Genomic DNA, 56916 nt, shown 5'->3' with positions numbered 1-56916 from the left:
TTATGATGCTGAAATGGTAGCAAAGTTCCGTGATCAAGTGAAAGAGTATATCGTTCCATTAGCGACCAAACTAAAACAAAGGCAGCAGGAACGTATTGGCGTCGATACATTCAGGTATTACGATGACAGCTTCAGCTTTAAGACAGGAAATCCTGATCCTAAGGGAGATGCAGAGTGGATTGTCGATCAGGCGAAGAAAATGTATGAGGAAATGTCACCGGAAACGAATGAGTTTTACACTTATATGGTGGAAAACAACCTGATGGACCTGTTAAGCAAAGCAGGTAAGGCCGGCGGAGGATACTGCACTTATATCCCTCAACACAAGTCACCATATATATTTGCAAACTTTAATGGGACAAAAGGGGATGTTAAAGTATTAAAGCATGAAGTTGGGCATGCGTTCCAGGTATTTGAAAGCCGTGGATTTGAAGTGCCTGAGTACGGGTTTCCAACTCTCGAAGCGTGTGAAATCCACTCGATGAGCATGGAATTCTTCGCTTGGCCATGGATGGACCTTTTCTTTGGGGAAGATACGGATAAGTACAAATTCTCTCATTTAAGTGAAGCGGTTCTGTTTATTCCTTATGGTGTAGCAGTCGATGAATTTCAGCATTTTGTGTATGCTAACCCGGAAGCAACTCCAGCCCAGCGCAAGCAGGCCTGGAGAGAAGTCGAGAAGAAGTACTTGCCGCATCGCGATTATGAAGGCAATGACTTCCTGGAAAATGGCGGCTTCTGGCAGCAGCAGGGACATATTTACAAAGTTCCTTTCTATTATATTGATTACACACTGGCTCAAATCTGCGCTCTGCAATTCTGGAAGCGTACGCAGGAAAATACCGAAGAAGCCTGGAAGGATTACCTGCACTTAAGTAAGCTGGGCGGAAGCCAATCGTTCACAGAACTTGTCAAAGAAGCGAATTTAATTTCACCATTTGAAGAAGGCTGTGTGAAATCAGTGATTGATGAGATTGAGGCTTATTTGAATACAGTTGATGATAAGGCACTTTAAAAAGTATTAATTGGGGGATTGGCCAATTTATGGGGCCAATCTCCTTTTTTGCTGCTTCTAATTGTAGTTTATAATATTCTAAATTTACTTTAGTTTGATATAAACTGTCACTCGTGCTATAAGTGTATATGGAGCAAAAACTTTTGCCTAAGTTCTGGGATGAAAGTATGATAGAATTTCCCATGATGAAAGGATTTGATTTTCAACATGACTAACAATTTCTGGCGTGAATTGCCACGGCCATTTTATATACTTGCACCAATGGAAGATGTGACGGATGTTGTGTTCCGCCATGTCGTGAGCGAAGCCGCGCGGCCTGATGTGTTTTTTACAGAGTTTACGAATACGGAAAGCTATTGCCACCCGGAGGGAAACCAGAGTGTGCGCGGGCGTTTGACTTTTACCGAAGATGAACAGCCGATGGTTGCCCATATATGGGGAGACAAGCCTGAGTTTTTCCGGCAGACGAGTATTGGTGTGGCGGAGCAGGGTTTTCGCGGCATTGATATCAATATGGGATGCCCTGTCCCAAATGTGGCCCAGAGAGGAAAGGGCAGCGGCCTGATTCTCCGTCCTGATGTGGCTGCAGATATCGTGCAGGCAGCTAAAGCCGGCGGATTGCCTGTCAGTGTGAAGACTAGGCTTGGCTATACTGAAGTAGATGAGTGGCAGGACTGGCTCACACACATTCTGGAACAGGATATCGCTAATCTTTCTATCCATCTTCGTACCAGAAAGGAAATGAGTGAGGTAGATGCTCATTGGGAGCTGATTCCTGAAATCAAGAAGCTTCGTGACCGTGTGGCGCCGGATACACTGCTGACCATTAACGGTGACATACTTGACCGTCAAGCCGGCCAGCAGCTGGTTGATCAATATGGTGTCGATGGTGTGATGATTGGCCGCGGTATTTTTAAGAATCCATTTGCTTTTGAAAAAGAGCAGAAAGATCATACACCTAATGAACTGCTTGATCTCTTAAGGCTGCATCTTGATCTGCATGACAAATACTCTAAAGAACTGGAAGCACGTCCGTTCAGGGCTCTTCACCGCTTTTTCAAGATTTATGTGAAAGGATTCAGAGGTGCGGGTGAATTAAGGAATAAACTGATGAACACGGATTCCACAGATGATGTACGTGCAATGATAGATAACTTTGAGGGTACGATAGAGTGATTTGATTAAAGACTTCAACTATATGTTGAGGTCTTTTTTCTTTGTGCCTCAATCCCATATATACCAATCATTACCTCATCTTTTATCCTCACTCCAATGATATATTCTGCAAATAATATGCTACCATACTCAAGGGTATTATTGCTCATAACAACTAGAGATATAACACAGGGGGAAACATCAAAAATGGACAAGTGGATTGGGAACCATCCGACCGTGTCGCAGAAGGCGCTTAAAGCGAAGTATAAGAATATGCTTGAGGAGAATAAGTGGGCATTTCTGGGTGAATATGAAAAAATATTAAAGATTATTCAGGGTGAGTTAAGTAAAGAGAAGCAAGGTATCCTGGCACTTACTGATAGACGCGTGATATTAATCTCACAATCTGATAATAGTTCGCATCCTTATTCTTCTATACATAGCATCCGTATGAAGCAGGATGAAAAAAATAAACATGAATGGAAGCTGAGCTTTTATTCGCGCATAGGTTTTGTTGCTGTAGATAAGATTTCGAAGAATGATGACTTTGATGAATTTTTCTATATTCTCAACCAAAAGGTTCAAAATCCGGAGCGCAGTGTTAGAACAACAGTGACACATGACTTCAATTGCTTTTTGCATGCAGATAGGTTAGAAGAATTAAAGAAGCAAGGTGTGGTCCTTACACCTTTTTTGCAGAAGAGGGATAATCAGGGAATTAAGTTAAATGGTCTGCGGCTGCTGAAAGAGAAGCACCCGCATGCTCTATTTATAGTCCAGGGTAATTGCGTTAAAGAGCAGACAGAAGGCAATTTTATTGTTGTTGATGATGCAGTGTATCTTTATCAATATGATGATAAAGACCGGATCGCAGCCCTTCTATACAGCTGGGCTTTTAGGGCTTTTAATGGAAGTACGATCGATTATTTTGCTCTTAAAACGGTTGTTGCCTTTGATGGCGGAGAGCTGACTTTCAATTCCAAAGGAAAAGAGTTTGCTGAACTGCTCAATGGAAAAGGTGCCTTTTTCACGGTTCAAAAAAGGAAGTGGCATCAGAAAATACTCGGTTTTCGGAGCGGTAAGCTCTGGAAGAAGGGCATAGCCTCTCTTTCTTATCTTCTCATTTTAACTTTAGGTCTGACGATGATTTTTTGGGAAGCAGAGGCTGATGATAAGACACCTTCTGCCCAGCAAAGTGTGAAGGTAAATGCTGAATCTGATAAAGCTGCGGCTGAATCAGAAGAAAAAGCCCGTTTAGCTGCTGAACAAAAGAAGAAGGAAGAAGAAGCTGCACGACTGGCTGCAGAGAAAAAAGCGAAAGAAGTAGAAGCTGCCCGTATTGCAGCTGAACAAAAGAAACAGGAAGCAGCCCGTCTTGCAGCGGAGCAAAAGAAAAAAGAAGAAGCTGCAGCAGCCAGAGTGTTTTATAAAAATTGCTCTGCTGTAAAAGCTGCAGGTGCAGACCCAATCAGGACCGGTGATCCCGGATATTCAAGAAAACTGGACCGTGACGGTGATGGAGTAGCCTGTGAATGGTAAAGAGTGATTTTATCGGTCTATTGTTGTAGTGGATTTTCATTAATTTGCTGGAGCCATTCAATATCTTTATCTCCTATGATTAAAGCATCAGGAAGGAAGAGGTATATGAAGAATGCTGGATTATATGAAACACATGTAAGCACAAAAAACTTAAGCAATGCTGTTCAATTTTATCAGGAGCTGCAATTGGAATTGGCTTATACGGTGGAAGAAAGAAGGGCTGCCTTCTTTTGGCTGGGGGATCCATCCAGGAAAGAACAAATGCTGGGCATCTGGGAAGTGCCTGAAGACAGGTTCACACCTTCTCACTTCGCATTCTCAGTGTCATTGAATGACCTGTTAGAGGTGCCTGCTTATCTGGCCCGAAAAGGGATAGAGCTTTCTCCATCATTTGGATTAGATGCGAGCGAACCTATTGTTCATCCTTGGATGCCTGCTGCCAGTTTTTATTTTAAGGATTTGGATGGAAATTCATTGGAATATATAGCTGTATTAGATCAGGAACCGAAGCAGGATCTTCCTGCTTTGCATCTTAGTAAATGGATAGAACTTAATAATAGTTTGGTTAGGTAATCGGTGCCTGTCCCTCCCGATCAGCTTTTAGAAGAAAAATGAAATAAACTCTCATGACGTGGTGTCTGCAACTTCCCGTTTTTGTCGGCTTTGACAAAAGGGAGGAGGCAGGCATCTTTTTTTACAGCCAAAGACAAACTGAATGAAATTCTATAATAATGATTTTAAGCTTGTCGTATTTTGTATATTAAAATTTACAGAAAATTTTAAATATACAGTTGACGTATAACATCATATGACGTACTATAATTATCAATATGATGTTATGAGACATCATAAAACTACGGAGGTGCTAGTATGACACAATCAGTTTCTAAATCGCCAATCACAAACAATAGGAAGGAGGGAGGTGCAATGAAACAGGAGCATACTAATCAAATCCAGATGGCCATTGAAGCCATTGAGAACAAAAATATTCAGAATGTATTTTTCGTAGCCTGCGGCGGATCGATGGCGTCTCTATCTTTTGGAGATTATTTCATCACAAAAGATACGGGGAAACCGAGCTTTGTTTATACTTCTAATGAATTTGTCCATTTAAATCCTAAAGCACTAAATGAAAACAGCCTGGTTATCCTGCGCTCGCATTCAGGCACTACGCCAGAAACAGTTAAAGCAGCTACATATGCCCGGGGTAAAGGAGCTCTAACTGTCGCCATCTCGATGGATGTTGAATCTCCGCTCTGCAAAGAAGCAGAATATGTCCTTCACTACAATTACAAAGATGGATCAGATGCCATGGACGGTGAAATCGGTATTTATTACACATTCATTTTCAAGCTGTTAAAGATTTTTACTGGTGATGAAAAGTATGATAGAGGAATTGAACAGTTAAGGAATCTGGGAGATTTAATTGAGAAGAATCAGGAGCAGTTTAGAGAAGCGGCTTTTGAATTCGGGAAACGCAATAAGAGGGAGAAGACCATTTATACGATGGCAAGCGGCGCTTATATCCACCATGCCTATTCCTTCACTAGCTGCCTCCTGATGGAGATGCTATGGATCAATTCAAATGCTATTCATTCCGGAGAGTATTTCCATGGCCCATTTGAGATTACAGACTTTGATGTGCCATTCCTGCTGATTGCAGGAGAAGGCCCAAGCAGGCCATTAGATGAGCGGGCATTGGACTTCGTAAAAAAGTACAGTGAGAAAGTAGAAGTGGTGGATGCTTCTAAGTTCGATTACAGCGGAGTGGATGAAGATTTAAAAGAGTACTTTGGCCCAGCCTTAACAGGTCCCGTCATGAGGCTTTATGCTGATGGCCTGGCAGAACATACAGGGCATCCTCTTTCAGTAAGAAGATACATGTGGAAGATGGAGTATTAATTCTATTGGAATTGGTGTAAAATCTTTAAAAATAACTATATCAATGAGGGCGATCATATGAAAAAAATGTTCAGCATTCTTTTAGTCGGCATTATCGCGGCTGGCATTATGGCAGGATGTAACTCATCTGTTGACTCAGGCTCAAAATCGAATGGCGATGATGTAGTTATTGATTTTTTCCACCGTTGGCCAAATGAACCAAGAAAATCATTCTATGATCAAAAAATCAAAGAATTTGAGGAATCGCATCCTGGTGTCACTATAAATGTAGATTCTGTCTTGAATGATTCTTATAAAGAAAAGATACGGGTTTTAGTATCCAATGATGGCCTTCCGGATATTTTCTCCTCCTGGTCAGACTCTTTCGCTGAAAATCTGGTAAGTTCCGGCAGGATTAAAGAACTTAATGACATCATTAATGAAGATAAAGAGTGGAGCGGCAGTATACTGGAATCACAATATGCCGGATTTACTTTTGATGACAGCACATACGGCATTCCTTTCACGGTAGATGGAAAAGCCTTCTTCTACAATAAGGAGATCTTTGAGAAAAATAATATTAAGGTTCCAAAAACATACGATGAACTGGTCGATGTTTTAGAGCAATTAAAGTCTGCGGGTTATGAAACGCCTGTTGTCGAAGGGCTGACGAATGCCTGGGCTATCTCACACTACTTGGGTACCATTTTTGATAGAGTAGTAGATCCTGAAGTGCGGGAGGCAGACTATAATCTGGAAAGTGATACACCATACACAGATGAAGGATATATCCGCGGTTTAGAAATATTCCAGGAGCTGACTGGTTTTATGGGAGATGTATCTACCGCTATTGACCATGAAGCTGCCAGAAATATGTTTGCTGCTGGAGAAGTGCCAATTCTGTATATGCAATTTGCTGAAGTAGGATTGGTCCAGGAGATTGGCGATGTAGAAATTGGGTTTTTCAACTTTCCAGAAGTAACGGATGGAGCAGGTCGTGCGGACTCCCTGACCGGTGCGCCTGAAGGGTGGATGCTTAGTAAGGATGCTCCTAAAGAAGCTGTAGAGTTCCTGAAATTCCTGACTTCCGAGGAAACAGCCCAGGAATTTACGAAAACTGATGGCCAGCTGAATGCTGTAAAGAATGGCGTGACAGAGGAGAATACAAGTCCTACCAGCTATGAAGCCTATCAAATTGTGTTAGATGCAGCATCTACAGCACCATGGTTTGACAATGCAGTTGATATTACGATTGCCGACATCTTTATGCGCGGCGGCCAGGAACTGGCTACGAAACAAAAAACGCCGGAAGATATTATGAAAGAGGTTCAAAAAGAAGCAGCGAAAAAGAGCGAGTAACAGAGGTGGGCCCTGACATTCGGGTGTCGGGGCTTTCTAATTATCGGGAAAGCGGGTGATAAGTATGAAATTAAGAAAAATGTCTTTGACGCCAATTCTCTTTCTTTTGCCAACCGTCCTATTTTTGGGCATTTTCATCTACATACCACTCATTCAGAATTTTTATAACAGCTTCTTCGATTTTAACGTATTTTCAGATTCAAAATCCTATGTAGGCATGAGTAATATAAAGCAATTATTTGAAGATGAAGTAATCGGGATCGCATTATGGAACAATGTGAAATACGGAGTTATTTCTGTGATTTTTCAAATATTCTTTGCCTTAATCCTGGCAAGTATTCTGGAAGATAAGCTGTTTCGCAGAGTCGCTCCAGCCCTCAGGATCATCTACTTTATCCCTGTAATGATTTCCATCTCTGTCATCGCCCTTTTGTTCGGCTTTGTATATAATCCGCAAATTGGATTGTTAAACAGCTTCCTGGAGTTAATTGGACTCGGCGATCTGGCAAAACCCTGGCTTGGCAATTCAACAACGGCAATCTATAGTGTTATTGCCATGTCCCAATGGCAGAGTATCGGTTTAATAACAATGCTTTTCATTGTTGCCATTCAAAAGATCCCTAATGAATTGTATGAGGCATCCCATATAGATGGCGCAGGAAAAATCCGTCAGTTTTTTCATATTACTCTTCCCCAAGTTAAGGAAACGATGTTTGTCAATCTGCTGATCACAGTCACCGGTTCCATCCTGGTTTTTAATGAGCCCTATATCCTGACCAATGGGGGTCCCGGCAACAGCTCGATGACATTGGCTGTTCATATGTATCAGAATGGCTTCTTTAAAGACAATATGGGCTATGCTTCTTCGATAGCCACAACCATGTTTCTGCTGTCGGCTATCTTTGCCTTAGTCCAGATCAAAGTGTCTAAAACAGGAAAGGAAGATTGATGATGAAAATAGAAAATCTTCAAACCAAAGAGTTAACTTTCCCGGCGGTAAAAAGAAGGCAGCTGACTCGTAAAACACGTCTATCCAGAAATTTAGTCTTCCTTGGATTAATCATTTTCGCCATCATGATCCTCTACCCGCTTTTTTGGATGGTGATCTCTTCATTTAAAAGCTATAAGGAGATTTATTCAAATGTTTGGACGCTCCCCAGTGAATGGCATTTTGAAAATTATGCACTGGCCTGGGAAAAAGGCATCCAAAATTATTTTCTGAACAGTGCTTATGTTACTGGCTTTTCAATCCTGCTCACAGTCCTGGCAGGTACCATGGCAGCCTTTGTCCTGGCCAGGTACCGCAGCCGCTGGATAGATGCAGCTCTTTTATTCATCATTGGCGGATTGATGATGAATCCACAGGTGGCTCTCATTCCATTATTTGAGATTTTATCGCTTTTTAATTTAATCGATACAAGGTGGGCTTTAATCCTGACATATGTCGCATATCGATTGCCTCTTACCATCATACTGATCCGCGCTTTCTTCATAACTGTGCCTCATGAGCTGTCAGAGTCTGCCCTGATCGATGGCTGCAGTGAGTTTGGAATCTATTGGAGAATATACTTGCCGCTATCTATTCCGATTGTGATAACCTCAGTGATTATTAACGCCTTTTATGCTTGGAATGAGTTCTTGTTTGCAACAGTATTTATTAATTCCAGCGAACTGAAAACGATTCCATCAGGATTAATGGTCTTCAGGGATGCACTGCGAACGGATTGGGGTGTCCTGTTATCAGGAATGGTTATTGCCTCAGTCCCAATGGTTCTATTATTGATTGCTCTCCAAAAATATTTAGTACGAGGTCTTGCAGAAGGCTCGGTGAAAGGATAATGACGATGAAATTAATTGCTGTGGGTGACAATGTTGTAGACTGCTATTTGGACCGGAAGGAATATTTTCCTGGCGGCAATTGTGTGAATGTCGCTGTAAATGCCAAGCGAAACGGTGCAAGCTGTGTCGGCTATATTGGGATTTTTGCTACAGATGAGCCTGCAGAACATATCAAAAATGCATTGCAGCAAGAGGGTGTCGAGTTCCAGTTTTCCAGGGATGCTATCGGCATCACAGGACAGCCCAAAGTCGCGCTTACCGAGGGCAATGATCGGGTATTTGTAGGAGGACCTAAAGACACTGTGCAGCACCGGTTTAAAATCCAGCTGATCCCGGAGGAAATTGAGTATATTAAACAATTTGATGTTTGCCATGTGAGCTGCTATTCATCTATGGAAAGCGAACTGGCCAAGATTGCTAAAGAGGTTAAAGTGGCGTATGATTTTTCGAACCGAAAAGATCTGGAATATATTTCATCGATTGCCCCGCATATCACTTATGCCTTTTTCTCAGCTGCGGAATTATCTGAAGCAGAACTTAATGATTTTATTGCAGGCCTTGCACCGTTTGGTTTTGAGGTTATAGGTCTGACGCGGGGAGGAGAGCCGGCGGTATTCGTCCAACAAGAGAATATTTACAGGCAGAAGCTGAGGAAAATCAATGTTGTCGATACAATGGGGGCAGGAGACAGCTTGATTGCAGGCTTTCTAACTGAATATGTTAAGAGCGGCGATATAGAAAAGGCTCTTGAAAAAGGAACCCTTTCTGCTGAAAAGACATGCCAGGAATATGGGGGTTTTGGGTATCCAGCAGAAATGTGATTGATTTTATTTACGAGGGGATTCATGTATAATTATTGTAAAATTAAGATATTGAGGCGTTGACAATGGAAAAAGACAATCTAAATCGAGATCAGCTTTATTTATACGAAGAGATCATGACCGGACTCATGCACTATATTAAAAGCAATGGACTAAAAGAGGGAGATCGAATCCCCACCGAGAAAGAATTGGGAGATTTATTCAAAGCCAGCCGCATATCTATCAGGCGCGCCATCAAGGAATTAGTTGACGAAGGTACTCTTACAATTGTCAGAGGCAAAGGGACTTTTGTAAGTGCCCCAAGAAAAGAAATTCATCTATTGGACCTGCAGGGTTTTACCGAAGGATTAACAACCGAAAATGACACGATAACGAAAGATATCATTTCCATCCAGAAAATCAAAAGCAATCCGGATTTAGACAAAATTTTTAACAGCCGTTATAAGGAGTATATTGAACTTGTACGAAAAGTCTACCGCAATGACCAGGCGCTAAGCGTAGATTATGCCTATTTGCCTGTTGATCTTTATCCAGGCATCGAAGAAAAAATAACGCCCGAAAGTTCTACTTTTGCTATTATTCATGATGAGTATGCTGTTAAGTTTAAAAGAGTCCGTAAAAACCTGGAATTTGTCTATCCAGACGAAGAATTGCAAACACACTTAAAAGTGAATAATTTCAATTTACTTGTCCTGGTGGATAAAGTGATTTATGGTGAACAAGATTTACCTGTCCATTATTCAAAGTACTATTTGATTGCTGAACGTGTACAGCTGAGATTAGAGCACATAATTAGCCCGGAATGATCAAAGAGGTTCTGTTGGGAACAGATCATAACTATGATCATTACGAAAGTTTATTCCGAACACTTAAAATTTCATAAAACAAAGCCTTGTTGAACACCTGCTTTCTGAGTACAGCAGACTGACCAATAAATAATCCCTTTGAAATAAACCGTTTCTGGGAGTTTTGGGCATAGAACTTCTTCAGGGGGAGATGAAATAAATGGAGTTTGAAATAGAACAGTACAATATCTTAAAATCATCCGGGTTTAATGGATTTGAGATCAATTTTGAAGTAGACGGCCAGGCTTTTTTATTTATGCTGGGATATAATAGCCATCCATTTACTCTTGGTGTAAAACATCAATTTAAAATTAAAGGCAATTGCCCACTCTGCGGAAAAGTCGTTTATCCTTCGCCTATTGGGCAGCAGCCTTGTACATATTTTACTTATAATAAGCAACAGGAATTATTGGAGTATTTTGCTCTGTTTTTGCCATAACAATAAAGATACCCCAATTATTACTACAAAATAGGGAGACTGCTTTTGCAGCTTCCTATTTTTTTCTGGGTTCAAAAGCGTTAAGTTTATATTTTTCCCAATATTTTTTCGGAAAGTGCCCAAATTGTACTATTTTCTATTAGAATGGTAGTAACATATTAATATCAGATAATTTAGACAACTAAACCTTTTTACAAAACAAGTGTTCCTGGAGACTGGAAATAGGAATTTTAAACAGTTTTTGCTTATAACAACAGTTCTTGAGAAGGATTACACAATAAAAGATATAAAACACTGGGGCGGGGGGAAGATTAGAATGCTGAATGCCCGAATGAGCAGTATTCTAAAAGCTTTAATTGAGACAGAAGATGTAATTACAAGCGAATACTTGGCGAATATTATACAGGTTACTTCCCGTACGATCAGGAATACGATTAAAGAGTTAAATATGGTGCTTGCTAAAAATGGCGCTGAAATTAAATCGGTCCGCGGAACAGGATATAAATTAGAAGTTGTGGATGATAGTTCGTTTAACCATTTATTGGCTCAATTTACAGGAGAGTTTTCTTTAATTAGCGGTCATATACCAAACCTTCCAGAGGATCGTGTTCAGTTTCTGATCAAGCGGCTCCTTTTTGCTGAAAAATATGTAAAACTGGATGACCTGGCTGAAGAATTATTTATCAGCAAATCATCTATTCAAAATGATTTAAGAGAGGCCAAAAGGATTTTACAGCAGTATGGCATAGCAGTTGAGAAACGGCCGAATTATGGTCTCAAATTAAGGGGAGATGAAGTTAAACTGCGGTTTTGTATGTCCCAGTATATATACAATCGGGAAAGAACGGTTCTTGATATGTCTGAAAGCCGCCTATCCATTCTTCCAAAAGAGGAAGTGCAGCTGATCCGAAATATTATTCTTGATCAAGTCCGGAAAAACCAAATATCACTTTCCGACATGGGCCTGAATAACTTGATCACTCATATTGCCATTGCATGCTGCAGGATACGAAGTGAAAAATATGTCATGATATTTCCGAAGGACATGCATGAAATAACAAACCAAAAGGAGTATATGGTAGCTGCAGAAATAATCCAGGGAATAAACAAGCATCTTTGTGTAGAGTTTCCGGAATCAGAAATTGCTTATATAGCCATTCATTTAATGGGAATCAGAATGATTGCTCATTTAAATTTAGATGAAACAGAAATACGCAGCTTTGTTGATGAGGAAGTCTTTAATCTGGCTAAAAAGATACTGAGTATGATTGAACAGAAGCTAAAGCTGGGGATTAAAAGTGATAAGGAATTGTTTGTTAGCATGTGTTTGCATCTAAAGCCGGCATTAAATCGTTTCCGGTTCGGCATGAACATCCGGAACCCGATGCTGGATGCGATAAAATCTAACTATCCGGTGGCCTTTCAGGCAGGCGTCCTGGCCGGAATTTGCATAAAAGAAGAACTTGGATACCAAATAGGTGAAAGCGAGGTCGCCTATCTGGCTCTTCACTTTGGAGCGGCGATGGAGAGAGTCAAGGCAAACCATTCAGTTAAACGCTGTCTGATTGTCTGCGCATCAGGAGTAGGGAGCGCAAGGCTTTTATACCATAAACTTGAGGCCCAATTTGGTTCCAGGCTGGATCTGGCAGGCACGACCGAATATTATAATATAAATGAGATTCCGCTGGACACGATTGATTTTATTGTCAGTACTGTTCCCATTACCTGTGAACTCCCCGTCCCGGTCATTCAGGTAAACACAATACTTGGGGGGACTGATTTATTAAAGATTGAAAAAGTATTGGAAGATCATACCGAACAGTCTTTTGCTTATACAAGAAAAGAGCTGGTTTTCCTTCAGAAGGAATTTGAAACAAAGGAAGAAGTATTAGAGTTTTTAGCAAATGAGTTAACAGATTTAGGCTTGACTGATGAACACTTTTTGCCTGCTGTTTTGGAAAGGGAGGAGATTTCACCCACCTGCTTTGGAAATCTGGTTGCCATACCCCATCCAGTCATGCCGCGGACTGATGAGACCTTCTGGGCGATATGCACACTCCAGAAGCCTGTCGACTGGGATGATAAGCGGGTCCAATTTGTTTGTTTGCTATGTGTTAGAAAAAACAGTAAAGAAGACCTGGTCAATATGTACAAGCTCCTTATAGAAGTGGTAGAGGACAATACTCTGGTACAGCAATTATTAAAGTGTAGAACCTATAAAGAGTTTAAATCTGTTTTTCTGCGCAAAAAAAAATAAATAAAGTTCCGCCATGCTATTTAATTTCGCATGGTGTTTTTATTTTGCAAACAAGAGAACTGACTAAAGAGACCCCGCTCACAAAGTTACAACATATAAGAAACTAAAAGTGTCTGAATTATCCAATAAAATTTTTCCGGTGCCCAACGGAAAAAGTGTATGTGTAGATGGAAACGTTTTCAATTTATCATTAAGGTACGAGCAAGGTGATTCTACTTAAAAAAGGGGTGATAAAGTGAACATATTGCTGTGCTGCTCAGCCGGGATGTCAACAAGTCTGCTTGTTACAAAGATGGAGAAAAGTGCAAGAGAACAAGGTAAAGAATATACAATTTGGGCCGTTTCAATTGATGCGGTGCACCATCATATTGACAGGGCGGATGTTCTGCTTCTGGGGCCTCAAGTGCGTTTTATGCTTCCTCAATTGAAGAAGCAGGGTGAAGAAAAAAAGATCCCGGTTGACGTAATTAATATCGTTCACTATGGCACATGCAATGGTACCGAAGTATTAAGCTTTGCAGAAAAATTAGCAAATAAATAGGGGGAGTGAGTTTAATGAGCAAAATGAATGATTTCCTTGAAAATAAGGTAATGCCTGTTGCAGGCAGGGTAGCTGGCCAGCGCCATCTTCAGGCACTGCGTGATGGAATTATCCTGACTATGCCGTTGATTATTGTCGGTTCATTATTCCTGATTCTCGGTTTCTTGCCTATTCCTGGCTATGCCGATTTCATGGCAAATACATTTGGTGATCAATGGCTGACCAAGCTGATGTACCCGGTAGGTGCGACCTTCGATATTATGGCCTTGATTGCCGCCTTTGGCATAGCTTACCGCCTTGCTGAAAAATATGGAGTGGATGCGCTGTCTGCAGGCGCAATTTCTGTTGCGGCATTTCTTTTGGCAACTCCGTATCAGGTCTCCTTTACACCAGATGGTGCTTCAGAAGCAGTACTTGTAGGCGGAGCGATCCCAGCCGCTTTAATGGGAAGCAAGGGACTTTTTGTAGCCATGCTGATTGCCATGCTTTCCACGGAAATATACCGATTTATCATCCAGAAAAAGATCATTATTAAAATGCCTGATGGCGTACCGCCTGCTGTCAGCAAATCATTCGTTGCACTCATTCCGGGTTTTATTGTTATCGCCTTGATTTGGCTTCTTCGGCTTCTTGTAGAGCAGACAGACTTTCAGAGCTTGCATAATATTATTGGCGAAGTCCTCGGAAAACCACTTGGCATCCTGGGCGGAAGCTTGATCGGCAGCCTGGTTGCAGTATTTCTTGTACAGCTATTATGGTCTTGTGGATTACATGGAGCTTCCATTGTTGGAGGGGTAATGGGGCCAATTTGGCTGTCAGCAATGGATGCAAACCGCCTGGCGTTCCAGGGAGGAGAAACTTTGCCAAATATATTCACACAGCAATTCTTCGATATCTTTGTATATATAGGAGGAAGCGGCGCAACGTTAGCATTGGTGCTTGCAATGATTTTGAGGGCACGGAGCAAGCAAATGAAGCAATTAGGCCGTTTAGCTATCGGGCCGGGGCTATTCAATATTAACGAACCTGTAGTATTTGGAATGCCGATTGTGATGAACCCTATTTTGATCGTTCCCTTTATACTTACACCGCTTGTAATGGTCTTAACCACCTATATTGGCATGAGTACGGGGCTGGTCGCAAAACCGGCAGGGATTGCGGTTCCATGGACAATGCCGCCGATAATCGGGGGATATTTGGCAGCAGGAGGAAAAATGTCAGGAGCTGTCCTGCAACTAATAAACTTTGCCTTAGCGTTTACCATCTATTATCCTTTCTTCCGGATTTGGGATAAACAAAAGCTCGCTGAAGAAGGCGGTTTTCAGCCTCCAGTCGATGCCAATAAAAAAGTTGCAAACATGTAAGGAGCTGAAGTAATGACTAAGTTAATTATCAATGCCGATGATTTTGGCTACTCTAAAGGAGTTAATCTGGGAATTATTGAAGCATATCAAAATGGTGTTGTCACTTCGACTACATTAATGGCAAATATGCCTGGAGCACAGCATGCTGCCGGCCTGGCGAAGAAAAACCCCGGACTGGGAGTGGGAATCCATTTCGTGTTGACCTGTGGAAGGCCTGTAAGCAAGGAAGTGTTCTCGCTGGTAAACAGCCAGGGAGAATTTAACAGGATATCTGCAATAGAGGAGCAAGGATCAGCTGAGGAAATTGAACTTGAATTAACAAGCCAATTTGAAAAGTTCCTTTCTTTTGGCATAAAACCCACCCATATCGACAGCCATCATCATGTGCATTCACTTCCAAATGTTTATCCCGCAGTAGAAAAAATAGCCAGGGAAAACCAGTTGCCGATTAGAAAAGTAAGTTCTGATCCAAACCAATTACAGCCTGTCCAATATTTTAATCATGAATTTTACGGGGATCAGCTGACGACAGAGTATTTAATCGGACTGCTGGATAAAGCCCTTCTTTATGAAACTGCAGAGTTAATGACACATCCCGCTTTTGTTGATGAACAGGTCTATTCTGGCAGTTCCTATGCTTTACAGCGTATCAGAGAATTAACCATATTAACCGACCCTGCTGTCCAGGAGGCCATTACTGAAAGGGGCATTGATCTTATAACCTTTAGGGAGGTTTCGATTAAGTCCATGGTTTGAAAGGGCTGAACAGGTTCCTGGGCTGTATAGTTAGGAGCCTGTTTAGATGATTTATATTTTTAGCAAGATAATTCCGGTCAGGTTTTTGTAATATTCTTACATTAAAAAATATCACTAAGAAAACAAAATTAGGGAGGAATGAGAGGATGAATATTTTGTTATGCTGCGCAGCAGGAATGTCAACAAGCTTATTGGTGACTAAAATGGAAACAGCAGCTAAAAGCCAGGGCATTGAGGCTAAGATCTGGGCGGAAGGTGCTGATGCAGTTAAACGGCATATTGACAACGCAGATGTATTGCTCCTTGGTCCGCAGGTGCGTTATTTAATGCCCCAAATGAAAAAGTTATGTGAGGAGAAAAATATACCAGTAGATTCTATCAACCCTGTTCATTATGGAATGTGCAATGGTCCGGAAGTATTAAAGGCTGCTATTGATTTGATCAATGGTCAAAAGGGATAGTTTCATAGGATTCTTCTTGTGCATGGAAAGGTAGAATGACTCTCTTTTATAAATAAATCATAGAAGGAAGGGATGTTTTCTTTATGGCTAGCATCGAAGAGACAATCTTTCAAATCATCCTTCATGGCGGCAATGGCAAAAGCTCTGCAATGGAGGCAATTGCCGCTGCCAAGAGCGGGGACATAGCTGGGGCAAGAAAAAAAATAGAGGAAGCTGCTAATGAGCTAAATAGCGCGCATCTAATCCAAACGTCTCTGATCCAAAGAGAAGTGAGAGGAGAAAGTACAGAGATTTCTTTGTTAATGGTGCATGCTCAGGACCATCTTATGAATGCTATTACGATAAAAGACATGGCAGGCGAATTTGTAGACTTGTATGAGCACGTAAATTTATCCGGAGGTGTGAATGCATGAAAAAAGGGTTAAAAATCGCTACCATTGGCGGGGGATCAAGTTATACCCCTGAGTTAGTTGAAGGCTTTATTAAGAGGTATAGAGAATTGCCGGTAAGTGAGCTCTGGCTGGTTGATGTAGAAGCCGGGAAAGAGAAACTTGAGATTGTAGGAAATCTCGCTAAACGAATGGTTCAAAAGGCAGGGCTGCCTATTGAAGTTCATCTGACGCTTGATCGTAAAGAAGCTTTGAAGGAAGCAGATTTTGTAACAACACAATTTCGGGTAGGTTTATTGGATGCACGGGCAAAGGATGAAAGAATTCCCTTAAAATATGGAGTGCTGGGACAAGAGACAAACGGTCCTGGAGGATTGTTTAAGGGCCTGCGCACAATACCGGTTATTTTAGATATTTGCAGAGATATGGAGGAGCTGTGTCCGGATGCCTGGCTGATTAACTTTACAAATCCTGCAGGAATGGTGACGGAAGCTGTTCTCCGATATTCAAATATCAAAAAGGTAGTAGGGCTCTGCAATGTACCTATAGGAATGGAAATGGGAATTGCTAAGCTGCTGAATGTGGAACATTCCCGTATCCGGATCGATTTCGCCGGATTGAATCACATGGTATATGGTCTTGATGTGTACCTGGATGGCGAGAGTGTAAAAGAAAAGGTAATAGACCTTCTCACTGATCCGCAGAACAGCAGCTTTGTAAAGAATGTTCAAGGAATTGGATGGGAACCATCTTTTCTTAAGGCCTTAAATGTTCTTCCATGCCCATATCATCTGTATTATTATAAAACGCGGGAAATGGTTGAAAAGGACCTGAAAAATTCTGAGATGGAAGGTACCCGTGCAGAAGTAGTTCAAAAACTCGAAAATGACCTTTTTGAGCTTTATAAGGATCCCAGCCTGGACATTAAGCCGCCGCAGCTTGAGAAACGGGGAGGCGCATACTATTCTGATGCAGCTGTCCGATTGATTTCTTCTATGTTCAATGACAAACGCGATATCCAGCCTGTCAATACATTGAATAATGGAGCAATAGCGGGCATTCCTGATGATTCAGCAGTTGAGGTAAGCTGCATTATTACTAAGGACGGTCCGAGACCTATTGCCATGGGTGACCTCCCTGTGCCGGTCCGCGGATTGGTCCAGCAGATAAAATCTTTTGAAAGAGTCGCCGCAGAAGCTGCTGTCACGGGAGATTATGACAAAGCAGTCCTTGCACTGACAATCAATCCTTTAGTTGCATCTGACAAGCTGGCAAAGCAAATTGTCGACGAAATGCTTGAAGCCCACAAAGAACATTTGCCTCAGTTTTTTAATAAGGTAGAAGCTTAGAATATATAAGAATCTGGCTGACAGGGCTGGATTCTTTCTTTCTGTTTGCTTCAAGACCAGGATCGGAAACGTTTAAGCAGCAGAAGGATTTAATGGATTATTGCTGTAGAATGCCTTATAATCTTCTGAAAACCAGCAGGACATAATGGAGAATTGTGCACTGCTTATTATATTTAGCAGATTTGAAGCAGAAAAACCCTTCGTAAAGGATGTAACCATGACACTACAACAGCTAAAATACGTAATCGAAGTAGCCAGAAGCCGCTCGATCAACAAAGCGGCACAAAGGCTGTTTATCAGCCAGCCCAGCCTTTCGAATGCACTGAAAGAGCTGGAGGAGGAAGTTGGGATCACGATTTTTTCTCGGTCCAATAAAGGGATTTTGATCACTCCTGAAGGGTCGGAGTTTCTTGGCTATGCCAGGCAGGTGGTTGAGCAGGCGGAGCTTCTTGAAAATCGTTATACGAATGCACGGTCCCCGCAGCAGCATTTTTCTGTTTCTGCCCAGCATTATGCATTTGCAGTAAGTGCGTTTGTACGTCTGTTGAAGGAATATGATCCGGAGGAATACGAATTCAGTCTGCGGGAAACGAAAACCTATGAAATCATTGATGATGTGAAAAATCTGCGCAGTGAGATCGGGATTTTGTATGTGAATGAATTTAATAGAAATGTCATTTATAAGTTTTTGAGGGAAGGAAGCCTGGAGTTTCATGAGCTGTTTGAGGCAGACCCCCATATATTTATCAGCTCCACAAATCCTCTTGCGGAAAAGGATTATGTCACTTTACCAGATTTGGATCCGTATCCATATCTCTCTTATGAGCAGGGAGATTATAATTCCTTCTATTTTTCCGAGGAGATTCTCAGCACCCTTTCCAGGCCGAAGAATATCCGGGTGACGGATCGGGCCACCCTGTTTAATCTGCTGATCGGGCTGGATGGCTATACCATTTCAACTGGTGTGATCAGCCATAAATTAAACAGCAAGGATATCATAGCCATTCCATTAAAGGTGGATGAGAAAATTAATGTGGGTTATATCACTCATAAAAATGTGACAAACAGCCCGCTTGCCAATATCTATATCCAGTATTTGAAGGAAAGCATAAAAGAAGAGCTGGGCGGGTTATAGTTTAAAGCTATAACAAGGCATAGCGACATTGTGTTACGTTATAAGAATTTCCCTGTGCTACACTTACTTTAATTAAAACAAGCCAACTTCCAGGGCAGCATTTTTTTTAAGATAAGAGCCTTTGAATATTGGGGAGAGGGAGTTCACTATGACTAAAACACTTGTTAAAGCTCCATTTAGAGCAGATCATGTAGGAAGCTTATTGCGTCCGGAGAGGATCCATAAGAGCAGGAAGGAATTCCAGGAGGGTACAATTACAGCTCAGGAGCTTCATGCCATCGAAACAGAAGAAATTAAAAAGATTGTGGACAAGCAAATTGAGGTTGGCCTTCAGGCTGTCACCGATGGGGAATTCCGCCGCAGGTTCTGGCATACAGATTTCCTTGAGCATTTGAATGGGGTAGAGGGATATGTGCCGGATCATGGCTTTGCCTTCAAAGGGGAAGAAACGGAAAGATATGATGTACGTGTAGTTGGTAAAGTATCTTTCAATCAGAATCACCCGCATATTAAAGACTTTATCGAATTTAAAGAAATTGTCGGTGAACGTGCGGTTGCAAAGCAGACCATCCCGAGTCCGAACCAGCTGTTTAACGCTGGCATTCGCAATCTCGAAATCTATCCGGACGTTGAAGAATATGCGAATGATATTATCCAGACTTACAAGGATGCCATCAAAGCATTCTATGATGCAGGCTGCCGCTACCTTCAATTTGATGATGTATACATCGCCGGCCTGAATGCACCGGAGATTCCTTTCAATGACAGCGGCTATTCACGTGAGGAATTAATCAGCCTGGCATTAAGAGTTGTGAACGGTGTGCTGGAGGAAAAGCCGGAGGATTTGACTGTAACCACTCACCTTTGCCGCGGGAACTACCGCTCTAAATGGGCATTCGAAGGCAGCTATGCCAAGATTGCGCCTGTATTGTTTGCAAAAGAGAAGGTGAACGGATTCTTCCTGGAATATGATGATGACCGTTCCGGCGATTTCGGCCCTCTGGAGTTCGTTCCAAATGGCGGCCCGTTGGTGGTGCTGGGTGTATTCACGTCCAAGCATGGTACTTTGGAAGACAAGGAGAACATTAAAGCACGTATAGAAGAAGCAACCAAATATCTGCCGCTGGAGCAATTATGCATCAGTCCGCAATGCGGCTTTGCCTCTACCCATCACGGAAATATTCTGACAGAGGAAGAGCAGTGGGCGAAGCTGAAGTATATTGTAGATATTTCTAAGGAGATTTGGGGATAATATTTGAAGCGAACAGCTTTTGGCGGCTGTTCGCTTTTTTTCGTATCAATAAAAAGGACATTCTCATTCCACAAACACTAACATTCAAACAGGCCATCACATCATACACTGTCATGGAGGTGAGAAATATGCCACGAGTGAATTACCGAAGTGCTGACGTGGACCTGATGGCCAGGATGATGCGGGCAGAGGCTGAAGGGGAAGGCAAGCAAGGGATGCTGTATGTGGGGAATGTAATTGTGAACCGTCTTTTAGCCAATTGTTTGGATTTTAAGGAATTGAGATCCGTACGGGATGTCATTTATCAGGTGCAGGGCGGAAATTATTCTTTTGAAGCTGTCCAAAAGGGGAATGTGTTTTATCAAAGGGCAAGAGAAGTGGAGAGAAGATTAGCCAGGCAGAATCTTGATTATTGGAGACAGCATCCGGGGAAATATGCTCTCTGGTATTTTAATCCGTATGCCCCTTGTCCTCCGACATGGTACGACCAGCCTTTTGCCGGCCAATATAAGAATCATTGTTATTATGAGCCTCAGGCAGGGACATGTGAGGCTGTTTATTCCGGGTAAGCTTACTCTCTTTGAGTAGGCTTTTTTATTTTCACGCCCACAAATATATAAAAGATTAAACTGCCAGTTTTTGAAAAAAATGCCGGGCATTGATATGCTACACTTGTTAACGCTTACTTTTTATTTTAATATAGGAATATAATGTTTCATAAATTCTAATCCTGATATAATGAAAAAAGTACAGAATTTTTGATTTTTCCAGTATAAAGTGAACCTTTGCACTTTTTCCCAAACGAAAAATAATATATAATTATCAGATAATAGTAGATAAATTACCCAATAAATCATTATAATAGAATATGAAAGGGTTTTATTTGAAACGGAAGAGTGAATTTCTAGGTGAAATAGCGCACAATCTTTTTTCACATATAGGAGGCAAAGAACGTATTATGAGCAGCGTACAGAAAGCAACAGACGTAATCTTAATTGGTGCCGGGATCATGAGTGCAACATTGGGTTCTTTTCTGAAGGAGCTTGCTCCTGAGTGGGAGATCAAGGTTTTTGAGAAGCTTGCGGGTGCAGGGGAAGAAAGCTCTAATGAGTGGAATAATGCGGGTACAGGCCATGCTGCCTTGTGCGAGCTGAATTATACGCCAGAGAAGCCGGATGGCTCTATTGATATAAAGAAAGCGATTAATATTAACGAACAATTCCAGCTGTCACGCCAGTTTTGGTCTTATTTAGTCAAAAAGGACCTTATCCGCAATCCTCAGGAATTCATCATGCCTATACCGCATATGAGCCTTGTGGAAGGTGAGAAAAATGTAGAATTCCTGCAAAAACGATTTAAAGCGCTTTCAGGTGTCCCGCTTTTTCAGGGCATGGAATTCTCAAGCGACCCCAAGAAATTAAAGGAATGGATTCCTCTTATTATGGAGGACCGGAAATCAAACGAACCGATCGCCGCCACAAAAATTGATTCCGGTACAGATGTGAATTTCGGTGCTTTGACTAGGATGCTGTTCGACTATTTAAAGAAGCAAAATGTAGAAATGAATTACAAGCATACGGTAAAGGATATCAAACGCAACAGCCAGGGCTTATGGGACGTGAAGGTGAAAAATCTTGAAAGCGGCACTGTGGAACACCATACTGCCAAGTTCGTTTTCATCGGAGGCGGGGGCGGCAGTCTGCCGCTGCTGCAGAAAACCGGGATTCCTGAGTCGAAGCGAATCGGGGGCTTCCCTGTCAGCGGACTCTTCCTTGTCTGCAATAACCCTGAGGTCATTGCCAGGCACCATGCCAAGGTATACGGGAAAGCAAAGGTCGGAGCGCCGCCAATGTCGGTTCCGCATCTTGATACAAGGTATATCGATAACAAGAAGTCCCTGCTGTTCGGGCCTTTTGCCGGTTTCTCGCCTAAGTTCCTGAAAACAGGCTCTAATTTTGATTTAATCGGATCTGTTAAACCGAATAATGTCTTTACCATGCTGGCAGCGGGAATGAAGGAATTCCCTTTGACCAAGTATTTGATCGAGCAGGTGCTGCTGTCGCATGAGAAGCGGATCCAGGAGCTGCGCGAGTTCATCCCGAATGCCAGGAGCGGTGATTGGGATACGGTCGTAGCCGGCCAGCGCGTGCAGGTCATCAAGGACACAGAAGCAGGCGGCAAAGGAACGCTGCAATTCGGGACTGAGGTTGTGAGTGCATCAGACGGTTCGGTTGCCGCATTGCTCGGAGCATCCCCGGGTGCATCAACTGCTGTACAGGTTATGCTGGAAGTGCTTGAGAAATGCTTCCCTGAGCAGATGCAGAAATGGCAGCCGAAAATTAAAGAAATGATTCCGTCATTCGGTGTCTCATTAGCCAATAACCCAGCACTTTTCCATGAGATCCAGACTTCGACAGCCGAGACGCTTGGCTTAAGGAAAAAGGAATTGGTTTCCTAGAAAAATATTATGTTAACTAGATACATCAGGAGCCTTTAATCATGATAAGATTAGAGGTTCTTTTTTGCTTTTATTACAAGAAAGAAAAGAGGTTAGAACAATGGATTACATAAAAACGATGCGAAAATGGATCGGACACGAAACGCTGTTCACTGCTGGCTGCGGCATCATCATTGAAAACGCGGGTAGAATCCTGCTTCAGCACCGCACAGATGAGGACAATTGGTGCATACCTGGCGGAGTCATGGAGCTGGGAGAAACATTTGAGCAGACGGCTAAAAGAGAAACCTTTGAAGAAACAGGACTGGAGGTTCACGAACTGGAGCTGTTCGGAATTTACTCTGGGGAAAAGTGCTTTGTTGAATATCCTAATAAAGACAGGGTATTCAGTGTCCAGATTATATTTAAAACCAGCAGAGTCAGCGGGACTTTAAAACAGACTGGAGACGAAAGCAGGGAACATCGGTATTTTGAGAAGAGCGGTCTGCCAGGAAATTTAAATCCAAGGCAGAAGGAGTTTATTCAAGATTGGGCTGAGGGGAAGAAGACACCTGTACTGGATTAAAATGAATAAATCATCTGGATGCAGGCATCCCTACAACTTGAAGGATTAGTTGATTTTTGAAAAGTCCTGCAGACTTGCGGGGCTTTTCTTTATTTACAAGCAATCCGCAGACTAAACCATAGTATTTTGAAATAATTTAGTCATCCTTAATTCTTTCTTTAAAAATTCTTTACTATTTCCTCCTATACTGGTTCTTAATTAAGCAAATAAATAGGAGGAAAGATAATGGAAAAATCGATTATGTTCACTATTGAATCATGGTATGTGCTGGGCCCGCTCTTTTTATTGGGGATCCTGGTCCTGGCGGTCTGGGGAAATCGTCAAAAAAGGAAGGTGACCATTGCTCAATATGCTGTTTTATTGTCATTTGGAATATACTTGCTTTGCGTGATCCATCTTGTATTTTTCCCGATAGATGTCAATATAGGAAGGTATGCGAACCAGACAAAGTGGTATCAGACTGTGAACTTTATACCTGTGCTGACAATTGATATAACGACTTTTATGCTGAATGTTCTTATGCTTGTGCCGTTCGGGATGTACCTTCCGTTCCTGAACAGGAGAATAGCTTCCTATAAAGACGCTGCAAAGCTCGGCTTTGCATTGAGTCTTGCTTTTGAATTGGTTCAGCTGCTGATCAGGGTTACGCTTGGAAGCGGCAGAAGCACGGATGTGAATGATCTGCTGGCAAATACAGCAGGAGCTATATTTGGATTTTTCATAGTGAAAAGCTTGTTTAAAATGAAGTTTATTGGCGGTCTGCTGAAACAGTTTCAGCTGCATGAAAAGAGGGGAGAGTCAGTCATTGACGAGAATATTGGTTGTTGATGATGATCAGCATATTGCAGAGCTGATTGAGGTGTACTTAAAGAATGAAGGCTATGAGATCAGCAAAGCAGGAGATGGGGTTGAGGCGTTGAACAGCTTCGGCAAAAGCCAGCCAGATTTGATCATTCTGGATATTATGATGCCTGAGATGGACGGGCTGTCTTTTTGCACACAGGTAAGGAAATGCAGCCAGGTGCCTATTCTGATGGTGAGTGCGAAGGTAGAGGATATGGACAAAATCGTGGGCCTGATGACCGGCGCCGATGACTATATGAGCAAGCCATTCAATCCGCTGGAGCTCACAGCAAGGGTAAAGGCCTTGCTGAGGAGAGCAAACTATACCCAGCCGGAAAATGCAGAGGCCGTTCTGCAAATCGGCCCCCTTGCGATTGATAAACAAAAGCATCTTGTGCTGGCTGAAGGGCACAGCGTTAAGCTGACGTCCATTGAATTTGAAATTTTCTATCTGCTGGCAAGAAACCAGGGCCGTGTTTTTTCCTCTGAAGAAATATTTGAAAGTGTGTGGAATGAACCAGGTGAGGGGTCCAATAAAACTGTTATGGTTCATATAAGCAACCTGCGCGAAAAGCTTGAAGCAGCTTTACCAGGCGAAAAAATCATTAGAACGGTATGGGGAGTGGGGTACAAAATTGAGAGATAATCTGAAGTGCCTTCTAAGGTTTATTCCCAAATGGAAAATTGCGATGTATATCACCCTCTCTTTTTTCCTTTCACTGGCTGTTGCCGCCCTGCTATTGCCGGCTGTCTGGTATATAGAGGACAATTCAAGATTTGCTGAAAGCCTGCTGTTCCTTTTATCCTACGGAAGGTCATTTGTGATTCTCGTTTTTTATATAATCCTGATGGCAGGGTTCCTGCTGCTTTTTTACCTATACGAAAGAAAACGGTATCTCAGCTTTTATTTGAGAAAGCTGACAAAAGAAGTTCAGCAGGTGGCTTTTGAAGAGGGCCCTGCTCTATTATCCGGCAGCGGCGAATTCAGCAGGCTGGCTGAGGGGATCCAGGCTATCTTCACTAAGTCTGAGCAGGCTATTGGAGAAGTAAGAAAAGCAGAGCAGCTGAAAAATGAACTGGTGACCAATGTGGCCCATGATCTAAGATCGCCGCTCACTTCAATCATCGGCTATTTAAATTTAATCAATGAAGACCGCTATAAGGATGAGGTTGAGCTGCGCCATTATATCCAGGTCATTACTGAAAAGACTGCTGGTTTGCACTCCCTGATAGACGATATTTTCGAGTATACGTACATGCAGAACCAGCAGGCCCTGTTTGAAAAGCATCCGATCGACCTGGAGGAAATGATGAATCAGCTCGCCGTTCAATCCCGTGTGCAGCTGGAGGACGCGGGAATGGAGTGGCGGCAGTTCCTGGAAGATGAACATCCAATTGTTCACGGAGATGGCGGGAAGCTTATCCGGGTCTTCGAGAACCTGATCCAAAACGCTGTCCGGTATGGCAAAGATGGAAAGTATCTGGATATCATTTTAGGAGGCACAGGCGATATTGTCGAGATACAGGTTGTCAATTACGGAACTGCCATCCCGGCGGCTGACCTGCCTCATATTTTTGAACGGTTCTTCCGGGTCGAAAAATCCCGTTCTCACTTTACTGGAGGCTCGGGGCTTGGTTTGGCCATTGCAAAGAGCATTGTAGAGCTGCATGGAGGAACAATTGATGCAGCAAGCAGCGCGGGGAGGACAGCTTTTATCATCAAACTGCCAAGAGGATATAGCGAAGACCAGCAAATTATTGCCTCCCAAACAGTATAAGTAGTTCCGTTTCGGGGAGAAACATACGAAATATCATACTGATTAACAGACCAGATCGCTTATGATTTGGTCTTCCTTTTTCGCAGGAAAATATCATATTGACAATCACTATTGTCAAGCGGTCTTATTTTGCTGAATGGTAGGCTGTTTTCCTTCTTCTAATAAAGGAAACTGTTTTAGTTCATTACTCTTTCTTTATCTTCTCAAAGCTATCCAGTTTTATAATGCTGTGTGCAGCATAATATAGAAAAAGAAAAATAAAAAAGTCGTACAAAGTTGACCAATTTTTAGGATTATAGAAGTCAATGGCATTGAAAAGATTCATGCCTGCAAATGCAGCAAGTGCAGAAAAAATCACACCTTTTAGAAACGAATTCATATTTGGCTTAATCTGCAATGTAAACATAATTCCTACAGGTGCTAAAGAAAAGTGATAGGGTAAAAATAAAAAGGGAGCTAAAGGGATGATGACCATCGGATAAGACCAAAGCCCCGTTGATAAAGCAGCGAGGTCGATTGTTAGTGACAAAATAATCGTCAATAATCCGCCTAAAAGCAAACGTCCAGTGCTTTCCCTTTTTCTTAGGAAAAACCAAAGTATCCATGGGATTATAAAGAGCCCAATACCAAGCCACCACTGCCATGTAAATAGGAAATCCTCCAGCAAAATCTCCGCAAAATGTGAATTGGTATCAGTAAATTGATTGTACGCTTTTTCTGACTGGGTCAGTCCTTCCTTGAAGCACATATCTCATTCACCTCGAAATATTAGTGATTATATTTTTCACCACTTTATGGAACTTATGTATGGTTAGCTGGCATGTTAGTAAAGAATGCGCCCGGCAACTATAGACATGACCAGGTTAAATTTAGGATTTTTTAAAACCTCTCGTTGACTTCCTTTACCTCAAGTGATAGACTCGACTTAATTACAGATATTAAGAGTCTTTAATATCTTTTTTGTACAAGGAGGTTATTATGAAATATTCAAACGCGACAAACTATGCTCTTCATACGATGGTCCATCTAATGCTGGAGCCTGGGGAAGGCACAGTGGGAGTACAGGAATTAGCAGAAATGCAGCATCTTTCCCCGACGTACCTTTCTAAGGTTTTAACCAAACTTGCGAAAGCGGGCTTGATCGAATCAACTCCTGGTGCAAAGGGAGGTTATAAAATTTCCAGAACAAAACATGACATATCCTTTTTAGATGTTATTCATGCGATTGAAGGAGAGACTAGCTTATTCGATTGCTCCACTCACCATGAAGGCTGCTTGATTGAGAACGTCATGAGACAGGCAGAGGAAAATATGAAAAGTGAACTGGCATCAAAGCTTCTAATCGATATCGCTAAAGAGGCAGAATCACAACGGTAATAAGAAAATATTAAATTCATTGAGGGAGTGAACAAAATGGTATTAGACTGCGCGGTGATTGGCGGAGGCCCGGCTGGGTTGAATGCTGCTTTAGTGCTGGGAAGATCAAGACGTAAAACGATCCTGTTTGATGACAACAAACCGAGAAATGCAGTAACTTCTGAGTCCCACGGGTTTATCACAAGGGATGGTATACATCCGCAGGAATTCAAAAGGATTGCTCAAGGAGAATTAAGCAAGTACCCGAACGTGAGGCTTGAACGGCAAAGGGTGCATCGTATAAATAAAGAAAACAGCTTGTTTCAAGTAGAGACAGAAAACGGTGAAGTATATAGTGCCAAAAAAATTATAATCGCAACAGGATTCAAGGAAATTCTTCTGGATATTCCAAATGCGCAAGAGTTCTATGGCAAGAGCCTGTTCGGCTGTCCTTACTGTGATGGCTGGGAATTAAGAGATCGGCCGCTGGCAGTGATCGCTGAAAAGCAGCAGGCGGCGTTTCATATGGCAAAAGTGGTGTCTAACTGGACGAATGATTTAATTATTTTTACGAACGGCAGGAAAGTCCTTTCGCTCGAAGAAAAAGCATTGCTCAAAAATAATGGCATCGGTATTAACGAAAAGAAGATTTCCTCACTCATTGGAAAAGAGGGGCTGCTGGAAAAAATCCAGCTTGATGATGGAACTACAGTGCTTCGTGAAGGAGGGTTTATTGCCTCGGAATGGAAACAGGCTGCTTCTTTTGATTCACTAGGCTACACACTAAATGAGCAGGGAGGGATTACAACTGACAGTTGGCAGCGCACGAACACAGAAGGGCTGTATGCCTGCGGGGATACGCGAATTGCCGGTGCTTCCCAGTTAATCATTGCGGCAGCGGAAGGCAGTATGGCTGCCATTGCTGTGAATGCAGCTCTTATAGAAGAGAGATATAGCCAGGAAAAATAAAAGTCAAAAATAGGAGGAATTATATGATCCATCACTCGCATGGCAAGCACGATAAAGGAAAAGTATCATACTTGGAAAGTCCCGAGCGAAGAAAGGTATTATCTCCCGAACAATTACTGAACATGATTCCTTTAAAGGAAAATGATAGCATGCTGGATTTTGGCGCTGGGACCGGTTATTTTTCCATCCCTGCAGCTAAAAGGATTAAGGGCAACGTATATGCGCTGGATATCGACACGGCTATGCTGGAAATCATAAGTGAGAAAGCTTTGGAGGAAAAGGTGACAAATATTGTCCCGGTACTGGGGAGTATGGAGGCACTTCCTTTAACAGACAGTTCTATTGATATCATTATCGCTTCTCTGGTCCTGCATGAAATTCAGCCGCTTGCACCGCTATTACAGCAAATGAAAAATGTACTGAAAAAAGAAGGTTATCTAATATGTCTGGAACTTGAACCAAAGAAAAGTTCTGGGAAAGCGCCGAGAATTTCCATGGAAGGAATGGAGCGTGAAATGATAGAAGCAGGATTTAAAGTAACTGAGAAATCCTTTCCAGCAGCATCTTTATACATGCTAATTGCACAGAAAACGGAATAAGCAGATATTTTTTTATCTAATTAAGGATATTAAGTGTCTTTAAAGTATTTAATTATAAAAGTTACGTGGTCTTTCCTTATATTGAGGGGAGACCCTTTTTTATGTCACAAACGCGGCAAGTTAGTATGTAATATACATCAAACCTGGGAACGAAATTATGGAAGATCGACCCAAAACAGATAGCATTAAAATAAGCGGAGAATTTCCGGTTAGGCTGCTGGATATGGCACGGGTTGGTGTAAATAAGCGTAGAAATTCCTGTTAAGAAGAGCGAAGTCACCTATTTTCCTGTTTTTTGATCTGATAGCCGGAATTTCTCCGTTTATTTTGGCTATTTTTAGAGTTTTTTTGAAATAGGGGGAGTTTCTCCTCTTATTTTTTCAGCCTGTCACTGATTCCCTTAATCAGGTACAAGAGGACCGTTCTCTACTTACCGCCTATAGGAGACGTTAATTTTTGACAGCATGATCCCTGATATCCCTCTAAATCAAGGGATATCCTTATTGACGGACTATTTTCTATTTTGATTCATTTTATCCCTGCCGGCTCTTATGTGTATAATAGTAGATTGGAAATGTACATGTATTCATAGAAGAGAAATCAATGATTGATTGAATAAATAAGAGAGAAAGGAGTACATATACATGAGCGGAAATGCAGTACTTGAAAAACAGGACGGATTGAAAGATTTGAAGAAAAGCCAGGATGTGAAGCAGTTCAAAAAGCACTGGAGTGAACTGAGTGTCCCTTTTACACTGAATGACGGGCTGAGTGCTTTCACGAAGGGTGAACTTGATCAAATAAGAAGAAACCTGGCCATAAAAAATGCGAGCAGCCTGAAAAAGGCTGAGCTGATCATCCTGCTCGAGGAGAAAATTGCTGAAAGCCTTGAAAGCATTCCTCTTAGCTGGGACAGCGAAAGGTTTAAGCTGCTGCTGGATATTGCCGAAAGTGGCGGAATAATGCCGGCACCAGGTCTGGAAGCACAGCAGATTGAATACTTCCGCGGAACTGGCCTTATTTACAGCGGTATTGTTGAAGGGGAGCCAGTTCTGGCTGTACCGGATGCACTGGTAGAAAAAGTAATAGAATTAAAAAACAGCATACATATCAGATCTGCCGTCAGCAAAAATACAGAATGGATCAGGCTTACAGGCGGGCTTCTGTATTATTACGGAACCCTGTCAGCTATTCAGCTTGCAGAGTTCCTTGAAAAATACTTAAAACATCCTATACAGCTAAAAGATTATACGAGCATTATTGACGAAGCTAACTCTTACCGCACAGAATTTCAGAGCAGTAAAGATGGCTATTCTAATAAAAGGGTGTTTGATGCTAGACGAGTGATCCATGAGCATCAGGCAAGGAAGAATCTATCCTATTATCCTTTCACCAAACAGCAGATAATGGCGGCTGGTGAGCCTGGTTTTGTGGAAAGAAATAAAAGCTATATGCAGCTCGTCCAATTCCTGTCGCAGCATTTCGAAATTTCTAAAGAAGATGCAGACCAGGTGGCAGAAGAGTGTATTTTTGCTACACGGGTAGGAGATACACCTGAAGATCTGATGAAATACCTAACAAGCATGTTTAAATTCGACAGTGTTGAGAAACTGCAGGCACTGATGGACATAGTGGTGGAACTGATGAACGGCACAAGGGAATGGTTCCTAAAAGGCTATACCTCCATGGAGCTGAGCAGCATGGAGAAAAAGCAGTTAAAGCCGCTGCCGGCTGCCAATAGAGACACCAATACTGAAGCTAAAGTCGGCAGAAATGATCCTTGTCCATGCGGAAGCGGGAAAAAGTACAAGAAATGCTGCGGAAGATAATGATAGTTAACTAACTTAACCGATGAAATGAAAGACGCCTGCCCTGATCAGCCAGTGGCAGGCTCTTTTTGTGCTGGCTGAATTTATTAATATTTTTTGCAAAAACTTCATTCATCCCTCACATTTTCACATTATATTGTTTTATAGAATTTGATTATGAAAGGATTACAGCCTCTATGGAAAATAAAACAAAACCGGAGGGCTCCCTCTATAAAACGGTTTGGAGATGGCATTTTTATGCCGGCATTATTTTTGCACCTTTCCTGATCATTTTGGCAGTGACAGGATCGGTCTACCTGTTCAAGCCGCAGATTGAGCAGGTGATCTACAAGGAATATTATGAAGTCCAGCCGCATGGGGAGCGGATGCTTCCTTCACAACAGCTTGAAGAGGTTAAGAGTCTGTATCCTGATGCTTTTATATCGAAATACCGGCCTGGAGAGGAAGACACCCGGTCCAGTGAAGTAAGCATCATGAATGGGGAAGAATCTCTTACCGTATTTATTGATCCTTATACGGGAAAGTCATTGGGGACATTGAACTATGATGACCGGATCATGAACAAAATTGAAGAGATCCATGGTGAACTGATGGCAGGCACCATTGGCGACCGTATCGTCGAATTGGCTGCCTGCTGGGCGGTTGTCCTGATCGTGACCGGCCTGTATTTATGGTTTCCGAGAAAACGAAAAGGGTGGTCAGGTGTACTGCTTCCCCGTTTGAATAAAGGAAAAAGAGTTTTCAGAAGAGATTTACATGCGGTGCCCGCATTTTGGGTCACAGCAGGAATGCTTTTCCTGATTATGACCGGCCTGCCCTGGTCAGGCTTCTGGGGAGTGAACTTCCAGAACTGGGCCACGAACACAGGGGATGGATATCCGCCTTCCGTCTGGACCGGCAGTGCTCCTGAATCTGCAGTAAAAACGAAGGATATTGCAGAAGTGCCGTGGGCAGCCGAGAATCTGGAAGTGCCAAAATCGGAAGTGGAAGGCTTTATCCCGCTTTCCATCAATGATGCAGTCACGATTGCCCAATATGAAGGCATGGATCCGGGCTATACAATTATTTTCCCTTCAACGAAGGAAGGCGTGATTACACTTTCTGCTTTTCCGGCAAAGGCCCAGGATGAAGCCACCATCCATCTGGATCAGTACTCGGGTGCAGTGCTTGCCGATTATCGCTATGATAATTACGGCTTTATCGGTAAACTGGTTGCCTGGGGAATCACCCTTCATAAAGGAACCCAGTTTGGACTGATCAATCAGCTTACAAGCCTGTTCATTTGTCTGGGCATCATTTTTGTCGCCGCCAGCGGTCTGTATCTCTGGCTGAAGCGGAAGCCGAAAAAAGGAATGGGCGCCCCTGCAGGCCCTTCAGCATTAAAAATGAAGGTGTTCCTGCTTATATTGATTGCACTGGGCATCATTTTTCCGCTTGTCGGCCTGTCGCTCATTGTGGTCTGGCTTGTGGACTGGCTCATCATCAGGCGGATTCCAGCTGTCAAAAAATTCATGAATGCATAAGGGAGTCTTAATGTGAAAAGAGTTTTATTTTTAATCGTAATGGGAGTGCTGCTTGGCGGCTGCTCCCTTGATGAAAATGCGGAGGAATTGTATAAAATAGAGCAGCCGCTACAGGCAGAAATTATCCTGCCTGAATCATTTGCTGCCGGTGAAAATGTCCCCATCCGGGCAGTGCTCACCCAAAACGGCAAGAAAGTGGCTGGTGCAGATTATGTCCATTTCGAAATCTGGAAGCGGGACGGGACTGTCCATTATCCAATGGAAGAAGCGGCTGACGAAGGAGAAGGAGTTTATCAGCTTGCCAAAAAGTTTGAACAAGATGGGGTCTACACAATTAAAGTGCACGCAAGCAGCGCCGGCTCGCTCATCATGCCGCAAAAGCAGTTTGTTGTTGGGGAACTTACAGAAGCCGAGCTGGAGGAGCTGATGAAAGAAGGGGAGGCGCCTTCCGGCAGTCATGAGGGACATCATTAAAAGTGAAGGAGAGGATTCATTGACGGGTTCAATGTTTTTTTCTGAATAGAGAATGTCACCACTCATTATGATGATGGATTTGTCAATTTTATGGTAAAATATCCTAAAGGAGGCCGGATTCATGACCTTTTATAAAAAGTATTATTTAGGATATCTTGTTTTTGTCCTGCTATTGCTGGTTGTTTATGTTACGATTCCAGCTGAATACGGCTTTTACGCTCTTATGGGACTAACAATACTGTTTGGATTGTATCAATTCAGGATTTTGCCGAAGAAAAGCAAGAAAATCAAGAATCATTAGCGAATTTGTATTTTGGCTGCATTACCCATTTATAGGGGGCAGCCATTTTTATTGAAGTTTTCACCTTGTCTCATTCAAAGGCTTCACAATTGAATCCGACTGCCTGTGCCTCATAATTTCTAGCAGCTGCTGGGCCATATAGGATGGGCTGTACTTGAATCCGCCATTGACCCATTCAACGATCATGCCTAGGATGGCATATGCCTGGTAGCTGGCCTGCATTTCACGATTGATCTGCGGAACCGGAAAGGGATTATCCAAATCATTCAAGGCGAGGTCCTTAAGGACAAGGCAAAACTGGGCTTGAAAGCCTGCCATAGTGTTCGACTGGACTATCAGCGAATAAAAACCTGAAAATCTGCTCACATGGTCGAATACCTTGATGGCTGATGTAGTGAGCTTATTGACTTCGAGCACTTCCATACCTTTATAAGGCTCTCTGAAAGATTCAATCAGATCGGCGATCACCTCATCAATCATCTCCTGCAGCAGATCCTCTTTATACTGATAATGCTTATAAAATGTCCCTCTGTTCAGGTCTGCATGATTAACGATTTCAGTGATTGATATATCCTTGAAATCCTTCTCCTTCATCAGGCTGACGAGCGCTTCCTTCAGTGCCCGCTTGGAACGGAGTATTCTTCTGTCAGTATAATCATCTTTAATAGACATAAAAGGCCTCCCTTGTTCAATAAGTCTGGTAATTCAACAGGCTTGTATTCCTTTGTTCATTAACAGACATTCTTCCTCTCTTTTGCTGATTGAACAGCTTCCTTAAGTAAAATTATACTATAAGTAGCAGTTCGTTAGTAAACAGCTGTTCATTAAATAGGATACATTCTATCATTTGGAGGAATGGATATGAGACTTCAAAACAAAACAGCAGTTGTAACAGGCGCAGCATCAGGAATGGGAAAGGCGATCAGCGTCCTGTATGCAAAAGAAGGAGCAAAGGTTGTCGTATCTGATATAAATGAAGAAGCTGCCAGGCAGACAGTGGAAGAAATCAAGTCTGCAGGCGGGGAAGCTTTCGCTGTTAAAGCGAATGTGGCGAATGAAGAAGATATTCAGCAGCTGATCGACAAGGCGGTCGAGGCTTACGGTACATTGGATATTCTCGTGAATAACGCCGGGATCATGGATAATTTCGAACCGGCAGGCGATATTACAGATGAGAATTGGGAAAGGGTTTTTGCCATTAACACGACAAGTGTGATGCGGGCAACGAGAAAGGCCCTCCAGGTCTTTTTGGAGAACAAGTCAGGCGTCATCATCAATGTAGCTTCAGCAGGCGGCCTGCAGGGAGCGAGGGCAGGTGCAGCCTATACTGCCTCCAAGCATGCAGTCATAGGCTTCACAAAAAATACAGGCTTTATGTATGCGAATGAAGGAATCCGCTGCAATGCGATCGCACCGGGCGGCGTTGAAACCAATATCAGCAGCTCCATGACCAATGTCAATCCATTCGGAATGGGCCGGATTCAGCCTGGACTTGCTGTCAATCCGCGTGTAGGCAAGCCAGAGGATATCGCTAAAATTGCCCTGTTCCTGGCATCAGAAGATTCCAGCTTTGTGAATGGGACTGTCATTACTGGTGATGCAGGTTGGACGGCATTTTAAGAAAGAGGTCTGTGGAAGGAAGAATTCATCCTTCCGCAGGCCTATTTTTAATTTTAGTGAAAAAGTCCTCCTTTTTTATCTCAAGTAATTTATTTTAGACCAGAAGAGCTTCAAAAAAAGAGGTTTTCCCAACTTTTTAATGACACCTTTCACAAAATCAGTAAAATCCTATTATTTTTTGCTTCACTTTTTTTCGAAAACCGATTCTCTCAGCTATAAACCTGAAGGATTTCTTTCCATTGTCCCAAGATAGCTTTCCCAATTCAATATTGAAGGGAAACTGGAAGAAATAGAAGAATACCTCCTTTGAATAAAAATTCAAGGAGGTATATCTATGAAAAAACAGTTGAAGGTCTTATCATTATCATTGCTCAGCACCCTTGTAATCAGCTCAAGTGCTTATGCCGGGGCCGGGGAGCACCATCATGAGCATCCGACAGATGCCTTACAATACATTGGAGATTCCTTGCCGAAAGCAGCGGATTTCAAGGATCTTGAAGAAGAAGCCATTGTGGAAAGAGATACATCAGTCAGTATCCTTAATGAAAAGGGCACTGTGACTGGAATTATGAAAGCAGACAAAAATACACAGGATGGAAAAGCCTCGCCTCAGGATACGGGCGCCCGGAAGGTGACAGTCCTTGCTGTGGCAGATGAAGAGTACCGGAGCGCCTATAGCGATTGGCAGACCCGGATCCAAAATATTATTGAAACCGCTGACAATGCTTTTAACAGGGACCATGGCGTGGACTTTGTTGTTCAGGCGGTCGCAAGCTGGAGTTCACAGGGATCGAACAGTTCACAGATTCTCAGCGATCTGCAAAGGGACTGGGATGGGAGAGGCTATGATTTCGTAGCCGGTTTTACAAGAGACTCTGCTTTTGATGCAGGCGGTATCGCTTATGTGTACCAGGCAGCGCCATCAGGAAGTGCCATCAGTGTGAATCTGGACCAGGGGACTGCCAATACAGCCAAGGCAGCGCAGCATGAGTTCTCCCATAATTTCGGTCTCGGCCATGATGCACAGGGGAGCGGGATCCGCTGCATCATGAACTATGACTATTCTTACTCCATCGACTATTGGCACTCTCAGCATAATTCACAGATTGCAGCGAATAAATATTGGTATGGGAATTAGCAGACCTGCTCCTCCAATTTTGGGGGAGCTTTTTTTCAGTTCGGCGCCTCAAACTTGAAAAGGCTGCATAAAAGACAGCAGATATTGAATTATTTCATTAGCAGGCTTGTCTGCTGAATACTGGTTATAAGTTTTGAACTGGCCTTTGGTTATTACTATCATTTTATCGGGAGAATGAATGGCATTCTTACCGAAAGGAAAAAGAGCTTTAGGATGGGATTAACGGGGGTCCAGAAAAGAGCTGCATTAAACTATATTAAAATAGTTTTTTGGACGCGTTTTATACTGATAATACTCCTTCTTTCCAAATATCTCCTAATGTTTTATTTGGATGTTCACTCTAAATAACCTTGTTCCATTGACGATATTAAGATTAAGAAATTATTCTTAATATAATATATTTGGAGGAAACTAGTGAAAATTAAAACGCGGTTAATCACAACTATTTCAATCCTGGTAGGGTCAATTGTCCTGCTTGGCAGTTTTTCAATCTATGTTATCAATGCACAGGTGAACCGAGCTGACCTGCTTCAGGACAAATTGGAGTTTCAAAAAGATATCATTAAAATCCAATACCGCCTCGCCGGGATTTCAAACGATGAAAGAGCTTTGATTATAACGGGCGATGAGCAGTATGCAGAGAGTATGAATGAGAAGGCAGAGGATGTCCAGTCCCTGATCAGGCAGGCAGAGGGCAAAGCGCTTGAAAAAAAGAATCTTGAGCAGATCGAGAAAATGGAGTCCAGCTTCAACATGTTTTGGGATATCAATCAGAGGGTCATTGGGCTTTATGAAACTGATCCGGAGGCAGCCAGGGACCTTCATTTCGGAGAAGAGCGCATGCTGAGAAAGGATGTGCTCGATCCGGCGGTGAATGAACTCGTGTCTGTGCTGAGTAAAGATGTCGAGCAGATCAATAAGATCAAGGAAGAAAATTCTAAGGGGAGCAAGGAGATTCTTATCGTCCTGGCTGTTGCAGCATCGCTGGCAGGCGGCATTTTAAGCTTCATGCTGCTTCGGTCCATACTGATTCCATTAGGAGCACTCAACAGGCAATTGAATAATATTGCATCAGGAGATGCCGACTTGACACAAAAGGTGGATGTAAAGGGCAACAATGAATTCGGACAGCTGGCCCAATCTTTTAATGCTTTTGTAGGTTCGCTTAGAGGGATGATTGCGCACATTGGCATTTCCTCTGAACAGGTGGCGGCCGCATCTGAAGAGCTCTCTGCAAGTGCTGAGCAGTCAAAAGCTGCGTCAGGGCATATAGCAGAAACGATGCAGACTATTTCCAATCACAACCATATACAAACCGAGATGACTTCAGGCAGCCTGAGATCTGTAGCAGGTTCTCTGGACGGCCTGAAATCTGTGGCTGCCAATACGGATAAAGCTGCGGAGGTATCCGCGGAAATGAGGAAGCAGGCGGAAGACGGAGCTTCTGCGGTTAAGGAAATGCAAAAGCAAATGAATTCAATCAGCCAGTCAGTCGAGCGTGCAGGTGATGGTGTATCTTCGCTGGTTTCAAGTTCAGCTGAGATACAGAAGATTTCCTCGCTGATCGCTGATATTTCAGGACAGACTAACCTTTTGGCCCTGAATGCAGCTATCGAAGCGGCAAGAGCTGGAGAGCAAGGAAAAGGATTTGCTGTGGTTGCTGAAGAAGTGAGAAAGCTGGCAGATGAAACCAATTCTTCAGCCGTGCAGATTCACAAGCTGGTAGCAACGATTCAAGAGGAGTCAAGCGAAACAGTTCAGGACATCCGTGTGGTAAAAGAAAATGTCTCTGCGGGCATCACGCTCTCGGAAGAAACCGTTTCTAACTTTGCCAGGATACTGGTTCAGATTGAGCAGGTAACCTCCCAGATTCAAGAGGCGGCAGTAGCAACCAGATATCTGACAGACGAGTTTGGGGGAGTCCATGAAACCATTGAAGGAATCGCCGCCGGCTCCCAGCAGACACTGGAAAGCTCTGAAACAGCAGCAGCTGCCAGTCAGGAGCAGCTTGCTTCTGCAGAAGATGTATCAAATGCAACACAGTCCCTCGCCCGATTAGCAGAGGAATTGCAGGAAATGATCTCACGATTTAAATCATAACAAAAAAGGGAAAGCAGACTTTATCGTTTGCTTTCCCTTTTATTTTACTTTTCAGGGAAGCTCCTGATCGCTTTCTCAAGCCTCGCTGTCCCTTCTTCTATCCTGTCAGGCGTCAAGCTGCCGTAACCGAGCATAATTTTATTTCTATGACTGCCTTTCACGATGCTGTAATCCTCCACCGGGTATACCCGGACAGAATGGCTGAAGATCCAGTCCAGCAGCTTTTCGTCAAAAACAATGGAGGGGAATTCAGCAACCAGGTGCATCCCTGCCGCATGACCCCAGATTCTGCAGTCAGGAAAATGGTTTTTCAAGCTGTCCACTAAAGCCTGCCGCCGCTGCTTGTAGATTCTCTTCATCTTCCTGATATGCTTGTCGAAGTGGCCGTCTTTCAAAAAGCGGGCCAGAATCAGTTGTTCGATTCCTGAATGATGTCGGTCGGAATACCATTTTAGGTTCTTAAAATCTGCCAGTAAATCAGCGGGCAGGACAGCATAGCCAATTCTTAGACCAGGAGAAAGAATCTTGCTGAAGGTCCCGACATAAATGACCCTCTCAGGATCCAGTCCCTGAATGCTGTGGACCTGAGAACCTTCATAAGTGAACTCGCTGTCATAATCATCTTCAACTATATAAGTGCTATGTTTCCTCGCATACTCGATCAGCTGGATCCTTCTTTGGATGGTCAATGTACTGCCCAGCGGAAATTGATGTGATGGAAGTGTAAAAATAAAGCCTGGAGGCTCATCCTCAGGAAGATGTTCGGGCTTAAGGCCTTTTTCGTCTACAGGGATAGGGTCCAAAACGGCTCCATGATAGGTGAAAATATTCCTCATTTCATCCGTAACAGGATCTTCAACTGCTATCGATTGCTTATTTTTGACCAGCAGTCCTGTTATAAGCGAAAGCGCCTGTGTGGCACCGCTGGTAATGACAATTTGTTCTGCTGTGCAATTTACACCGCGTGTATGAAACAGGTATCTGGTCAATTCCTCCCTAAGCTCCGGCATGCCTGAAGAATCATGATACCCAAATGCCTGTTCAGCAGCATCAGAGCATACATCCTTTGCCAGCCTGCCCCATACTTTTCGGGGAAAATGATCCATGGCCGGGGTGGAAGCTTTGAAGTCTATGATTTCATCTATTGAATCGGGCAGCTTCTCCTTTTCTTCCCGAGGACGGGCCGTTTCTGACGGCAGAAAGGCTGCACCTGCAGCTATGTATGTCCCTGACTTCGGCCGGACTTCCAGGTACCCTTCTGATGCCAGCTGATCATAGACTTCCAGTGTGATATTACGGGAGACATGCAAAGAGGCTGCCAGCTCGCGTGTCGAAGGAACCTTTTCCCCTTCCTGCAATTCTCCATTTAAAATATATGTTCTCAGCTTCTCATAAATCTGCTGAGTCAATGTTTTTGTGCCCTCCCGGTCAATTTGAAACCACATGAACATCCCTCCAATCCTCTAACTGGTACTATAAAAGCAGTTGTATTGTGGCTCTTTTTCCATCCAGTATATCATGCTATCTTTACAATAACATTAGGAGGGTGATCACATGAAAACAATCGGATTAATCGGAGGAATGAGCTGGGAATCGACAAGCGAGTATTACTCATATATTAACCGCCTTGTTCAGAAAGAATTGGGGGGACTTCATTCAGCCCGCTGCCTGCTGTATTCTTTTGATTTTGAAGAAATCGCTGCCATGCAAAGAAGCGGGGACTGGGAAAAGGCAACTGAAAAAATGATTGAAGCAGCTAAGTTCCTTGAAACGGGAGGAGCAGACTGCATCGTTATCTGCACCAATACCATGCATCTGATGGCGGAAGATCTGCAAAAAGCCTGCAGAATCCCAGTCATACATATTGTTGAATGCGCAGTGGAGGAGATTAAGAAACAGGGCATTGATTCTGTCGGGTTGCTTGGCACCAGGTTCACAATGGAACAGCCTTTTTATAAAAAAATCCTTGAGGCTAACGGCATTGAGGTTCTGGTTCCGGAAGAAGGTGATCGGGAACTGGTTCATGAGGTGATCTTTGAGGAATTATGCAGGGGTGAATGTAAGGGGGAGTCAAAAACTGCTTATCTCGATATCATTCACCGCCTGGAAAAGAAAGGCGCCCAGGGAATCATCCTCGGATGCACGGAAATTCCCCTGTTGATCAGTCAGGAAGACTGCCGGCTGCCTTTATTCGACACAACTTTTATACATGCATCAAAGGCAGTGAAATTCGCACTGGGAAGTCAATATAATCCTTCGAATTCCTGATAATAGAACTGCTGATAAAGGCATTTTTGCTGAAAAATATCATAATATGTCATATCACAATTGGTAAAACAATACAATACTTGAATTATTAGAATTTTAGAGTAAATTAAGAGAGAATCTAATAGCCATTTAAAAGTGCCCATTTTGACAATTGGGATAATAGGGAATCCGGTTAGAATCCGGAGCAGCCCCCGCTACTGTATATGCTGATGAAATTGCCATCATCCACTGGGAAACCGGGAAGGAGGCAAGAGTAAAGTGACGTATAAGCCAGAAGACCTGCTTTTAAATTTCGTTTCTTATTCTTCGGAGGGAAGGCTGGGAATGATTTTTCTTTCTTTTTTGCATGCCAAAAAATGAACAGGAAATCATCTCGCGCCTTAATTCCGGAATATTGGGATTAAGGTTTTTTATATGCTGAAATGAATACAAAAACATAGGTGCATGACAGCTGTGACAGGCTGTCGTGCTTAAAAGGGAAGCCGGTGCAATTCCGGCACGGTCCCGCCACTGTGAAAGGGGAATCCAGCTGCAGCAGCCACTGATGAATGTCGGGAAGGCGCAGCCGGGTGACGATCCTGAGTCAGGAGACCTGCCTTGTTTTTTCTTTCTTTAGCTCCTACGGGTCATAGGTGCTGGAAGACATGATGCATAGGCAATCCTTTTTTGCCTATGCCTGCTTCTGGCACTCTGCCCAATGGGGTTGGAGTGCTTTTTATTTTTTCAAAAAGAAGGAGAGATCATGATGACAACCTGGAATCTGACACGGACGAAAAGCCATGTATTGATCTGCAATGGCTCAAGCTGCATGAGAAAAGGCGGCGAAGAGGTGACAGAGGCCATCCGTGATGAAATCAGCCGGCTGGATCTGGATGCTGAGGTGCATACCACCAGGACAAGATGCAACGGGCGCTGCAAGGATGCATGTGTGGTAGTCGTGTACCCTGAAGGAACTTGGTATAAGGCGGCAACTGAGGAGATTGGCCGGAAAATCATCCGGAATGAGCAAGCCCCTGTCTATGAGCTGAGGGAGTCTATTCTTTATGAATATGAGGAAAGCACTTTCGTTAAGGTGAGCGAAGACTCAATTAAAGGGATTGAGAAGCCTGCAAAAGAGCTGAAGGAAGTCTGACCGCTATGGGACAGCCATTTTGCCAAAAGGAGAGGATAGCTGTGAAAGGTAAGCTGCTGATTGTCGGCTTCGGCCCTGGCAATGCGGAACATATCACAAAAAGGGCGAAGGACGCCATTCAGGAAAGTGACTATATCATTGGCTACAAAACGTATGTAGAGCTGATCCGTGATCTGATCACAGACCAGGAAATCATCAGTACAGGGATGTCGGAAGAGGTATCCAGGGCACAGGCAGCAGTCAGGTATGCTGAAGAAGGGAAGAAGGTTGCCGTCATTTCAAGCGGGGATGCAGGGGTCTATGGAATGGCAGGGCTTGTCTATGAAGTGCTGATTGAGAAAGGCTGGAGGGAATCAGACGGTGTCGCCGTGGAAGTGATCCCCGGGATATCGGCCATCAATTCATGCGCTTCCCTGATCGGAGCTCCGGTCATGCATGATGCCTGCACTATCAGCCTAAGTGACCATCTTACTCCGTGGAGCATCATTGAAAGGCGGATTGAAGCGGCAGGCATGGGAGATTTTGTCGTTGCTTTGTATAATCCGAAAAGTGGCAGGCGGACGAGGCAAATTGAAGAGGCACAGAGGATTTTGGCTAAATACCGTTCGCCTGAAACACCTGTCGCCCTGATAAAAAGCGCTTACCGAGACAGTCAAAACGTTGTTATCACCAATCTCAAGGATATGCTTGAATTTGATATCGGCATGCTGACGACCGTGATGATCGGGAATTCATCAACCTTTATTTACGATGGCAAAATGATCACCCCAAGGGGCTATCAGCGAAAATACACTTTGGATGCTGCAGAGCAAAGGCTCCGTCCGCACGAACGGCTGAGGCCGGAAAATGAGCCATGGGCCCTTCACGAGGGGAAAGCGGAGCAGCCGTCCGTTCAAAAGGCTGGTAAGCATAGTGCTTCACCTGCCGAGCTGGCCATGGAAGCACTGGAAAGAGCGTCTGGAAAGTCATACAGAAAACAGGAAGCCCTCAGTCCGTCGCCGTCTATGCTCCATGTTCCGGAGAAAGCCGCAGATACTTTTGAGCTGGCTGTAAGTCCGGGAATCGCCAACAAAAAGTTTACCCCAAAACAAATGATAACACTGGCTGAAGTGGCAGGCGAAGAGGGGACGATGGAATATACACCTCATCACCAGATATTGCTGCGGATCCCGACAAACAATCCTGAGTCCGTCACTATGAAGCTCGAAAAGGCAGGATTCCTTCTGGCTCCGGTTGGAGATGTCTTTCAATTGAAGGCCTGCGACTTCTGTGAAGGGGAAAAAGGCGCTTCCATACCATATGCCGAGGAGATTCAGGCGAAGCTTGGCGGGATCCAGCTCCCGAAAGAGCTGAAGCTTGGATTCAATGGCTGCGGTATGGCCTGCTATGGAGCAGTGAATGATGATATCGGCCTTGTATTCCGAAAAGGCAAATTCGACTTGTTCCTTGGTGCCAAGACAGTTGGCCGGACCGCTCATCCCGGGCAGGCAGCTGCGGAGGGCATACCGCCCGATCAAATCGTCGGCGTGATTGAAAGCATTGTCCGGGAGTACAGGGAAAACGGTCACCCGAATGAGCGCTTTTACAAGTATTTCAAGAGGGCCAGACAAGTTCAGGGCTTTAAGCATAAAGATATCGCTCCGGTTATCGAATTGGAGCCAGCCCCTTGCGGCGAATAACTATACAGGAGGAGAGAAGTTCATGAGAGCAGTATTGCTGGTAGGCCATGGAAGCAGAGATCCCGAAGGAAATGTCCAGGTAAGGGAATTTATCAGGGAGCTTGAGCCCAGGCTCGATTCCTCGCTTTTGGTAGAAACATGTTTCCTTGAATTTGAAATGCCGACAATCAGCCAGGGAATACAAGCTTGTGTAAGAAAAGGAGCCAAGCATATTGTCGTTATCCCGATCATGCTCCTTCCGGCAGGACATTCCAAGATTCACATTCCTGCGGCGATCGATGAAGCAAAAGAGCATTATCCCGGCGTACAGTTTACATACGGCAGACCCATCGGCATTCACGAGGAAACTTTTGAAATCAGCAAGACCCGGCTTGAAGAAGCCGGTGAAAACTGGCGGGAGAGTGACGAAGGGACAGCTGTCATCCTTCTTGGCAGAGGGGGAAGCGATCCGGACGCAAATAGCGAGCTTTTCAAAATTGGCCGCCTTCTCTGGGAAAAGACCTCCTTTAAGCTGGTTGAACCGGCATTTATGGGTGTTTCAGACCCTCTCATTCAGGAGGGGGTAGAAAGATGCATAAAGCTTGGAGCAAAAAGAATCATCATTCTGCCGTACTTCCTGTTTACCGGTATTCTGATCAAAAGGCTTGAAAACATGATGGAAGGCTTTACAGCTGCCCACCCGGAAATTGAATTCAAGCTTGCCGGCTATTTTGGATTTCATGAAAGGCTGCATACCATTATAAAAGACCGGATTGATGAGGCCCTTCTAGGGGATGTGAAAATGAACTGTGATACATGCCAGTATCGCCTCACGGCAATGGAGCATATCGATCACCACCACCATCATGACCATGATCACCATCACCATCATGATCACGGCGATCACCATCATGACCATGCCCACACCCATGCCGGAGAAGAGCATCAGGAAAAAGAGGTTCAAAAGATATGATCCTCTGCCTTGCCGGCACCAGTGATGCAAGAGAACTGGCAGTGGAAATGAAAAAAGCAGGCTATGATGTCATTACTTCTGTCGTGACTGATAATGCTGCGCTGGAGTTGGAAAAGAAGGGGCTGGAAGTACGTGTCGGCAGGCTGTCAAGGGAGGAATTCTCCGACTACATAAACTTACAGAATATCAAAGTGATCGTCGACGCGAGCCACCCTTTTGCTGAGGAGGCGAGCCGGAACAGCATCCAGGCAGCCGCAGATGCAGAAATTCCTTATATTCGCTATGAAAGGGCTTCCCAGTCATTTGAGGATGAGGGGATTACCTTCGTTTCCAGTTATGAGGAAGCAGCAGTGGCTGCGGAAGGAAAGAAGGGTGTCATCATGCTGACGACCGGAAGCAAAACACTGCAGATTTTCACGGACAAGCTTCTTGGAGACCCGGATATCCGGCTGGTAGCCCGCATGCTCCCCCGTAAAGACAATATGGAGAAATGTGCTGAGCTTGGTTTTCCGCAAAAAGATATCGTTGCGATGCAGGGACCTTTCACAAAAGAATTTGATAAAGCCCTGTACAGGCAGTTTGGTGTAACGGTCATGATAACGAAGGAAAGCGGGAGGGCCGGGTCAGTAAGTGAAAAATTGGAGGCAGCAAAGGAGCTCGGAATCGATGTGATTGTGATCAGGCGCCCCGAAATCAGCTATGGAATTAAGTACTCCATTTTTTCAGATGTACTGGACCATCTGGGCCGGCTGGCGCCAAACATAAAAAGGAGGCAGGAAAGTGGACTTTAAGACAGACTTTAAGCCGGTGACTGTTCAGCCGGAAATGATTGAAGTGAAGAGCTTTGAAATGATTGATGAAGAAATTGGCGCACATCCCTATACAGAGGAGCAGTATCCGGTCGTCCGCAGGGTCATCCATGCATCCGCAGATTTCCAGCTGGGGAAAAGCATGCTGTTCCATCCGGATGCTGTCACAGCAGGGATCAAAGCCATCCGGAGCGGCCGGCCGGTGGTTGCTGACGTCCAGATGGTCCAGGTTGGTGTGAGCAAACAGCGTATCGAAAAGTACGGAGGCAGTGTGAAAGTATATATTTCCGATCCTGATGTAATGACGGAGGCAAAGCGCCTGAATACGACAAGGGCAATTGTATCCATGCGGAAAGCGGTCAAGGAGGCGGAAGGAGGCATTTTTGCGATCGGAAATGCCCCGACAGCCCTGCTGGAGCTGATCCGGCTTATTAAAGAAGGCGAGGCCAAGCCGGGCCTGATCATCGGTCTCCCGGTCGGTTTTGTTTCCGCGCCGGAGTCCAAGGAAGAACTGGCCAAGCTTGATGTTCCTTTTATCACCAATGTCGGCAGGAAAGGCGGAAGCACAATAACGGTTGCAGCATTGAATGCCATCTCCCTGCTGGCAGAACAGGTTTAAAGCATGGAAGCGGCCGAAGAGAAAAAGCTTAGGCGGGGGTATACGACAGGTGCCTGTGCAGCGGCTGCCACAAAGGCTGCCCTGACTGCCCTCATTACAAAGGAAGAGCAGCCGGAAGCAACGATTCTTTTACCGGTCGGCGAGTTCGCGACTTTTTCCATGGAGGAATGCCTGTTTGCGGAGGAATCTGTACTGGCTGGTACGGTAAAGGATGGGGGAGATGATCCGGATGCCACCCATGGGGCGCTCATCCAATCACAGGTGTCCTGGCATCCCGGGCAAGGGATCATTCTGGACGGCGGACTTGGGGTTGGGCGTGTGACCAAACCAGGCCTGCCGGTGCCAGTCGGGGAAGCGGCCATCAATCCGGTGCCACGGAAGATGATCCTGGAAGCGGCAAAAGAAGTGCTTGGCCGCTTCGGGGTCCAAAGAGGCATCAAGATCATCATCTCGGTCCCCATGGGGGAGGAGCTGGCAAAGAAAACACTGAACGGCCGCCTGGGAATCATCGGTGGCATATCGATATTGGGGACGAGAGGGACGGTCATCCCTTTCTCCACCTCTGCCTACAAAGCCAGCATCGTCTCGGCCATCAATGTGGCGAAGGTGAGCGGCTGTGATCATGTGGCGATCACTACCGGCGGCAGAAGTGAAAAATATGCGATGCAGCAGTATCCGTTTCTCCCGGAGGAAGCCTTCATTGAAATGGGGGACTTTGTCGGATTTACCCTAAAGCAGTGTAAGCGGGCAGGAATGAAAAAGGTGTCGATGGTTGGCATGATGGGCAAGTTTTCAAAGGTCGCCCAGGGAGTCATGATGGTCCACTCGAAAAGCGCCCCCGTGGACTTTGAATTCCTGGCAGAATTGGCAAGAGCTGCAGGGGCACCTTCTGAATTGGTGGAGAAAGTCATAGAGGCCAATACAGCTTCCCAGGTTGGGGAGATGATGTTGGAAGAGGGGCTCAGCGGTTTCTTTGAACAAATGTGCCGCAGCTGCTGCCTGTCGGGATTAGAGGAAATAAAGGGCGGAATGACAATTGAAACAAGCATTTACACGATGAAAGGAAGCTTGTTGGGAAAGGCGGCAATAGATGGAGAATCCTATTAAAGTGATTGGAATGGGCGAGGATGGCAGAAACACCATTCTGCCGCTTTATGAACAATGGATCTATGAAAGTGAGCTGCTGGTAGGCGGAGAAAGGCAGCTGTCCTGCTTTTCTGACTACCAGGGTGAAACGATAACTATCAAAGGAGGGTTGCGGGAACTGGCCTCAGCCCTGGAAGAGGAAAAGCGGAACACAGTCATTCTGGCTTCAGGCGATCCCCTCTTTTATGGGATCGGCGGATATCTGTCTTCTAAGGTTAAACTGGAAATCTATCCTTTCTTCAGCTCTGTACAGCTTGCTTTTGCAAGAATGAAAGAGAGCTGGCAGGATGCTTATTTTGCAAGCGTGCACGGCCGCAGCATGAAGGGGCTGATCCAGCGGATGGATGGATGCGGAAAAGTTGCATTGCTGACAGACAAGGAGAATAGCCCTTCAAAGATCGCCCGTTATTTGCTTTCATATGGAGCGGAAGAATACCGGGCGTTTGTTGCTGAAAATCTGGGCAGTGCCGGCGAAAGGACAGGCTGGTATTCACTGGAGGAAATGGCCGCCGCCGATTTTTCATCCCTTAATGTAGTAATACTTAAGAAAACCGGATCTTCACCGGAATGGCCGATCGGCATCCCGGATGAAGAATTCCTCCAGCGCAGGCCGGATAAAGGACTCATTACCAAAAAAGAAATCCGGACATTGAGCTTAAGCGAACTGAAGCTGAAAAAGAACAGTGTGGTTTGGGACATCGGCACCTGCACGGGGTCTATTGCGATTGAAGCAGCTAAAATTGCCCGCGAAGGCGCCGTTTTTGCAATTGAAAAGAATGAGCAAGATCTGGAAAACTGCCATCAGAATATGAAGAGATTCAGGACCGATTTCACGGCTGTCTGCGGGAAAGCGCCTGAAGGGCTGGAGGGTTTCCCTGATCCGGATGCTATATTCATAGGCGGCACAGCTGGAGGCATGGAGGAAATACTCGATGTATGCTGCAGCCGCTTAAGGCCGGCTGGGCGGATTGTACTGAACGCTGCCACGATAGAATCACTGGCAGGGGCTGTAAAAGCATTCAAAGATAGAGGGTATGATGCTTCCGTCACCTTGGCGCAGATTTCAAGAAGCAAACCTATACTGCAATTGACACGATTCGAAGCGCTGAACCCGGTGTATATCATCTCAGCGAAGCGGAAGGAGGAAGCATGATGCATGGGACATTATACGGTCTCGGAGTCGGGCCTGGGGATCCTGAGCTGATCACGGTCAAGGCATTCCGTGTTTTGAAGGAATCGCCTGTAATCGCTTATCCGAGAAAGCGGAAGGGAAGCAAGAGCTACGCCCATCAGATTGTCGACGTATACATAGATGCAAATGAAAAAGAAATGCTCGGCCTTGTTTTTCCAATGACAAAGGATCCGGAGATACTGGAAAAAGAATGGAGCGCCACAGTGGAAATGGTATGGCAGAGGCTGGCCGAAGGCAAAGATGTCGCCTTTGTCACAGAAGGAGATCCTTTATTATACAGCACCTTCATCCATATGATGAAGCTGATGAAAGAGAAGCATCCCGAAATCATGATCAAAACCGTGCCAGGCATCTCTTCCATCAACGGGGCCGCTTCAAGGCTGGGCATTCCCCTTGCAGAGGGAGATGACCATGTAGCCATCATCCCTGCCCGCGACGATTATGAGGTGATGAAAAAGGCTCTGCTGGAGAACGACTGTGTCATTTTTATCAAAGTGGCCAAGGTGATGGATGTCATGCTTAAGCTTCTGAGGGAGCTGAATCTTCTGGATAAGGCCTCAGTCGTGACGAAGGTTACATCCGGCGAAGAAATCATATGGAAGATTGATGAATTGGAGCATGCGGAACTTGAATATTTAACACTGATGGTGGTGAGGAAATAATGAAGCTTTACATTATCGGAGCGGGCCCGGGAGCAGCCGACCTGATCACTGTAAGGGGATTGAAGCTCCTGCAGGAGGCGGACTCCGTATTTTATGCAGATTCACTCGTAAGCGAGGACCTGATTTCCCAGGCGAAGGAAGACGCGGAAGTGATAAAGACCGCAGGGATGCATCTGGAGGAGATGGTTGGTGCAATGGCAGAGCGCCTTTTGACAGGAAAAAAGGTGGTTCGCGTGCATACTGGCGATCCTGCTGTATACGGGGCCATTCTTGAACAGATGGCATTGCTGAAGGAAAGGGGCATTGAAACGGAAATCGTCCCTGGAGTGAGCTCGGTTTTTGCTGCAGCAGCTGCTACCGGAGCGGAGCTCACCATACCAGATTTGACGCAGACCGTGATTCTGACAAGGGCAGAGGGCCGGACGCCGGTCCCTGATGCGGAGAAATTGCGGGAATTGGCGCGGCATCACTGTACGGTTGCACTTTTTCTCAGCGCCACTCTGACAAAGAAAGTGGTAAAAGAATTCACCGCAGGAGGATGGCAGGATGATACCCCGGTTGCTGTCATCTATAAGGCAAGCTGGCCTGATCAAAAAATTGTGCGCACCACCCTGGAGAGACTGGACGAAGATATGAAGAAGAATGGGATCAGGAAGCAGGCCATGATTCTTGCGGGCTGGGCATTGGATGAGAAAATCCATGAAAAGGATTACCGTTCAAAGCTGTACGATAAGGAATTCACCCATGGGTTCAGGAAAGGAGTTCCGCATTGATGCTCCAGCTTGAAGAAGGGAAAAGGATAGAGGTTGAAACAAATCATGATTATGCCATCGTTGCCATTACCAAGCACGGGACAGATCTTGCCAGAAAGCTCCAGGATGCCTTTCAGCAGGCGGACCTGTTTTATATGGCCAAATTTGAAAAAGGGGATGAAGAGGAAAGGGGGGCCTTTCTTTTTACAGGAAGTGTCCGGCTACTCCTGCCGGACCTTTTCCGCACCTACAAAGGCATCATCCTGATTATTTCCCTCGGTGCAGTCGTCAGGATGATCGCTCCGATTCTGAAGGATAAGAAAACAGATCCGGGGGTTGTAGTGATTGACGATAAAGGGCAACATGTGATCAGCGTTCTTTCCGGCCATCTTGGAGGAGCAAATGAGCTTACAAGGGAGGTGGCCGAGATGCTTGGCGCCCAGCCTGTCATCACTACCGCCTCTGATGTCCAGAAAACAATTGCAGTCGACCTGTTTGGAAAACGATTCGGCTGGATCTGGGATTCTGCGGAAAAATTGACCCCTGTAAGTGCCTCTGTAGTTAATGAAGAGAGTGTCGCCATCATCCAGGAGTCCGGTGAAACAGGCTGGTGGCTATACGGGCAGCCCCTTCCAGGACACATAAAGACCTATTCCAGCATCGTGGAAGCCTTGTCAGAAAAGCCTGACGCGGCGCTGGTTGTCACCCACCGCCTGCTTCAGCCATCAGAAAAGGGGATCCTGCAGAATGGCGTATTGTATCGTCCCAAGGTCATTGTGCTTGGGATTGGATGCAACAGGGGGACTTCACAGGAAGAAATCGAGTCGGTCATCAAGGAAACCTTGCAGGATTTGCAGTTTTCCATCAAAAGTGTGAAGGCTATCTGCTCGATTGATATTAAGAAGGATGAAGAAGGGCTCATCAGTGCAGCCGAAAGTCTCGGCTGTGAGTTCCGGGTCTATTCCCCGGCAGAGCTTAATAGCGTCACACTGAAGGAACCATCCGAAACGGTTTTTAAATATACAGGTGCTTATGGCGTCAGTGAACCGGCTGCCATGCTGTACAGCGGTGCTGAAGAACTTGAGGTGGTGAAAAGGAAGTCCGGGAATGTGACCATTTCTGTGGCCCTCATCCCAATTCAAAGCAGGGAAAAGGAGCGGGAGTCCGTATGAACAAAAGAGTGATTATTGCCGGCACAGGCAGCGGAGTGGGCAAAACGACCTTAACTATCGGTCTCATGCGCGCTTTTCGGGATAGGGGCAAGACCGTCCAGGGATTTAAATGCGGTCCCGATTATATCGATACTTCCTATCATACAGCTGTAACCGGCCGTGCCTCCCGTAATTTGGACAGCTGGATGCTGCCGGCAGAGCGGGTGAGGGAAACGTATGTCCGCGGGAGCGGGAATGCCGACATCTCGATTATTGAAGGTGTCATGGGCTTCTTTGATGGAAAGGATCCGCTCAGCAATGAAGGAAGTACAGCTGATATCGGCCTCCTTACCGGCAGTCCGGTTATCCTGGTTGTCAATTGTGCAAGCATGGCAAGAAGTGCTGCTGCCATAGTCAAAGGCTTCCAGACGTTTGCTGAAGGGACGCAGATCAAAGGCGTCATTGCAAACCGGGTCGGAAGTGAAGGGCATTACAAACTCGTAAAGGCAGCCATCGAACAAGAATGCGGCATTCCGGTTGTAGGCTACCTGGAACGGGAGGAAGGGATCGAAATGCCCGAAAGGCATCTTGGACTTGTTCCTTCTATTGAAAGAGGAGAGCTTGAGGCCTTTTTTGAAAGGCTTGGCCAAATGGCTGCAAAAACGATTGACCTTGATAAAATATTTGAATTGGCAGAGGCTGCTCCTCTGGATCAGGAATTAGAACCGTCCTTTGGGAAAAACGAGGACCCGTCAGTGAGGATAGCCGTTGCTAAAGATGCTGCTTTTAATTTCTATTATCCGGAAAACCTGGAGCTGCTGGAGGATTACGGCGCAGAGATTATCTATTTTTCACCATTGGAAGGCGAGTGTCTGCCTGAGGGCGTCGATGGCCTCTATTTGGGAGGCGGATTTCCTGAAGAATTTGCCGGGAAGCTTAGCAGAGGGATCAGGGTAAAGCAGTCGATTAAGAATGCCATTGAAGAGGGACTGCCCACTTTAGCGGAGTGCGGCGGCTTTATGTACCTGACTGATTCAATTGTGACAGCGGACGGACAGGAATATGAAATGGCCGGCGTCATTTCCGGGCAGGCGAGGATGCAAAAGAAGCGGGCAGCCCTCGGCTATCGCGAAGTGACCGGAGAACCGGGGAATTTTCTGCTTCCGGATGGATTACAGGCAAGGGGGCATGAGTTCCATTACTCTGCATCAGAATTAAACGGCCCCCAGTCTCCAGCCTATACTGCCAATGGTATGAGGGGAGTAAAGAAAGAGGGATTCATGAAGGATTCTCTTGTTGCCGGCTATGTGCATTTTCACTTTGGATCTTGTCCTCAAATGGCGGAAAATTGGGTGAAAAAGTGCAGGGAGAAAAAAGAATCCAATTTTAGACAACAGCCTATTTGAGCAGAAAGGAAGTCGATATTCATGGCTTATTTCCCTGTTTCCCTTGAGTTGGCGGGCAGGCAGGCAGCAGTAATCGGCGGAGGCCGGGTAGCGGAGCGGCGGGTCAAAAGATTGATTAACGCCGGTGCCGTCACTACTGTCATTAGTCCCGTGGCAACAGACTATATCAAACGCTGCCATGAAGAACGGAAACTGACATGGAAGAAAAAAAAGTTCCATCCGGAGGATCTGGAAGGTGCTTTTATCGTGATGGCTGCCACGGACGACTGCGGCATAAATCAAAAGGTATTAGAAGCATGCGCCCCTGATCAGCTGGTGAATCTTGCGGATGATCCGCTGAACAGCCTGATCACCATCCCTTCGACACTGGAGAGAGGAAAGCTCTCCATTTCCGTCCACACTTCAGCTGCAAGTCCGGGGCTGTCAAAAAAGATAGTCAGGGAGCTGGAGCAGCGCTACGACAGCAGTTATGAAGAGTATGTGGAATTTCTGTTTCAAGCCCGGGGCAGGGTCAGACAGGAAGTCGGGAACACGGAGAAAAGGGAGGATATTCTATTTCGTCTACTGGGGGATGAATTTCTGGACTGGACCCGGAACAGACAATTTGAGAAGAGAGAACAAAAATTGAATGACCTAATAGAAAGGAGCTTCTGTCATGAATAAAGGAACAGTATACCTTGTCGGTGCAGGGCCTGGAGACCTTGGCCTCATGACGATATACGGTCTTGAATGCATAAAAAAAGCAGATGTAATTGCCTATGACCGATTGATCAACAAAGAACTGCTTAACCATGCCAAGGCTGATGCAGAGCTTATCTATGTCGGGAAGCTGCCTGGCAGACATGCGCTCATCCAGGATGAAATCCACACTCTCCTCGTCGAAAAGGCGCTTGCCGGAAAAAACGTGACCCGATTGAAGGGCGGCGATCCCTGTGTGTTTGGCCGGGCAGGTGAGGAAGCAGCGGTACTGGCAGAGCATGGTATCCCTTTCGAAATCGTTCCCGGCGTCACTGCCGGTATCGCAGCGCCTGCCTATGCAGGAATCCCGGTCACACATCGGGAACATGCTGCATCCTTTACCATTGTTACAGGACATGGAAGAAAAGAAAAGGGCATGGACTCTATCAATTGGAAAGCCCTTGCTGAAGGAAGCGACACAATCGCTTTTTATATGGGCGTTGGAAATCTGCCTGCCATCTGCCGGGAACTGATTGTACATGGCAGAAGCAGCAGCACTCCTGCAGCGGTGATTGAATGGGGTACAACAAGCCGCCAGCGGACCGTCACTGGCAGCCTTGAAACGATAGAGGGAGAAGCGGCAAAATCCGGCATCTCCCATCCAGCCATCATCCTAGTTGGAGAGGTCGTCAGATTAAGAGAGAAAATACAATGGTACAAGGAGCAGCAGGAAGCAATCCTATTATAAAATCGGGGAGGAGAAAACATGAGTGTGCTGGAATTGCTCGAAAACAGGAGGGCACTGCGAAACTATCAGCCGGCTCCGGTTGAGCGGGAAAAGATTGAAAAACTGCTTTATGCTGCTACATTGGCGCCAAATGATAAGAATCGGGAGCCGTGGAGCTTTTATGTGATCCAGGGGAAAGCCAAACAAGGCTATGAACAGCTGGCCTATGATTATCTGCTGGAACGCTTTCCAGCAAAGCCGAAATTGGTGGAGGCATCGATGAAGGTGGTCCAGGCTACCCCGGCCATGATTGTGGTTGCGTCGGATATAGCAGAAAACGACGATGAAGCGACGGTGGATAATGAATATGCCGCCTGCTGCGCCATCCATTCAATGTGGCTGGCAGCAGAGGAATTGGGACTTGGTTTTGTCTGGAGGACAAGAGGTGTGGGCCTTGTCCGCGACAGGCGCTTATATGAATTCATCGGCTCCCCGGCAAATAAAAAAATTGTCGGGACAGTGTTCATTGGTTATCCTGACCCGGAAGAACGGGAAAAGCTTAAGCCGAAATCGAGGATCGATTTTAAAGAAAAAACAAAATGGCTATAGGGGCAGCCCGCAGGCCAATCAAAAGATCTGACAGGAGAGAATAACGATGAAGAAACCCATTCTGCTGACCGGGACGATGATCCTGGCCTTTGCCGGCTTTTTCTGGCTCAACTCATTCCGCCCCGCCTATGCCATGCATATTATGGAAGGCTTCCTTCCGGTCGGCTGGGCAGTTTTCTGGTGGGCGGCAGTCATACCCTTTATGATTGCGGGCTTCCGTTCCATCAAAAAAACTTTGGCTGAAAAGCCGGAGCTCAAAATACTGCTCGGTTTATCAGGTGCATTTGCCTTCGTACTATCAGCCTTAAAAATACCGTCGGTTACAGGAAGCACATCACATCCGACCGGCGTGGGACTGGGAGCCATTCTTTTCAAGCCTGCTGCCATGAGTGTAGTCGGTTCGATCGTTCTGCTTTTTCAGGCCTTGCTTCTGGCTCATGGCGGATTGACAACCCTGGGAGCCAATGCCTTCTCCATGGCAGTGGTCGGCCCTTTTGCCGCCTATGCCGTTTTCAGGGGCGGACTGAAGCTTGGGCTGTCTTTTTCAATATCTGTATTTCTGGCTGCGATGCTGGGGGACCTTGGAACCTATCTAACGACGAGCATCCAGCTGGCGCTTGCCTTCCCGGCTGAAGCCGGCGGCTTTTTGGCATCATTCACAAAGTTTTCCGGAATATTTGCTGTTACACAGATTCCGCTGGCCATCAGTGAAGGGCTATTGACTGTCATTGTCATCAATCTGATTCAAAAATATAATCTGCCGGAATTCAAGCAGCTCTCCATCATGAAGGAGGCAAAGTACTGATGAAAAATCTTGTTCTCTTTATTATGGTTATTCTAATTGCAGCCATCCCGTTGATTTTCCTTCAGGATGCAGAATTTGGCGGAGCCGACGGCCAGGCGGAGGAGGCTGTAAAAGAAGTGGCTCCTGACTACACTCCATGGATTGGAAACCTCTGGGAAGCGCCGAGCGGTGAGATTGAGAGTCTGCTGTTTTCGGTCCAGACTGCTATTGGTGCAATCATAATAGGCTATGCCATCGGCTTCGGCAGGGCCAGGAAAAAATATACCAAATAGACCGATATGCTGAAAATAGATGAATACGCATATAGCAGCAGGCTGAAGCACATCCACCCGGCAGAAAAGGCCGTGCTTTCTGCGGGATGCCTGTTATTCTCTGTCATTACCCAAAATATGTGGATTGCACTTTGCGTAAGCTTTCTAATGTGTCTTCTCACTGTTTGGGCAGCGGGAATCCCATTGACTTACTATGTAAAGCTTCTGCTTCTCCCAGCCATGTTCCTCGCTACAGGAACGCTGCCTATCTTCCTTTCCATCATTCCTGCTGATGCAGAAAGCGCAGGTATCTGGCATGCCAATATCGGCTCTTGGAAGCTGTATATTGACGAGAGCGGGCTAGAGCAGGCTTGCCATCTTGCAGCAGGAGCAGCTGCAAGCGTCCTCTGCCTGTATTTCCTTATATTGACCACCCCGGTGCAGCAAATTATGTGGCTGCTCCAGAAGCTGAAACTTCCAGGCATTGTGCTAGACCTGACAGGCTTTACATACCGTTTCATTTTCGTGCTGCTGGAAAAGAGCAGGGAATTTCACCTCGCCCAAACCAGCAGGCTTGGCTACCAGAATCGAAGAACCTGGCTGGCCTCAATGGCCAAGCTTGCAGCAGGGCTTTTTATTAAATCAATCATGACTGCCAGGGAGCTCGAAACCGCTATTGAGAGCCGTGGGGGAAGCGAGGGGCTGTATAGGATGGATATCAGGCAAGAGACAAGGGCAGGCAATTGGATCGCCATCCTCATCATACAGTCTATGCTGCTAATTTTAACCTTGATGTAAAAGGAGGTCACGCCTATGAAAGAGCCATTCCTTTATCTGGACCATGTATCCTACAAATACGGCGACGGTACTCCCGCCCTCAGCGAGATTACGATTTCTATAGAACACGGCAGGAAAATTGCACTGCTGGGGAATAACGGGGCAGGAAAATCAACGCTGCTTTGCCTTTTGAATGGAATAATCAAGCCTTCAAAGGGCTGCCTTTATTATAAAGGAAGGAAATTGTCCCACACCCGCAAAGAAATACGGCAGCTGCGCCAAAAGGTTGGCATCGTCTTTCAGAATTCTGATTCCCAGCTGTTCTCTTCCAGTGTATATGAAGACATTGCTTTTGGGCCAAGGAATCTGGATCTGGATCCGCAGGAAATGGACCGGCGGGTGCAGCTGGCAATGGAACTTACAGAAACGGAGGAGCTGAAGGAAAAGCCGCCGCACTTATTAAGCATCGGGCAGAAAAAAAGGGTAGCCATTGCAGGTGTTGCAGCTATGCATCCAGAGCTATTGGTGCTTGATGAGCCCTTTGCCGGACTTGACCCGTACTATCAAAGAAAAATAGGTATGCTGCTTGAAAAATTCAGTGAACAATCTAAAACTATTCTGCTCTCAACCCATGACGTCGATTTTGCCTATGAATGGGCGGACGAAATTATCCTTTTGCACAACGGCCGCCTTCTGTTCCAGGGTACGCCTAAAGAGGTATTCAGGAAACGGGATTCAATAGAGAAATGTCACCTGCAGATGCCCTGGATCTTGGAAATTTTTGATAGATTGCAGCAAACGGATAAAGAATCCTATAAGCACATTCCCGGCTCAAAAGAGGAACTATTCGATATGATGAAAGCCATCGGAAAGGGCAGTAAGGCTGAGATTCTATTTTAGGAGAGCAGAAAAAGACAGATTTATTCCATATATAAGCAGGTTGACTGCTAAAATGGAAGCATAGAACGGACCTTACTAGAGAAGCCGCTCATGTATAGAAAAAGCCGTATCGATCCATGAAGGCCATCAAAAGAAGCTGCTCATGTATAGAAAGAGGCCCAATCAATGCATGAAGGCCATCAAAAGAAGCCACTCATGTATAGAAAAAGGACGAATTGATACATGAAGGCCATCAAAAGAAGCTGCTGATGTATAGAAAAAGGACGAATTGATACATGAAGGCCATCAAAAGAAGCTGCTGATGTATAGAAAAAGGACGAATTGGATTAAGTCCGTATAATTGTGTAAAAAGAAAAGGGGTCATTTTAATTCCTTTTGTCAACAATGTTAACAACCACGAAAACATTGGAGGAATTAAGATGACCCACTTACAGTTTAACCTAAATATTGA

The 56916-nt window shown here is 44.8% G+C and carries 58 protein-coding genes and 2 riboswitches (1 of these 60 only partly in view); of the genes, 55 read left to right on the top strand and 3 right to left on the bottom strand.

The window, feature by feature from the left end:
* From ACQCVH_RS24250 to ACQCVH_RS24125, 26 genes are all read left to right on the top strand, one after another.
* Positions 1 to 1015, top strand: partial view of a M3 family oligoendopeptidase gene (locus ACQCVH_RS24250; protein WP_426838213.1) — the 3' portion only. Its footprint begins 680 nt before the window's first position; 1015 of the gene's 1695 nt are visible here — the last part of the coding sequence; its start codon lies beyond the left edge, outside the window; its stop codon occupies positions 1013 to 1015.
* Positions 1016 to 1222: 207 nt separating this feature from the next.
* On the top strand, positions 1223 to 2191 hold the full coding sequence (locus tag ACQCVH_RS24245; RefSeq protein ID WP_426838212.1) for a tRNA dihydrouridine synthase: 969 nt from the start codon (positions 1223 to 1225) through the stop codon (positions 2189 to 2191).
* Positions 2192 to 2377: 186 nt separating this feature from the next.
* Positions 2378 to 3709 carry an excalibur calcium-binding domain-containing protein gene (locus ACQCVH_RS24240; protein ID WP_426838210.1) on the top strand — a complete coding sequence of 444 codons (1332 nt, stop codon included), beginning with the start codon at positions 2378 to 2380 and terminating at the stop codon, positions 3707 to 3709.
* Between the two features lie 105 nt (positions 3710 to 3814).
* Positions 3815 to 4282 (top strand): VOC family protein, encoded by a 468-nt coding sequence (locus ACQCVH_RS24235; RefSeq protein WP_426838208.1) that lies wholly within the window; start codon positions 3815 to 3817, stop codon positions 4280 to 4282.
* Between the two features lie 354 nt (positions 4283 to 4636).
* A complete protein-coding gene (locus ACQCVH_RS24230; protein WP_426838206.1) occupies positions 4637 to 5611 on the top strand; it encodes an SIS domain-containing protein in 975 nt (324 codons plus the stop codon).
* A gap of 57 nt (positions 5612 to 5668) precedes the next feature.
* A complete protein-coding gene (locus ACQCVH_RS24225; protein WP_426838205.1) occupies positions 5669 to 6949 on the top strand; it encodes an ABC transporter substrate-binding protein in 1281 nt (426 codons plus the stop codon).
* 64 nt (positions 6950 to 7013) lie between these two features.
* The gene (locus ACQCVH_RS24220) at positions 7014 to 7898 is read left to right on the top strand and encodes a carbohydrate ABC transporter permease (RefSeq protein WP_253616726.1); all 885 of its coding nucleotides are present in this window, start codon (positions 7014 to 7016) and stop codon (positions 7896 to 7898) included.
* The gene (locus ACQCVH_RS24215) at positions 7898 to 8788 is read left to right on the top strand and encodes a carbohydrate ABC transporter permease (protein ID WP_426838203.1); all 891 of its coding nucleotides are present in this window, start codon (positions 7898 to 7900) and stop codon (positions 8786 to 8788) included. Before ACQCVH_RS24220 ends, ACQCVH_RS24215 begins: the two co-directional genes overlap by 1 nt.
* On the top strand, positions 8788 to 9609 hold the full coding sequence (locus tag ACQCVH_RS24210; RefSeq protein ID WP_426838201.1) for a PfkB family carbohydrate kinase: 822 nt from the start codon (positions 8788 to 8790) through the stop codon (positions 9607 to 9609). Before ACQCVH_RS24215 ends, ACQCVH_RS24210 begins: the two co-directional genes overlap by 1 nt.
* A gap of 65 nt (positions 9610 to 9674) precedes the next feature.
* Entirely contained in the window at positions 9675 to 10415 is a 741-nt protein-coding gene (locus ACQCVH_RS24205) for a GntR family transcriptional regulator (RefSeq protein WP_426838199.1), read from the top strand.
* Between the two features lie 199 nt (positions 10416 to 10614).
* Positions 10615 to 10893: a hypothetical protein gene (locus tag ACQCVH_RS24200; protein ID WP_426838197.1), complete on the top strand. Its 279-nt coding sequence runs from the start codon at positions 10615 to 10617 to the stop codon at positions 10891 to 10893.
* A gap of 316 nt (positions 10894 to 11209) precedes the next feature.
* A complete protein-coding gene (locus tag ACQCVH_RS24195) occupies positions 11210 to 13150 on the top strand; it encodes a BglG family transcription antiterminator (protein WP_426838196.1) in 1941 nt (646 codons plus the stop codon).
* A gap of 235 nt (positions 13151 to 13385) precedes the next feature.
* Entirely contained in the window at positions 13386 to 13691 is a 306-nt protein-coding gene (locus ACQCVH_RS24190; RefSeq protein WP_426838194.1) for a PTS sugar transporter subunit IIB, read from the top strand.
* A gap of 14 nt (positions 13692 to 13705) precedes the next feature.
* Positions 13706 to 15055 (top strand): PTS cellobiose transporter subunit IIC, encoded by a 1350-nt coding sequence (gene celB / locus ACQCVH_RS24185; RefSeq protein ID WP_426838193.1) that lies wholly within the window; start codon positions 13706 to 13708, stop codon positions 15053 to 15055.
* A gap of 12 nt (positions 15056 to 15067) precedes the next feature.
* Positions 15068 to 15811 (top strand): chitin disaccharide deacetylase, encoded by a 744-nt coding sequence (gene chbG, locus ACQCVH_RS24180; protein WP_426838191.1) that lies wholly within the window; start codon positions 15068 to 15070, stop codon positions 15809 to 15811.
* A gap of 146 nt (positions 15812 to 15957) precedes the next feature.
* Positions 15958 to 16272: a PTS sugar transporter subunit IIB gene (locus ACQCVH_RS24175; RefSeq protein ID WP_022543756.1), complete on the top strand. Its 315-nt coding sequence runs from the start codon at positions 15958 to 15960 to the stop codon at positions 16270 to 16272.
* 83 nt (positions 16273 to 16355) lie between these two features.
* Complete coding sequence (locus tag ACQCVH_RS24170) at positions 16356 to 16685, top strand: PTS sugar transporter subunit IIA (protein ID WP_426838190.1); 330 nt, start codon at positions 16356 to 16358, stop codon at positions 16683 to 16685.
* The gene (locus tag ACQCVH_RS24165; RefSeq protein WP_426838189.1) at positions 16682 to 18010 is read left to right on the top strand and encodes a 6-phospho-beta-glucosidase; all 1329 of its coding nucleotides are present in this window, start codon (positions 16682 to 16684) and stop codon (positions 18008 to 18010) included. The genes ACQCVH_RS24170 and ACQCVH_RS24165 overlap by 4 nt, the downstream gene beginning before the upstream one ends.
* Before the next feature lie 217 nt (positions 18011 to 18227).
* The gene (locus ACQCVH_RS24160) at positions 18228 to 19145 is read left to right on the top strand and encodes a LysR family transcriptional regulator (protein WP_426838188.1); all 918 of its coding nucleotides are present in this window, start codon (positions 18228 to 18230) and stop codon (positions 19143 to 19145) included.
* 148 nt (positions 19146 to 19293) lie between these two features.
* Entirely contained in the window at positions 19294 to 20397 is a 1104-nt protein-coding gene (locus ACQCVH_RS24155; protein ID WP_426838187.1) for a 5-methyltetrahydropteroyltriglutamate--homocysteine S-methyltransferase, read from the top strand.
* Between the two features lie 128 nt (positions 20398 to 20525).
* Positions 20526 to 20966: a cell wall hydrolase gene (locus tag ACQCVH_RS24150; protein WP_426838185.1), complete on the top strand. Its 441-nt coding sequence runs from the start codon at positions 20526 to 20528 to the stop codon at positions 20964 to 20966.
* A 299-nt stretch (positions 20967 to 21265) separates the two neighbouring features.
* The gene (locus ACQCVH_RS24145) at positions 21266 to 22855 is read left to right on the top strand and encodes a malate:quinone oxidoreductase (protein WP_426838184.1); all 1590 of its coding nucleotides are present in this window, start codon (positions 21266 to 21268) and stop codon (positions 22853 to 22855) included.
* A gap of 100 nt (positions 22856 to 22955) precedes the next feature.
* On the top strand, positions 22956 to 23420 hold the full coding sequence (locus ACQCVH_RS24140) for an NUDIX hydrolase (RefSeq protein ID WP_426838183.1): 465 nt from the start codon (positions 22956 to 22958) through the stop codon (positions 23418 to 23420).
* A 225-nt stretch (positions 23421 to 23645) separates the two neighbouring features.
* Entirely contained in the window at positions 23646 to 24248 is a 603-nt protein-coding gene (locus ACQCVH_RS24135) for a VanZ family protein (protein WP_426838182.1), read from the top strand.
* Entirely contained in the window at positions 24226 to 24909 is a 684-nt protein-coding gene (locus ACQCVH_RS24130) for a response regulator transcription factor (RefSeq protein ID WP_483964309.1), read from the top strand. Before ACQCVH_RS24135 ends, ACQCVH_RS24130 begins: the two co-directional genes overlap by 23 nt.
* Positions 24899 to 26041, top strand: a complete 1143-nt coding sequence (locus tag ACQCVH_RS24125) for a sensor histidine kinase (protein ID WP_426838180.1) — start codon at positions 24899 to 24901, stop codon at positions 26039 to 26041. Before ACQCVH_RS24130 ends, ACQCVH_RS24125 begins: the two co-directional genes overlap by 11 nt.
* 184 nt (positions 26042 to 26225) lie before the next feature.
* Here ACQCVH_RS24125 and ACQCVH_RS24120 read toward each other — a convergent pair whose 3' ends face one another.
* Positions 26226 to 26789, bottom strand: a complete 564-nt coding sequence (locus ACQCVH_RS24120) for a CBO0543 family protein (protein ID WP_426838178.1) — start codon at positions 26787 to 26789, stop codon at positions 26226 to 26228.
* A gap of 230 nt (positions 26790 to 27019) precedes the next feature.
* Between ACQCVH_RS24120 and ACQCVH_RS24115 the strand changes: the two genes are divergently transcribed.
* From ACQCVH_RS24115 to ACQCVH_RS24085, 7 genes are all read left to right on the top strand, one after another.
* Entirely contained in the window at positions 27020 to 27418 is a 399-nt protein-coding gene (locus ACQCVH_RS24115) for an RrF2 family transcriptional regulator (RefSeq protein WP_426838176.1), read from the top strand.
* A 36-nt stretch (positions 27419 to 27454) separates the two neighbouring features.
* The gene (locus ACQCVH_RS24110) at positions 27455 to 28366 is read left to right on the top strand and encodes an NAD(P)/FAD-dependent oxidoreductase (RefSeq protein WP_426838175.1); all 912 of its coding nucleotides are present in this window, start codon (positions 27455 to 27457) and stop codon (positions 28364 to 28366) included.
* Positions 28367 to 28389: 23 nt separating this feature from the next.
* The gene (locus ACQCVH_RS24105) at positions 28390 to 28965 is read left to right on the top strand and encodes a class I SAM-dependent methyltransferase (RefSeq protein ID WP_426838174.1); all 576 of its coding nucleotides are present in this window, start codon (positions 28390 to 28392) and stop codon (positions 28963 to 28965) included.
* Positions 28966 to 29609: 644 nt separating this feature from the next.
* Positions 29610 to 30794 (top strand): YecA family protein, encoded by a 1185-nt coding sequence (locus ACQCVH_RS24100; protein WP_426838172.1) that lies wholly within the window; start codon positions 29610 to 29612, stop codon positions 30792 to 30794.
* 176 nt (positions 30795 to 30970) lie between these two features.
* The gene (locus ACQCVH_RS24095) at positions 30971 to 32317 is read left to right on the top strand and encodes a PepSY-associated TM helix domain-containing protein (RefSeq protein WP_426838170.1); all 1347 of its coding nucleotides are present in this window, start codon (positions 30971 to 30973) and stop codon (positions 32315 to 32317) included.
* A 12-nt stretch (positions 32318 to 32329) separates the two neighbouring features.
* The gene (locus ACQCVH_RS24090) at positions 32330 to 32791 is read left to right on the top strand and encodes a FixH family protein (RefSeq protein WP_426838169.1); all 462 of its coding nucleotides are present in this window, start codon (positions 32330 to 32332) and stop codon (positions 32789 to 32791) included.
* Between the two features lie 121 nt (positions 32792 to 32912).
* On the top strand, positions 32913 to 33092 hold the full coding sequence (locus ACQCVH_RS24085) for a hypothetical protein (RefSeq protein WP_426838167.1): 180 nt from the start codon (positions 32913 to 32915) through the stop codon (positions 33090 to 33092).
* Between the two features lie 60 nt (positions 33093 to 33152).
* Here ACQCVH_RS24085 and ACQCVH_RS24080 read toward each other — a convergent pair whose 3' ends face one another.
* Complete coding sequence (locus ACQCVH_RS24080; RefSeq protein WP_426838166.1) at positions 33153 to 33764, bottom strand: TetR/AcrR family transcriptional regulator; 612 nt, start codon at positions 33762 to 33764, stop codon at positions 33153 to 33155.
* 189 nt (positions 33765 to 33953) lie between these two features.
* On the opposite strand from ACQCVH_RS24080, the gene ACQCVH_RS24075 reads away from it, so the two are divergent.
* The 3 genes from ACQCVH_RS24075 to ACQCVH_RS24065 all read left to right on the top strand — a co-directional run bounded on the left by ACQCVH_RS24075 (position 33954) and on the right by ACQCVH_RS24065 (position 37950).
* Positions 33954 to 34712, top strand: a complete 759-nt coding sequence (locus ACQCVH_RS24075; protein ID WP_426838165.1) for an SDR family oxidoreductase — start codon at positions 33954 to 33956, stop codon at positions 34710 to 34712.
* 334 nt (positions 34713 to 35046) lie between these two features.
* The gene (locus ACQCVH_RS24070; protein ID WP_426838164.1) at positions 35047 to 35850 is read left to right on the top strand and encodes a zinc-dependent metalloprotease; all 804 of its coding nucleotides are present in this window, start codon (positions 35047 to 35049) and stop codon (positions 35848 to 35850) included.
* A 414-nt stretch (positions 35851 to 36264) separates the two neighbouring features.
* Positions 36265 to 37950 (top strand): methyl-accepting chemotaxis protein, encoded by a 1686-nt coding sequence (locus ACQCVH_RS24065; RefSeq protein ID WP_426838163.1) that lies wholly within the window; start codon positions 36265 to 36267, stop codon positions 37948 to 37950.
* A 44-nt stretch (positions 37951 to 37994) separates the two neighbouring features.
* On the opposite strand, the gene pdxR is transcribed toward ACQCVH_RS24065, so the two are convergent.
* Positions 37995 to 39395, bottom strand: a complete 1401-nt coding sequence (gene pdxR, locus ACQCVH_RS24060) for a MocR-like pyridoxine biosynthesis transcription factor PdxR (RefSeq protein WP_426838162.1) — start codon at positions 39393 to 39395, stop codon at positions 37995 to 37997.
* A 109-nt stretch (positions 39396 to 39504) separates the two neighbouring features.
* Between pdxR and ACQCVH_RS24055 the strand changes: the two genes are divergently transcribed.
* The 19 genes from ACQCVH_RS24055 to ACQCVH_RS23965 all read left to right on the top strand — a co-directional run bounded on the left by ACQCVH_RS24055 (position 39505) and on the right by ACQCVH_RS23965 (position 56465).
* On the top strand, positions 39505 to 40218 hold the full coding sequence (locus ACQCVH_RS24055) for an aspartate/glutamate racemase family protein (RefSeq protein WP_426838160.1): 714 nt from the start codon (positions 39505 to 39507) through the stop codon (positions 40216 to 40218).
* Between the two features lie 116 nt (positions 40219 to 40334).
* A riboswitch (cobalamin riboswitch) is annotated at positions 40335 to 40519 on the top strand.
* A 120-nt stretch (positions 40520 to 40639) separates the two neighbouring features.
* Positions 40640 to 40832: riboswitch (cobalamin riboswitch) on the top strand.
* Between the two features lie 131 nt (positions 40833 to 40963).
* Positions 40964 to 41350 carry a (2Fe-2S) ferredoxin domain-containing protein gene (locus tag ACQCVH_RS24050; RefSeq protein WP_318060176.1) on the top strand — a complete coding sequence of 129 codons (387 nt, stop codon included), beginning with the start codon at positions 40964 to 40966 and terminating at the stop codon, positions 41348 to 41350.
* 41 nt (positions 41351 to 41391) lie between these two features.
* Positions 41392 to 43029, top strand: coding sequence for a precorrin-3B C(17)-methyltransferase (gene cobJ, locus ACQCVH_RS24045; protein WP_318060038.1), 1638 nt, complete (start codon positions 41392 to 41394; stop codon positions 43027 to 43029).
* Between the two features lie 22 nt (positions 43030 to 43051).
* Positions 43052 to 43981 carry a sirohydrochlorin chelatase gene (locus tag ACQCVH_RS24040; protein ID WP_426838158.1) on the top strand — a complete coding sequence of 310 codons (930 nt, stop codon included), beginning with the start codon at positions 43052 to 43054 and terminating at the stop codon, positions 43979 to 43981.
* Positions 43978 to 44772 (top strand): precorrin-6A reductase, encoded by a 795-nt coding sequence (gene cobK / locus ACQCVH_RS24035; RefSeq protein ID WP_426838156.1) that lies wholly within the window; start codon positions 43978 to 43980, stop codon positions 44770 to 44772. Before ACQCVH_RS24040 ends, cobK begins: the two co-directional genes overlap by 4 nt.
* A complete protein-coding gene (locus tag ACQCVH_RS24030; RefSeq protein WP_426838155.1) occupies positions 44762 to 45409 on the top strand; it encodes a precorrin-8X methylmutase in 648 nt (215 codons plus the stop codon). Before cobK ends, ACQCVH_RS24030 begins: the two co-directional genes overlap by 11 nt.
* 3 nt (positions 45410 to 45412) lie before the next feature.
* Entirely contained in the window at positions 45413 to 46516 is a 1104-nt protein-coding gene (locus ACQCVH_RS24025) for a cobalt-precorrin-5B (C(1))-methyltransferase (RefSeq protein WP_426838153.1), read from the top strand.
* Positions 46500 to 47708 (top strand): precorrin-6y C5,15-methyltransferase (decarboxylating) subunit CbiE, encoded by a 1209-nt coding sequence (cbiE, locus tag ACQCVH_RS24020; RefSeq protein WP_426838152.1) that lies wholly within the window; start codon positions 46500 to 46502, stop codon positions 47706 to 47708. Before ACQCVH_RS24025 ends, cbiE begins: the two co-directional genes overlap by 17 nt.
* The gene (gene cobI, locus ACQCVH_RS24015; RefSeq protein WP_426838226.1) at positions 47708 to 48409 is read left to right on the top strand and encodes a precorrin-2 C(20)-methyltransferase; all 702 of its coding nucleotides are present in this window, start codon (positions 47708 to 47710) and stop codon (positions 48407 to 48409) included. The genes cbiE and cobI overlap by 1 nt, the downstream gene beginning before the upstream one ends.
* On the top strand, positions 48409 to 49182 hold the full coding sequence (gene cobM / locus ACQCVH_RS24010) for a precorrin-4 C(11)-methyltransferase (protein WP_426838150.1): 774 nt from the start codon (positions 48409 to 48411) through the stop codon (positions 49180 to 49182). The genes cobI and cobM overlap by 1 nt, the downstream gene beginning before the upstream one ends.
* Complete coding sequence (locus ACQCVH_RS24005) at positions 49182 to 50333, top strand: cobalt-precorrin 5A hydrolase (RefSeq protein ID WP_426838149.1); 1152 nt, start codon at positions 49182 to 49184, stop codon at positions 50331 to 50333. Before cobM ends, ACQCVH_RS24005 begins: the two co-directional genes overlap by 1 nt.
* A complete protein-coding gene (locus ACQCVH_RS24000) occupies positions 50330 to 51718 on the top strand; it encodes a cobyrinic acid a,c-diamide synthase CobB (protein ID WP_426838147.1) in 1389 nt (462 codons plus the stop codon). The genes ACQCVH_RS24005 and ACQCVH_RS24000 overlap by 4 nt, the downstream gene beginning before the upstream one ends.
* Before the next feature lie 21 nt (positions 51719 to 51739).
* Positions 51740 to 52381: a precorrin-2 dehydrogenase/sirohydrochlorin ferrochelatase family protein gene (locus ACQCVH_RS23995; protein WP_426838146.1), complete on the top strand. Its 642-nt coding sequence runs from the start codon at positions 51740 to 51742 to the stop codon at positions 52379 to 52381.
* Entirely contained in the window at positions 52374 to 53144 is a 771-nt protein-coding gene (cobA, locus tag ACQCVH_RS23990) for a uroporphyrinogen-III C-methyltransferase (RefSeq protein WP_426838144.1), read from the top strand. The genes ACQCVH_RS23995 and cobA overlap by 8 nt, the downstream gene beginning before the upstream one ends.
* Positions 53145 to 53162: 18 nt before the next feature.
* On the top strand, positions 53163 to 53732 hold the full coding sequence (locus ACQCVH_RS23985) for a nitroreductase family protein (protein WP_426838143.1): 570 nt from the start codon (positions 53163 to 53165) through the stop codon (positions 53730 to 53732).
* A gap of 76 nt (positions 53733 to 53808) precedes the next feature.
* Complete coding sequence (locus ACQCVH_RS23980; protein ID WP_318060174.1) at positions 53809 to 54537, top strand: energy-coupling factor ABC transporter permease; 729 nt, start codon at positions 53809 to 53811, stop codon at positions 54535 to 54537.
* Positions 54537 to 54809 (top strand): energy-coupling factor ABC transporter substrate-binding protein, encoded by a 273-nt coding sequence (locus ACQCVH_RS23975; protein WP_426838142.1) that lies wholly within the window; start codon positions 54537 to 54539, stop codon positions 54807 to 54809. The genes ACQCVH_RS23980 and ACQCVH_RS23975 overlap by 1 nt, the downstream gene beginning before the upstream one ends.
* 6 nt (positions 54810 to 54815) lie before the next feature.
* Positions 54816 to 55586 (top strand): cobalt ECF transporter T component CbiQ, encoded by a 771-nt coding sequence (cbiQ, locus tag ACQCVH_RS23970; protein WP_426838141.1) that lies wholly within the window; start codon positions 54816 to 54818, stop codon positions 55584 to 55586.
* A 15-nt stretch (positions 55587 to 55601) separates the two neighbouring features.
* Positions 55602 to 56465 (top strand): energy-coupling factor ABC transporter ATP-binding protein, encoded by an 864-nt coding sequence (locus ACQCVH_RS23965; RefSeq protein WP_426838140.1) that lies wholly within the window; start codon positions 55602 to 55604, stop codon positions 56463 to 56465.
* Positions 56466 to 56916 lie beyond the last annotated feature (451 nt).

The sequence above is a fragment of the Bacillus infantis genome, assembly GCF_050107595.1.
GTDB lineage: Bacteria > Bacillota > Bacilli > Bacillales > Cytobacillaceae > Bacillus_AB > Bacillus_AB infantis_C.
Note: the sequence above shows the minus strand (reverse complement) of the source record. Positions and strands in the feature narration are given on the sequence as shown.

What these genes read in the sequence shown, in the direction of transcription:
- ACQCVH_RS24005 (WP_426838149.1), top strand. Translation starts at nt 49,182, where the DNA reads ATGCTCCAGCTTGAAGAAGGGAAAAGGATAGAGGTTGAAACAAATCAT.
- ACQCVH_RS24105 (WP_426838174.1), top strand. Translation starts at nt 28,390, where the DNA reads ATGATCCATCACTCGCATGGCAAGCACGATAAAGGAAAAGTATCATAC.
- ACQCVH_RS23965 (WP_426838140.1), top strand. Translation starts at nt 55,602, where the DNA reads ATGAAAGAGCCATTCCTTTATCTGGACCATGTATCCTACAAATACGGC.
- ACQCVH_RS23985 (WP_426838143.1), top strand. Translation starts at nt 53,163, where the DNA reads ATGAGTGTGCTGGAATTGCTCGAAAACAGGAGGGCACTGCGAAACTAT.
- ACQCVH_RS24095 (WP_426838170.1), top strand. Translation starts at nt 30,971, where the DNA reads ATGGAAAATAAAACAAAACCGGAGGGCTCCCTCTATAAAACGGTTTGG.
- cobA (WP_426838144.1), top strand. Translation starts at nt 52,374, where the DNA reads ATGAATAAAGGAACAGTATACCTTGTCGGTGCAGGGCCTGGAGACCTT.
- ACQCVH_RS24140 (WP_426838183.1), top strand. Translation starts at nt 22,956, where the DNA reads ATGGATTACATAAAAACGATGCGAAAATGGATCGGACACGAAACGCTG.
- ACQCVH_RS24040 (WP_426838158.1), top strand. Translation starts at nt 43,052, where the DNA reads ATGAGAGCAGTATTGCTGGTAGGCCATGGAAGCAGAGATCCCGAAGGA.
- ACQCVH_RS24085 (WP_426838167.1), top strand. Translation starts at nt 32,913, where the DNA reads ATGACCTTTTATAAAAAGTATTATTTAGGATATCTTGTTTTTGTCCTG.
- ACQCVH_RS24245 (WP_426838212.1), top strand. Translation starts at nt 1,223, where the DNA reads ATGACTAACAATTTCTGGCGTGAATTGCCACGGCCATTTTATATACTT.
- pdxR (WP_426838162.1), bottom strand. Translation starts at nt 39,395, where the DNA reads ATGTGGTTTCAAATTGACCGGGAGGGCACAAAAACATTGACTCAGCAG.
- ACQCVH_RS24175 (WP_022543756.1), top strand. Translation starts at nt 15,958, where the DNA reads ATGAATATTTTGTTATGCTGCGCAGCAGGAATGTCAACAAGCTTATTG.
- ACQCVH_RS24025 (WP_426838153.1), top strand. Translation starts at nt 45,413, where the DNA reads ATGGAAGCGGCCGAAGAGAAAAAGCTTAGGCGGGGGTATACGACAGGT.
- ACQCVH_RS24195 (WP_426838196.1), top strand. Translation starts at nt 11,210, where the DNA reads ATGCTGAATGCCCGAATGAGCAGTATTCTAAAAGCTTTAATTGAGACA.
- celB (WP_426838193.1), top strand. Translation starts at nt 13,706, where the DNA reads ATGAGCAAAATGAATGATTTCCTTGAAAATAAGGTAATGCCTGTTGCA.
- ACQCVH_RS24235 (WP_426838208.1), top strand. Translation starts at nt 3,815, where the DNA reads ATGAAGAATGCTGGATTATATGAAACACATGTAAGCACAAAAAACTTA.
- ACQCVH_RS24225 (WP_426838205.1), top strand. Translation starts at nt 5,669, where the DNA reads ATGAAAAAAATGTTCAGCATTCTTTTAGTCGGCATTATCGCGGCTGGC.
- ACQCVH_RS24115 (WP_426838176.1), top strand. Translation starts at nt 27,020, where the DNA reads ATGAAATATTCAAACGCGACAAACTATGCTCTTCATACGATGGTCCAT.
- ACQCVH_RS24220 (WP_253616726.1), top strand. Translation starts at nt 7,014, where the DNA reads ATGAAATTAAGAAAAATGTCTTTGACGCCAATTCTCTTTCTTTTGCCA.
- ACQCVH_RS23995 (WP_426838146.1), top strand. Translation starts at nt 51,740, where the DNA reads ATGGCTTATTTCCCTGTTTCCCTTGAGTTGGCGGGCAGGCAGGCAGCA.
- ACQCVH_RS24170 (WP_426838190.1), top strand. Translation starts at nt 16,356, where the DNA reads ATGGCTAGCATCGAAGAGACAATCTTTCAAATCATCCTTCATGGCGGC.
- cbiQ (WP_426838141.1), top strand. Translation starts at nt 54,816, where the DNA reads ATGCTGAAAATAGATGAATACGCATATAGCAGCAGGCTGAAGCACATC.
- ACQCVH_RS24165 (WP_426838189.1), top strand. Translation starts at nt 16,682, where the DNA reads ATGAAAAAAGGGTTAAAAATCGCTACCATTGGCGGGGGATCAAGTTAT.
- ACQCVH_RS24145 (WP_426838184.1), top strand. Translation starts at nt 21,266, where the DNA reads ATGAAAGGGTTTTATTTGAAACGGAAGAGTGAATTTCTAGGTGAAATA.
- cobI (WP_426838226.1), top strand. Translation starts at nt 47,708, where the DNA reads ATGCATGGGACATTATACGGTCTCGGAGTCGGGCCTGGGGATCCTGAG.
- cobK (WP_426838156.1), top strand. Translation starts at nt 43,978, where the DNA reads ATGATCCTCTGCCTTGCCGGCACCAGTGATGCAAGAGAACTGGCAGTG.
- cbiE (WP_426838152.1), top strand. Translation starts at nt 46,500, where the DNA reads ATGGAGAATCCTATTAAAGTGATTGGAATGGGCGAGGATGGCAGAAAC.
- ACQCVH_RS24205 (WP_426838199.1), top strand. Translation starts at nt 9,675, where the DNA reads ATGGAAAAAGACAATCTAAATCGAGATCAGCTTTATTTATACGAAGAG.
- ACQCVH_RS24200 (WP_426838197.1), top strand. Translation starts at nt 10,615, where the DNA reads ATGGAGTTTGAAATAGAACAGTACAATATCTTAAAATCATCCGGGTTT.
- ACQCVH_RS24055 (WP_426838160.1), top strand. Translation starts at nt 39,505, where the DNA reads ATGAAAACAATCGGATTAATCGGAGGAATGAGCTGGGAATCGACAAGC.
- ACQCVH_RS24230 (WP_426838206.1), top strand. Translation starts at nt 4,637, where the DNA reads ATGAAACAGGAGCATACTAATCAAATCCAGATGGCCATTGAAGCCATT.
- ACQCVH_RS23980 (WP_318060174.1), top strand. Translation starts at nt 53,809, where the DNA reads ATGATCCTGGCCTTTGCCGGCTTTTTCTGGCTCAACTCATTCCGCCCC.
- ACQCVH_RS24120 (WP_426838178.1), bottom strand. Translation starts at nt 26,789, where the DNA reads ATGTGCTTCAAGGAAGGACTGACCCAGTCAGAAAAAGCGTACAATCAA.
- ACQCVH_RS24135 (WP_426838182.1), top strand. Translation starts at nt 23,646, where the DNA reads ATGGAAAAATCGATTATGTTCACTATTGAATCATGGTATGTGCTGGGC.
- cobM (WP_426838150.1), top strand. Translation starts at nt 48,409, where the DNA reads ATGAAGCTTTACATTATCGGAGCGGGCCCGGGAGCAGCCGACCTGATC.
- ACQCVH_RS24100 (WP_426838172.1), top strand. Translation starts at nt 29,610, where the DNA reads ATGAGCGGAAATGCAGTACTTGAAAAACAGGACGGATTGAAAGATTTG.
- ACQCVH_RS24070 (WP_426838164.1), top strand. Translation starts at nt 35,047, where the DNA reads ATGAAAAAACAGTTGAAGGTCTTATCATTATCATTGCTCAGCACCCTT.
- ACQCVH_RS24110 (WP_426838175.1), top strand. Translation starts at nt 27,455, where the DNA reads ATGGTATTAGACTGCGCGGTGATTGGCGGAGGCCCGGCTGGGTTGAAT.
- ACQCVH_RS24210 (WP_426838201.1), top strand. Translation starts at nt 8,788, where the DNA reads ATGACGATGAAATTAATTGCTGTGGGTGACAATGTTGTAGACTGCTAT.
- ACQCVH_RS24080 (WP_426838166.1), bottom strand. Translation starts at nt 33,764, where the DNA reads ATGTCTATTAAAGATGATTATACTGACAGAAGAATACTCCGTTCCAAG.
- chbG (WP_426838191.1), top strand. Translation starts at nt 15,068, where the DNA reads ATGACTAAGTTAATTATCAATGCCGATGATTTTGGCTACTCTAAAGGA.
- ACQCVH_RS24215 (WP_426838203.1), top strand. Translation starts at nt 7,898, where the DNA reads ATGATGAAAATAGAAAATCTTCAAACCAAAGAGTTAACTTTCCCGGCG.
- ACQCVH_RS24000 (WP_426838147.1), top strand. Translation starts at nt 50,330, where the DNA reads ATGAACAAAAGAGTGATTATTGCCGGCACAGGCAGCGGAGTGGGCAAA.
- ACQCVH_RS23975 (WP_426838142.1), top strand. Translation starts at nt 54,537, where the DNA reads ATGAAAAATCTTGTTCTCTTTATTATGGTTATTCTAATTGCAGCCATC.
- ACQCVH_RS24240 (WP_426838210.1), top strand. Translation starts at nt 2,378, where the DNA reads ATGGACAAGTGGATTGGGAACCATCCGACCGTGTCGCAGAAGGCGCTT.
- ACQCVH_RS24160 (WP_426838188.1), top strand. Translation starts at nt 18,228, where the DNA reads ATGACACTACAACAGCTAAAATACGTAATCGAAGTAGCCAGAAGCCGC.
- ACQCVH_RS24155 (WP_426838187.1), top strand. Translation starts at nt 19,294, where the DNA reads ATGACTAAAACACTTGTTAAAGCTCCATTTAGAGCAGATCATGTAGGA.
- ACQCVH_RS24075 (WP_426838165.1), top strand. Translation starts at nt 33,954, where the DNA reads ATGAGACTTCAAAACAAAACAGCAGTTGTAACAGGCGCAGCATCAGGA.
- ACQCVH_RS24150 (WP_426838185.1), top strand. Translation starts at nt 20,526, where the DNA reads ATGCCACGAGTGAATTACCGAAGTGCTGACGTGGACCTGATGGCCAGG.
- ACQCVH_RS24050 (WP_318060176.1), top strand. Translation starts at nt 40,964, where the DNA reads ATGACAACCTGGAATCTGACACGGACGAAAAGCCATGTATTGATCTGC.